Annotated in this window: 50 protein-coding genes and 1 pseudogene (1 of these 51 cut by a window edge); 23 read left to right on the forward strand and 28 right to left on the reverse strand. The window is 70.6% G+C overall.

All coding sequences use genetic code 11. From position 1 onward, the window contains the following. Nucleotides 1-270: 270 nt before the first annotated feature. Nucleotides 271-648 (reverse strand): MerR family transcriptional regulator, encoded by a 378-nt coding sequence (locus ABT299_RS00005; protein ID WP_500249195.1) that lies wholly within the window; start codon nucleotides 646-648, stop codon nucleotides 271-273. A 74-nt stretch (nucleotides 649-722) separates the two neighbouring features. On the opposite strand from ABT299_RS00005, the gene ABT299_RS00010 reads away from it, so the two are divergent. Further along, nucleotides 723-1451, forward strand: a complete 729-nt coding sequence (locus ABT299_RS00010) for an SDR family oxidoreductase (RefSeq protein WP_500249196.1) — start codon at nucleotides 723-725, stop codon at nucleotides 1449-1451. Between the two features lie 475 nt (nucleotides 1452-1926). Here the strand turns inward: ABT299_RS00010 and ABT299_RS00015 are convergent. Further along, nucleotides 1927-2572 (reverse strand): annotated as a pseudogene (locus ABT299_RS00015) (IS5 family transposase); the annotation flags it as partial. Nucleotides 2573-3297: 725 nt separating this feature from the next. On the opposite strand from ABT299_RS00015, the gene ABT299_RS00020 reads away from it, so the two are divergent. Then, a protein-coding gene (locus ABT299_RS00020; protein ID WP_500249407.1) for an IS5 family transposase occupies nucleotides 3298-4196 on the forward strand; the annotation gives its coding sequence in 2 pieces (ribosomal slippage) (nucleotides 3298-4078 and nucleotides 4078-4196; 900 coding nt in all). Between the two features lie 101 nt (nucleotides 4197-4297). Here ABT299_RS00020 and ABT299_RS00025 read toward each other — a convergent pair. The 5 genes from ABT299_RS00025 to ABT299_RS00045 all read right to left on the reverse strand — a co-directional run bounded on the left by ABT299_RS00025 (nucleotide 4298) and on the right by ABT299_RS00045 (nucleotide 8686). Then, complete coding sequence (locus tag ABT299_RS00025) at nucleotides 4298-4537, reverse strand: hypothetical protein (protein WP_500249197.1); 240 nt, start codon at nucleotides 4535-4537, stop codon at nucleotides 4298-4300. 294 nt (nucleotides 4538-4831) lie between these two features. Beyond that, nucleotides 4832-6082: a hypothetical protein gene (locus tag ABT299_RS00030; RefSeq protein WP_387020564.1), complete on the reverse strand. Its 1251-nt coding sequence runs from the start codon at nucleotides 6080-6082 to the stop codon at nucleotides 4832-4834. A 102-nt stretch (nucleotides 6083-6184) separates the two neighbouring features. Next, complete coding sequence (locus tag ABT299_RS00035) at nucleotides 6185-6382, reverse strand: hypothetical protein (protein ID WP_500249198.1); 198 nt, start codon at nucleotides 6380-6382, stop codon at nucleotides 6185-6187. Between the two features lie 204 nt (nucleotides 6383-6586). Further along, nucleotides 6587-7183: a pentapeptide repeat-containing protein gene (locus ABT299_RS00040; protein WP_500249199.1), complete on the reverse strand. Its 597-nt coding sequence runs from the start codon at nucleotides 7181-7183 to the stop codon at nucleotides 6587-6589. Nucleotides 7184-8107: 924 nt separating this feature from the next. Continuing rightward, nucleotides 8108-8686, reverse strand: a complete 579-nt coding sequence (locus ABT299_RS00045) for a TetR/AcrR family transcriptional regulator (protein ID WP_500249200.1) — start codon at nucleotides 8684-8686, stop codon at nucleotides 8108-8110. Nucleotides 8687-8797: 111 nt separating this feature from the next. Between ABT299_RS00045 and ABT299_RS00050 the strand changes: the two genes are divergently transcribed. After that, on the forward strand, nucleotides 8798-9877 hold the full coding sequence (locus ABT299_RS00050; RefSeq protein ID WP_500249201.1) for a Gfo/Idh/MocA family protein: 1080 nt from the start codon (nucleotides 8798-8800) through the stop codon (nucleotides 9875-9877). 266 nt (nucleotides 9878-10143) lie between these two features. Here the strand turns inward: ABT299_RS00050 and ABT299_RS00055 are convergent, their stop codons facing one another. Next, complete coding sequence (locus ABT299_RS00055; protein ID WP_500249202.1) at nucleotides 10144-10395, reverse strand: hypothetical protein; 252 nt, start codon at nucleotides 10393-10395, stop codon at nucleotides 10144-10146. Between the two features lie 614 nt (nucleotides 10396-11009). On the opposite strand from ABT299_RS00055, the gene ABT299_RS00060 reads away from it, so the two are divergent. Next, nucleotides 11010-12437, forward strand: a complete 1428-nt coding sequence (locus ABT299_RS00060; RefSeq protein ID WP_500249203.1) for a S41 family peptidase — start codon at nucleotides 11010-11012, stop codon at nucleotides 12435-12437. A gap of 352 nt (nucleotides 12438-12789) precedes the next feature. On the opposite strand, the gene ABT299_RS00065 is transcribed toward ABT299_RS00060, so the two are convergent. Continuing rightward, nucleotides 12790-12936, reverse strand: coding sequence for a hypothetical protein (locus ABT299_RS00065; protein WP_500249204.1), 147 nt, complete (start codon nucleotides 12934-12936; stop codon nucleotides 12790-12792). A 126-nt stretch (nucleotides 12937-13062) separates the two neighbouring features. Here ABT299_RS00065 and ABT299_RS00070 point away from each other — a divergent pair, with 126 nt between their 5' ends. Then, entirely contained in the window at nucleotides 13063-14259 is a 1197-nt protein-coding gene (locus ABT299_RS00070) for a sensor histidine kinase (RefSeq protein ID WP_500249205.1), read from the forward strand. Nucleotides 14260-14637: 378 nt separating this feature from the next. After that, nucleotides 14638-14793, forward strand: coding sequence for a hypothetical protein (locus ABT299_RS00075; protein WP_500249206.1), 156 nt, complete (start codon nucleotides 14638-14640; stop codon nucleotides 14791-14793). A gap of 448 nt (nucleotides 14794-15241) precedes the next feature. Here ABT299_RS00075 and ABT299_RS00080 read toward each other — a convergent pair whose 3' ends face one another. Further along, nucleotides 15242-15712 carry a MarR family winged helix-turn-helix transcriptional regulator gene (locus ABT299_RS00080; RefSeq protein ID WP_500249207.1) on the reverse strand — a complete coding sequence of 157 codons (471 nt, stop codon included), beginning with the start codon at nucleotides 15710-15712 and terminating at the stop codon, nucleotides 15242-15244. A 187-nt stretch (nucleotides 15713-15899) separates the two neighbouring features. Between ABT299_RS00080 and ABT299_RS00085 the strand changes: the two genes are divergently transcribed. From ABT299_RS00085 to ABT299_RS00130, 10 genes are all read left to right on the forward strand, one after another. Continuing rightward, a complete protein-coding gene (locus tag ABT299_RS00085) occupies nucleotides 15900-17009 on the forward strand; it encodes a homogentisate 1,2-dioxygenase (protein ID WP_500249208.1) in 1110 nt (369 codons plus the stop codon). Between the two features lie 38 nt (nucleotides 17010-17047). Next, nucleotides 17048-18019, forward strand: a complete 972-nt coding sequence (locus tag ABT299_RS00090; RefSeq protein WP_500249209.1) for a TAXI family TRAP transporter solute-binding subunit — start codon at nucleotides 17048-17050, stop codon at nucleotides 18017-18019. Further along, nucleotides 18016-18900 carry an LLM class flavin-dependent oxidoreductase gene (locus tag ABT299_RS00095; protein WP_500249210.1) on the forward strand — a complete coding sequence of 295 codons (885 nt, stop codon included), beginning with the start codon at nucleotides 18016-18018 and terminating at the stop codon, nucleotides 18898-18900. The genes ABT299_RS00090 and ABT299_RS00095 overlap by 4 nt, the downstream gene beginning before the upstream one ends. Before the next feature lie 62 nt (nucleotides 18901-18962). Then, nucleotides 18963-19679, forward strand: coding sequence for a class II aldolase/adducin family protein (locus ABT299_RS00100; protein ID WP_500249211.1), 717 nt, complete (start codon nucleotides 18963-18965; stop codon nucleotides 19677-19679). A gap of 11 nt (nucleotides 19680-19690) precedes the next feature. Next, nucleotides 19691-20329: an MBL fold metallo-hydrolase gene (locus ABT299_RS00105; RefSeq protein ID WP_500249212.1), complete on the forward strand. Its 639-nt coding sequence runs from the start codon at nucleotides 19691-19693 to the stop codon at nucleotides 20327-20329. Nucleotides 20330-20606: 277 nt separating this feature from the next. Further along, nucleotides 20607-20780, forward strand: a complete 174-nt coding sequence (locus ABT299_RS00110; protein WP_500249213.1) for a hypothetical protein — start codon at nucleotides 20607-20609, stop codon at nucleotides 20778-20780. Between the two features lie 24 nt (nucleotides 20781-20804). Next, entirely contained in the window at nucleotides 20805-23501 is a 2697-nt protein-coding gene (locus ABT299_RS00115; RefSeq protein ID WP_500249214.1) for a hypothetical protein, read from the forward strand. Beyond that, nucleotides 23498-25702 (forward strand): WD40 repeat domain-containing protein, encoded by a 2205-nt coding sequence (locus tag ABT299_RS00120; protein ID WP_500249215.1) that lies wholly within the window; start codon nucleotides 23498-23500, stop codon nucleotides 25700-25702. The genes ABT299_RS00115 and ABT299_RS00120 overlap by 4 nt, the downstream gene beginning before the upstream one ends. Next, nucleotides 25695-29210 (forward strand): hypothetical protein, encoded by a 3516-nt coding sequence (locus tag ABT299_RS00125; RefSeq protein ID WP_500249216.1) that lies wholly within the window; start codon nucleotides 25695-25697, stop codon nucleotides 29208-29210. The genes ABT299_RS00120 and ABT299_RS00125 overlap by 8 nt, the downstream gene beginning before the upstream one ends. Next, the gene (locus ABT299_RS00130) at nucleotides 29203-29967 is read left to right on the forward strand and encodes a hypothetical protein (RefSeq protein WP_500249217.1); all 765 of its coding nucleotides are present in this window, start codon (nucleotides 29203-29205) and stop codon (nucleotides 29965-29967) included. The genes ABT299_RS00125 and ABT299_RS00130 overlap by 8 nt, the downstream gene beginning before the upstream one ends. A 74-nt stretch (nucleotides 29968-30041) precedes the next feature. Here ABT299_RS00130 and ABT299_RS00135 read toward each other — a convergent pair whose 3' ends face one another. The 3 genes from ABT299_RS00135 to ABT299_RS00145 form a co-directional block, all read right to left on the reverse strand. Beyond that, complete coding sequence (locus tag ABT299_RS00135) at nucleotides 30042-30863, reverse strand: hypothetical protein (protein WP_500249218.1); 822 nt, start codon at nucleotides 30861-30863, stop codon at nucleotides 30042-30044. 208 nt (nucleotides 30864-31071) lie between these two features. Further along, nucleotides 31072-31722: a hypothetical protein gene (locus tag ABT299_RS00140; RefSeq protein ID WP_500249219.1), complete on the reverse strand. Its 651-nt coding sequence runs from the start codon at nucleotides 31720-31722 to the stop codon at nucleotides 31072-31074. 82 nt (nucleotides 31723-31804) lie between these two features. Beyond that, nucleotides 31805-32392, reverse strand: a complete 588-nt coding sequence (locus ABT299_RS00145; RefSeq protein ID WP_500249220.1) for a TetR/AcrR family transcriptional regulator — start codon at nucleotides 32390-32392, stop codon at nucleotides 31805-31807. A gap of 68 nt (nucleotides 32393-32460) precedes the next feature. Here ABT299_RS00145 and ABT299_RS00150 point away from each other — a divergent pair, with 68 nt between their 5' ends. After that, nucleotides 32461-33207: a hypothetical protein gene (locus ABT299_RS00150; protein WP_500249221.1), complete on the forward strand. Its 747-nt coding sequence runs from the start codon at nucleotides 32461-32463 to the stop codon at nucleotides 33205-33207. Nucleotides 33208-33234: 27 nt separating this feature from the next. Here the strand turns inward: ABT299_RS00150 and ABT299_RS00155 are convergent, their stop codons facing one another. Both ABT299_RS00155 and ABT299_RS00160 read right to left on the reverse strand, forming a co-directional pair. Next, nucleotides 33235-33984, reverse strand: coding sequence for an SDR family NAD(P)-dependent oxidoreductase (locus ABT299_RS00155; protein WP_500249222.1), 750 nt, complete (start codon nucleotides 33982-33984; stop codon nucleotides 33235-33237). Nucleotides 33985-34162: 178 nt separating this feature from the next. After that, nucleotides 34163-36847, reverse strand: coding sequence for an ATP-binding protein (locus ABT299_RS00160; RefSeq protein ID WP_500249408.1), 2685 nt, complete (start codon nucleotides 36845-36847; stop codon nucleotides 34163-34165). 165 nt (nucleotides 36848-37012) lie between these two features. Here ABT299_RS00160 and ABT299_RS00165 point away from each other — a divergent pair, with 165 nt between their 5' ends. Continuing rightward, entirely contained in the window at nucleotides 37013-37504 is a 492-nt protein-coding gene (locus tag ABT299_RS00165) for a nuclear transport factor 2 family protein (protein WP_190852038.1), read from the forward strand. 52 nt (nucleotides 37505-37556) lie between these two features. Here the strand turns inward: ABT299_RS00165 and ABT299_RS00170 are convergent, their stop codons facing one another. After that, nucleotides 37557-37940: a DUF5997 family protein gene (locus ABT299_RS00170; RefSeq protein ID WP_190852036.1), complete on the reverse strand. Its 384-nt coding sequence runs from the start codon at nucleotides 37938-37940 to the stop codon at nucleotides 37557-37559. A 55-nt stretch (nucleotides 37941-37995) separates the two neighbouring features. Here ABT299_RS00170 and ABT299_RS00175 point away from each other — a divergent pair, with 55 nt between their 5' ends. The 3 genes from ABT299_RS00175 to ABT299_RS00185 all read left to right on the forward strand — a co-directional run bounded on the left by ABT299_RS00175 (nucleotide 37996) and on the right by ABT299_RS00185 (nucleotide 41711). Continuing rightward, a complete protein-coding gene (locus ABT299_RS00175) occupies nucleotides 37996-38682 on the forward strand; it encodes a LysR family substrate-binding domain-containing protein (protein WP_500249223.1) in 687 nt (228 codons plus the stop codon). Nucleotides 38683-38977: 295 nt separating this feature from the next. Further along, the gene (locus tag ABT299_RS00180) at nucleotides 38978-39415 is read left to right on the forward strand and encodes a nuclear transport factor 2 family protein (RefSeq protein WP_387020488.1); all 438 of its coding nucleotides are present in this window, start codon (nucleotides 38978-38980) and stop codon (nucleotides 39413-39415) included. A 136-nt stretch (nucleotides 39416-39551) separates the two neighbouring features. Continuing rightward, on the forward strand, nucleotides 39552-41711 hold the full coding sequence (locus tag ABT299_RS00185) for an FUSC family protein (RefSeq protein WP_500249224.1): 2160 nt from the start codon (nucleotides 39552-39554) through the stop codon (nucleotides 41709-41711). A 336-nt stretch (nucleotides 41712-42047) separates the two neighbouring features. Here ABT299_RS00185 and ABT299_RS00190 read toward each other — a convergent pair whose 3' ends face one another. The 3 genes from ABT299_RS00190 to ABT299_RS00200 all read right to left on the reverse strand — a co-directional run bounded on the left by ABT299_RS00190 (nucleotide 42048) and on the right by ABT299_RS00200 (nucleotide 44466). Then, nucleotides 42048-42290 (reverse strand): tyrosine-type recombinase/integrase, encoded by a 243-nt coding sequence (locus ABT299_RS00190; protein WP_500249409.1) that lies wholly within the window; start codon nucleotides 42288-42290, stop codon nucleotides 42048-42050. A 635-nt stretch (nucleotides 42291-42925) separates the two neighbouring features. Further along, nucleotides 42926-43288 (reverse strand): SH3 domain-containing protein, encoded by a 363-nt coding sequence (locus ABT299_RS00195; RefSeq protein ID WP_190852028.1) that lies wholly within the window; start codon nucleotides 43286-43288, stop codon nucleotides 42926-42928. 599 nt (nucleotides 43289-43887) lie between these two features. Then, nucleotides 43888-44466: a TetR/AcrR family transcriptional regulator gene (locus ABT299_RS00200; RefSeq protein ID WP_190852026.1), complete on the reverse strand. Its 579-nt coding sequence runs from the start codon at nucleotides 44464-44466 to the stop codon at nucleotides 43888-43890. 79 nt (nucleotides 44467-44545) lie between these two features. Here ABT299_RS00200 and ABT299_RS00205 point away from each other — a divergent pair, with 79 nt between their 5' ends. Continuing rightward, a complete protein-coding gene (locus ABT299_RS00205) occupies nucleotides 44546-45319 on the forward strand; it encodes an oxidoreductase (RefSeq protein WP_500249225.1) in 774 nt (257 codons plus the stop codon). A gap of 51 nt (nucleotides 45320-45370) precedes the next feature. Continuing rightward, nucleotides 45371-45718 carry a VOC family protein gene (locus tag ABT299_RS00210; RefSeq protein ID WP_387020474.1) on the forward strand — a complete coding sequence of 116 codons (348 nt, stop codon included), beginning with the start codon at nucleotides 45371-45373 and terminating at the stop codon, nucleotides 45716-45718. A 513-nt stretch (nucleotides 45719-46231) separates the two neighbouring features. Here the strand turns inward: ABT299_RS00210 and murJ are convergent. From murJ to kdpB, 9 genes are all read right to left on the reverse strand, one after another. Further along, nucleotides 46232-47821 carry a murein biosynthesis integral membrane protein MurJ gene (murJ, locus tag ABT299_RS00215; protein WP_500249226.1) on the reverse strand — a complete coding sequence of 530 codons (1590 nt, stop codon included), beginning with the start codon at nucleotides 47819-47821 and terminating at the stop codon, nucleotides 46232-46234. Next, nucleotides 47818-47997 carry a hypothetical protein gene (locus ABT299_RS00220; RefSeq protein WP_500249227.1) on the reverse strand — a complete coding sequence of 60 codons (180 nt, stop codon included), beginning with the start codon at nucleotides 47995-47997 and terminating at the stop codon, nucleotides 47818-47820. Before ABT299_RS00220 ends, murJ begins: the two co-directional genes overlap by 4 nt. A 49-nt stretch (nucleotides 47998-48046) precedes the next feature. Continuing rightward, the gene (locus tag ABT299_RS00225; RefSeq protein ID WP_500249228.1) at nucleotides 48047-49027 is read right to left on the reverse strand and encodes a hypothetical protein; all 981 of its coding nucleotides are present in this window, start codon (nucleotides 49025-49027) and stop codon (nucleotides 48047-48049) included. Between the two features lie 331 nt (nucleotides 49028-49358). Further along, nucleotides 49359-49538, reverse strand: a complete 180-nt coding sequence (locus ABT299_RS00230; protein ID WP_190852006.1) for a hypothetical protein — start codon at nucleotides 49536-49538, stop codon at nucleotides 49359-49361. A 421-nt stretch (nucleotides 49539-49959) separates the two neighbouring features. Then, complete coding sequence (locus ABT299_RS00235) at nucleotides 49960-50634, reverse strand: response regulator (RefSeq protein ID WP_387020464.1); 675 nt, start codon at nucleotides 50632-50634, stop codon at nucleotides 49960-49962. Between the two features lie 47 nt (nucleotides 50635-50681). After that, complete coding sequence (locus ABT299_RS00240) at nucleotides 50682-51056, reverse strand: hypothetical protein (RefSeq protein WP_500249229.1); 375 nt, start codon at nucleotides 51054-51056, stop codon at nucleotides 50682-50684. A gap of 431 nt (nucleotides 51057-51487) precedes the next feature. Beyond that, entirely contained in the window at nucleotides 51488-54211 is a 2724-nt protein-coding gene (locus tag ABT299_RS00245; protein ID WP_500249230.1) for a sensor histidine kinase, read from the reverse strand. 84 nt (nucleotides 54212-54295) lie between these two features. Next, nucleotides 54296-55213, reverse strand: a complete 918-nt coding sequence (locus tag ABT299_RS00250) for a potassium-transporting ATPase subunit C (RefSeq protein WP_500249231.1) — start codon at nucleotides 55211-55213, stop codon at nucleotides 54296-54298. 1 nt (nucleotide 55214) lies between these two features. Beyond that, nucleotides 55215-57280: the 3' portion of a potassium-transporting ATPase subunit KdpB gene (gene kdpB / locus ABT299_RS00255; protein ID WP_500249232.1), read on the reverse strand. 112 nt of this gene lie beyond the right edge of the window; only the last 2066 of its 2178 coding nucleotides appear in the window; the start codon falls outside the window, past its right edge; its stop codon occupies nucleotides 55215-55217.

Here is a 57280-nt window from a genome sequence, read left to right on the forward strand (position 1 = left end):
GCCACGCGGTATGACAAGGTCGCCGTCCGCTACGAGGCCGTCCTCCACATCGCCGTCATCAACGATTGGCTGACCTGCCTTTGAGACACGCCCTAGCTGTGCCAGGACAGCGGCAAGGCGAATACCGCCGCACGCACAGGCGACCTGTTAAGGGCGGCATCGGCCACTGGCGCTGTTGCGAGTGACGCCTATCCGCAAGCAAAACGAGGATGGTGGGAGCGCTCAGTACTCCAGCCGTAGATCGCTGGTGCGACGTCCGACCGACCGCGCTTACGGGTGCGTGTCTGTGATCGCGATGACCTCGTCGAGGCGGTCCAGGGCGCCCTGCAGGTCGTCGACCTTGGCCTGGATGCGATCGCGCTCGGCGCGCAGCATGGCTCGTTGCTGGGCGTCGGTGTGCCCGGAGTCCCAGCACGGAAGGAGTTCCGTGATCCTTCGGCTGGTCAGGCCGGCGGCGAACATCTGCTGGAAGAAACGGACCCGGGGGATGGCGTCCTGCCGGTAGAGGCGCTGGCCCGATGGGCTGCGCTCCGCGATGAGCAGCCCCTGCTCCTCGTAGTAGCGCACGGCGCGTACTGAGACGCCGGCACCCCGTGCCACCTCGCCGATGCGAATCAGCCGCTCGCCGGCGGCCTGCCCGACGGTCATGGTGATTCCTCCCCCAAGGACCTGATGGCCAGCACTTGCCCCTGACGTTAACGTTAGGTTTTAGCGTACCGGGCATGGACATCAACGACTCAGTCGCCCTTGTCACCGGAGCCAACCGCGGCCTGGGCCGCGCCTTCGCGCAGCGCCTGCTCGAACGGGGCGCCCGCACGGTCTACGCGACGGCACGCCGGCCGGAGACCGTGGACCTGCCCGGGGTCGAGGTGCTGCCCCTCGATATCACCGAGCCCGCATCCATGAAGGCCGCCGCCGAGGCCGCCCCGGACGTCTCACTGCTCATCAACAATGCCGGGATCCAGACCGGGACCGACCTGGTGACCGGTTCGCTGGACGCGGTACGGCACGAGTTGGAGACCAACGTGTTCGGGCACCTGGGAATGATCCGTGAGTTCGCGCCGGCGCTCGCCGGGAACGGCGGGGGTGCGATCGTCAACGTCCTCTCCGCCATGTCGTGGTTCGGGGGCAAGGGCTCCAATGCCTACCACCTGACCAAGGCCGCCGCCTGGGCCATGACGAACGGCGTCCGCCTGGAACTCGCCGAGCAGGGCACGCTCGTGACAGCAGTGCACCTCGGCCTGGCCGACACCGACATGGCCGCGGGATGGCCCGTGGACAAGCTCGCTCCGTCGGATCTGGCCGACGCGGCGCTCGACGGAGTCGAGGCGGGCTCCGCCGAGGTCCTCGCCGACCAGTGGAGTCGGGACGTCAAGTCCCGGTTGCCGCTGGCGCCAGAAGAGTTCAACGCCGCGATGGACCGCGCCCTGGCGGCACTGACGGCGGCCTGAGCGGCCTACTTGAGCCGCGCTGACTTCGGTCGGTTGCTTCTGAGGTCGGTCAACTAATACTTCATCCGCAGTTGTGGATCTCCATGGTGTGGCCTCGCGCCGGCGGTAGCGGCAGTCGCCGGCGCGGGCCCGGTGTCGACGACGCCATAGGGACCAGCGCAGGCGATGGGCACCTCTACCCCGACGGCGACCTGCCCTGGTACGCGCTCGTGCCGATCATGGTCGCGATCCACAGCGGCATGTGCGGCCTCGTCGCATTCGTCAACCGCTGCCAGCGCCGCATGTGGGACTTGCACCAGAAGACGCACGCCGCACCCGTCCCCAGGTTGACAGTGGGGCTGCCACCGCACCTCGCGGACCGCTTCCCGGAGTACCGGAAGTCGTTGCCGGTCTTCAGCGCGGAGATCTGCCCGGCGTTGGCCATCCGGCGAACGGTCTGGGGCGACAGAGCCAGCTTGGTCGCGAGCTCGGCAGTGGCGATGGCGGTGAGGGCCAGGGAGTGTTCGGCCTTGCGTTCGTAGCGGCGGTGCGGGCGGTGCGTAGCCATCGGCGCAGGTAGTCGTCCCTGTCTGCGTGCGGCTTGGCGGGTCGTCGTCTGCGCGGGCCGCGGCGGGAGCGGGTCGGCGGGATGCCGCGTACGAGCGGTTCGAGTGCCTGGTCGTGGAGGTTCGCGCCGGAGATCGCGATCGAGAGGGGTAAACCGGTGCGCTCGGTGATCAAGCCGATCTCCGAGCCTTCCTTGCCTCTGTCTACAGGATTCGGGCGCCTGTCAGGTCCCTCCTTTCAGGGCCAGCATGTTCATCGAGTCGATAGCGCGGCGCGACCAGTCCGGATTTCCGCGCGAGCCCGGTTCGTCGAGGATGAGGCGGTGCAGTTCGGCCCAGACCCGGGCGGTGGTCCACTCGGTGAAGCGTCGGTGAGCGGTCGGTCCCGACGGGCCGAAGACCGGCGGCAACTGCCGCCAGGTGCAGCCCGTCGTGGCCACGAAGACGATCGCGGCCAACACCTCGCGATCCCTGTACCTGCGCCGGCCGCCGCCCTGCGGCCGCGTTGGAGCAGATGGGCCCCCGCTGGAACAGCTCCCACAACTCGTCGGGCACCATGCGTTCAACCATCACCACACAGCCCAGACTCCCAGCACCCCAATGAGACGACGTCTAAGCGCACGGTTTCGTGCGTTCTTCTCCGCATCCCGACTCTTCAATGAGAACGCCCCCGTCGGATGACGGGGGCGTTGGCGGCTCGGGTCGCTGTGCGGGCTTCACCGCTTGAGCGCCTTGGCGAGGCGGGCGCGGCGCGCCTGCCGGGCCTCGGCCCGCAGCCTGCGCGCCCGGTCCTCTCCGGCGATCTTCATGAACTCGTAGCTGATCATGATCGGCTCCCTTCGTCGTCGTCGTGCCGTTCCGTCAGGACGGGTCGTGCCTCAGCGCTTGAGCGCCTTGGCGAGCCGGGCGCGACGGGCGTTGCGCGCCTCGGCCTGCCGCTCGCGTACGCGGTCGGCGATGATGACCCGGCTGATGTCCGTGCTGTACATGCCCTGCTCCTTGTTCCTGCCGGGCCCTCTTGGCCCGACATGTACAAGGTTCGCCCTAAGGCCCCGGGGCCCACATTGGGACGACGCCCTATTCGCGCGCCCTAAGACGCCTTAGTTCCCGGCGCCTGCGGTCATCACCGCAGCCAACTGCACAGCTCGCACCGTGCATGCTCGCGGCACGTAAGCCGCTAGGCCGTGTTTCGAAGTGGGGTGAGCGTCGGCGTGTTGTGAGCCGGACGCAGCGAGGTCTCCGGTAGATGGTTCATCGACCAAGAAGAACCCAGAACCGGAGACCTCGTGGCCAGCGTAGCGGTGACGAGGCGGTTCGATCTGACCGACGCGCAGTGGGCGATCCTGGGGGCTCTGTTGCCCGTTGCCCGACGGTCGGGTCGCCCGCCCAAATGGAGCAAACGGCAGCTCATCGACGGGATCCGCTGGCGGGTGCGGACCGGCTCGCCGTGGCGGGACGTGCCCGAATGCTACGGCTCCTGGCAAGCGGTCTACGGGTTGTTCCGCCGCTGGCAGCGCAACGGCACCTGGGTGCGCATCCTGGCCTGCTTGCAGACCCGGGCGGATGCGGCCGGGCTGATCGGATGGCAGGTCAACGTCGACTCCACCATCGTGCGCGCGCACCAGCACGCCGCCGGCGCCCGGCAACACGGCGATCTGCAGCGCGAACCACCCGGCGGCGCGACCACCGAGCCGGCTGATCACGCTCTGGGACGCTCCCGTGGCGGGCTGTCGACCAAGGTGCACCTGGCGTGTGAGCAGGGGCAAAAGCCGTTGTCGCTGGTGGTGACCGCCGGGCAGCGCGGGGATGCCCCTCAGTTCGAGGCGGTGATGGCCGGTATCCGCGTTGCCCGTCCCGAACGGGGGCGTCCTCGAACCCGACCCGATCGGGTGCGGGCAGATAAGGCGTATTCCTCCCGGGCGATCCGCGCTCACCTGCGCCGCCGCGGGATCGCAGCAACGATCCCGGTGCCGGACGACCAGGCCGGTCACCGACGACGGCGGGGCAACCGCGGCGGCCGTCCACCCGCCTTCGACCCGATCGATTACCACGCCCGCCACGCCGTGGAGTGCGGCATCAACCCCTCAAGCGTCACCGGGCCATGGCGACCAGATACGACAAGCTCTGCGTCCGCTACCAGGCCGTCCTTGAGATCACCGCCATCAACGAATGGCTCCACCTACTTCGAAACACGGCCTAGCAGCGCGCGGCGAGCCGCTGTCTGATCTCTGTGGCGATCGTCTGTAGCCAGCGGGCATCCTCATGGTCCTCGCGGGAGCTGGTGCGGTCTGCCATGTGCGCCTATCGGTTCAGCGCGGTGAGGGCCCATTGGGGCGGGGTCAGTGTGACGGTGACGGTCTTGCCCGAGCGGGGCCCGGCGGCGAATCCGGCGGGTTCGGTGGGCCAGTCGGGCAATTGCGCCCATCGGGTCTCACGGATGGGCAGGACCATCTCGGGGACCTGGTCGTCGCCGGGATCGCAGGAGGCCTCGTTGTCGAGTGCCGAGTCGGCCTGCAGCCAGTCGCTGACCTGCAGCGTCACCGGGCGCAGGGCCCTGGGTACGTTCGTATCGACGTTCCTGCCCAGTCGGTCTCCCGCCGCCGCGCCCATTGGACGAGCGGCGGGAGATCCGTCAGGTGCTGTCGTTTGCTGATGCTTCGGCCAGCCCAGGGGTCTTAAGGCATGCCCTGCGGGTGGCCAGGACGCACTGCCGCCTCCATATGCCCACGACCTGCGCCGCGTCCAGGAAACGGGCGAATGACCATTACACAGGCCGTGTGAACCCGCTCGCCCGCCTGGGTGTCCGTCCGGGCGGGCGAGCGGGAAGGGATCGCCTCAGTTGGTGTTGCAGGGATCTTCCAGCGTTCCCCACAGCGCCCGCTTGCCGGCGTGTTCCGCGACCGTCCAGATGCGCCGCTGGCCCCGGTAGCACGACAGGTCCTCAGGACCGTAGGAGACCGTCTGCCGGGTCACCTTGCCCCAGCCGCCGCCCTTCCGGACGGTGGTGAGCAACTGCCCGCGCTTGGCACCCGACGTGGTGTCGACGTTGTGGGAGAACCACCACCAGTCGTGCGACCGGACGCCGCCCTGGATCTTCTTGTCCGGAAGCGTCGCCGCCCAGTTCGCGTGCGCGACGCCGCCGGTCCCGACGATGCCGGTGCCGACCTTGAGCGGATAGGTGACCACGCGGCCCTTGGGGCTCGCGGTCGCGCAGTACTCGCCGAGGATGAGCTCTGGCCGCTGCCGCGCGGTGCGGTCCACCGACGCCCACGAGGTGCGAAGCGGCCCGCTGCCCTTGCACTTGGACGCGGGAGCCTTGCCCTTGGCGTTCTGCCAGCTGCCCGTCTGCGGCATCACGTACCGGTACGCGTGCCCGTAGTACGTCTTGCCGTGCAGGCCGACCCACCCCTTCTTCTTGGTGGTGCCCGCCTTGCTCTTGCCGAGGTCGTAGATCTGCGTCATGTCGAACTGGCGCAGGCCCGCCTGGGTGTCGGCGACGTACAGCTTGTTGCCGAACCAGGCGATGCCGCCGGCGTGGACGTCGATGTCGGTGTAGGTCGCCTTGCCGCCCTTCATCGTCGGGTACACGAGCAGGACGTGCCGGTAGCTGTGCTTGGCCGGGTTCACGAACGTGAGCCGGATGGCGTGGTCGGCGTACCAGGCGACGAGGATCGGCTTGCCGCTCTTGCCCCACGTCTCGTCGGAGTCGGCGTCCGAGACGGTCGACACGCCCTGCGGGATCCACTTCGAGGTCTTGGAGTCCCCGGCGTTCCAGCAGTAGGCGACCGACTTGGCAGGGACTCCGGCCGCCTTCGCGCAGCTTCCGGAACCGAGCTTGCGCTGGCCCGTCGCGTTCATCAGCGCGGTGACGCCGCTCTTGTCGAGCTTCTTGCCGAGGGCCTTGAGGGGGGTGCTGCGGTTCGACCCTTGGCGGAGGTCGAAGTCGCCGAGAGCGGGGGCGGCCGCCGTGGCCGAGGTCCCCGCCGCGTTCTGTGTCTGTCCGGGGGCCAGGTACACGACCCCCGGGATACCGGCCGCCAGAGCCACCAACGGGGTGGCGATGGCGAGGGAGCGCCGGATCTTCACTTGATCACCTCCATGGCGAAACCACGGACCGTAACACATCAAAACGGACGGACAGGGCGGGCTCCGTGGGTGGAGACCGTCCCGCCCGCGGTGATATTGGGATCAAAGAAGGCGGCAGGTGCCGTGGTCGGACCTGGTCTGGGCGCTCTCGGAGGTGCCCGTCAGCTTCGGCTTCGTCTTGTGCTGCGCACCCGGGCCGACTTTCGCCCACACCACCAGCAGCCACGCGGTGGTCAGCCAGTTCGCCACCGCCGCCGCCACCGCTCCTGCGGCCGCCAGCACCCGGAAGCCGGTCGCCAACGGCCGCACCCGCAACGGCTTGACCTCGCGTCGGTCCCGAGCCTCTGCCCAGCGCTGGCGTACCTGCTCCAGCCGCCGCCTCACACGCCCGTGCGCGCCGCCCGGCGCCGTCTCGCCCGCGCTGCTCAGACGCCCCATCGGCGCGGAGGGGTTCACCAGACCACGTGCCTGGATTCGGTCGCAACGGATCGTTCGCTGGAGAGCTCAGAACTCGGTGTGTTCGTCCACCCTGGCCACTGACCTGATCGCCTGCTCAGACAGGCCGGTCACGCCGTGCAGGTTCGCGCCCCGAAGATCGGCGGTCATCAGATTCGCTCCGCTGAGGCGCGCGCTTCGAAGGTCGGTGTCCCGAAGATCCGCGCCCTGCAGGTTCACGCCCACCAGGTTCACGTCCTGCAAGGAGGCACTCCGGAGGTGCGCGCCCTCAAGATCCACGCCCCTCAGGTCCAGGCCCCCCATGATGGCGTAGTGCAGGGACGCCCGCCTCAGATCCGCGCCCCTCAGGTCCACAGCCGCCAGAAGCGTGATCCTCAGATCCGCCCGCCTCAAATCCGCGCCCCTCAGGTCCGTGCCATCCAGCCACGCGCCCTGCAGATTCGCTTTCCACAGTTCCGCCCTCTGCAGGTCGGCGTCTTGTAGGTTCACACGGCCCAGGTCCGACTCGGCCAGGCGGGCGCCCGCCAGGTGAAGACCACTGAGGTCGAGGCGGCGGCGCTCGGGACGGCGGGGTCGCCGGCCGAGCGCGGTCAACGCGGCCTGGACATCGGAATCGGGACGCGCAGGCAGGTTGAGGGCGCGCACCCAACGTCGGGCCGTCGTCTCGGCGGGCTTTGGGCGCGCGGCGACGCAGGAAGGCCTCCAGCACCTCGACCACGTCGTCGTGGTGCGGACGGGAGTCGGCCGCGACGTGCGCCAGAGCGTGGATGCCACCCAGGCGCGCGTTGATGTCGGAGGAGCTGAGCCGCTCCAGCGCCTTGGTGAAACGGTCGGTGACCTGACCGCGGTGGCTGAGCCGGTAGGAGCGGGCGGTGTACAGCAGCGACACCGCCACCACCACGGCGCCGCCGGCCGACACCACCAGTAGCCGCGCATTGTGCCGGTCCTTGGGATCGTGCTGGTGCATCCAGTCCGGCATCCGCCACAACGCGACCGCGTACACCACCGCCAGGACGGCCAACCCCACCGCGGCCAGCACCGCCCCCATGCCGCGCACGGCCGGCCGCGCGAGCTCATACTGTCCCCAGCGGCGAAGCCTCGTCATCCGATCCACAGCCGATCAGTCAACGAGCCCATCCCCACCTCCGAAATCAGATGGCCACAACGGGCAACCGCCATCGTTTTTCGACGTCCGAGATCAGGTGCCTACCGTGATCGCCGTGAGCTTCTAGGGGTGGCGGCAAGAACCATGTCATGAGCCCCAAACGACCGGGCGGGAGTGGATCAGTACGGCGAGGGCTGGTGAGCCCGGTGGGGCGGCCGAGGGTCTTGCCGCATGAGCCGAGCGGGCGGCGACCAGTATCGAAACGACGAGTCGTGTAGGCGGTCGCCTGGATCGACGCTGGCGTGACTTCTCGTTCTAATGCGTCCGGCGCCCTGGTGTTCCGGAGCTGATGTGGTAGGTGAACGAACGTCCCGCTAAGGGCGCCGCGGTGGCCTGCCGTCGGGGCTGATCGTCTGCGCGCCTGGTAAGGGCCGGGGATGCGAGCGGCGGTGGCCTGGGGGCTTTCAGCCCAGCAGGGCATGCAGCGCCAAGTCACCGATCTGCCGCAGTTCGTCGTGGCTGCGGCCGGCTGCCGCCTGGACGGCGATGCCGTCGGAGATCGTGTGGACGAGTGCGGCCAGGGTGGCCGGTTCGTAGTGGGGCGGAAGATCGGTGGCCCGCTCCAGCCGCCTGCGCAACGCCGCCTCACCGGCTTTGCGCACCGCGATGGCGTCCTGGCGTGCGGTGTGCGCGTCGGGTCCGCAGGCGTGAACGGTGTTGACGCACAGACAGCCATGGGGCGTGTTCTGGCCCGCGGTCAGGTTCGCGGCTCCGCGGATCAGCTGCTCGACGACCTCGCGGCCGGTGGGCGCGTCCAGCGCGTCAGCGGTGTAGGCGCCGGGGCCGTCGAGGTAGCGGGCCAGCACCTTGGCGAACAGTTCCTCTTTGTTGCCGAAGGCGGCGTAGAGGCTGGGCTTGTTGATGCCCATCGCTGCGGTCAGGTCGGTCAGCGAGGTGCCCTCGTATCCGTGCCGCCAGAACACCTCCAGCGCCTGGTCGAGTGCGGCGTCTGCGTCGAACGAGCGTGGGCGTCCGCCGGGCATGCCGTCCTCCGTGCTCTCCCGAGTTTTATACCTATCGGTACGTTACCTCTTGCGGGACGACGGCGCGCCGGTCTAGTTTCATACCGGAAGGTACATAACCAAGGGGGGCGCATGATCCGAGTCGGAGTTGTCGGGGCCAGCGGCTGGGCGGACGGCTCGCACCTACCCGCACTCGCCGCACTGGAGGCGTTCGAGGTGACCGCGGTCGCGACCACCAATCAGGCCAGCGCGGACCGGACGGCCGCCGCTCATGGCGTGCGGCACGCCTTCGCCGACGCGGCCGAGCTCGCCGAGCACCCCGATGTCGACCTGGTCGTCGTCTCGGTGAAGGCTTCCGGGCACGCCGCTGTGATCAGGGCCGCGCTCAAGGCCGGCAAGCACGTGGTGTCGGAGTGGCCGCTGGGCGTCGACGCCGACCAAGCGAGAGAGCTGACCGAGGCCGCCGTCGCCGCGGGCGTCGTACACGCGGTGGTCCTCCAGGGACACCACTCGCCGAGCGCCCGCTTCGTCGCCGACCTGTTGGCCGATGGCCGGATCGGCGCGCTCGAATCGGCCGCGCTGGTGGCGGAGGGCGCGCCCTGGGGCGGCAGCCGGATATGGCCGAATCTGGTGTTCGGCCTCGATCCCTCAGAGGGGACCAACATCCTGACCATCATGGCCGGCCACTTCCTGGCCGCGCTCGAACGGGTCGCGGGCCCGCTGACCGAGGTCTCGGCGCGGCTGCCCCGCACGCACGACCGCGTGCTGGTCGCCGGGACGGAACAGACCGCGCCCAACGCCACACCCAGCCACGTGCTGCTGCACGGGCTGCTGGCCGGCGGCGCCACCGCATCCGTCGCCGTGCACGGGGGCAACGGCCCCATCCAGGACGCATTCGTGCTGAAACTCGTCGGCAGCGACGCAACATTGACCGCCACCCCGGCCCAGCGTGGAACGTTCATCCACTGGGGCGACTGGGACATCAGAATCGGAGACGACCCGGTGGCCGTGCCCGACACCTATCGCACCGGCCCCACCGAGGTCCGGTCCGGCCCGCCGGCCAACGTAGCGGCCCTCTACCAGGAGGTCGCCCAGGCCATCGCCGAAGACCGGCAGCCACACCCCAGTTTCGAGACCGCCCTGCGCCACCACCGGCTCCTTGCCGCCATCGAACGGTCCGCGGCCGATGGAACCGCCCAGAAAATCGCCTAACTCACCGGCACTGCGGCCCGCTCATGCCGGTCGTCGCGCAGTTCCCCGCCGCACTGGCCGACGAGCACTTCAAGGTGCGACCTCGAACCCATCGGCGGACCGCCCGCCGCACAAAACTCGAAGACCGCGCCCCCATGGCCGACTGGCTGTCTACGGCAACATCGCCACCTTCGCCCCCGTCCGAATCTCGGTCAACGACCTGCTGATGCAGGGCAAATCCCACCCCGCTCACCTCACCAACAGCGCCCATCGAGCACTCGATCTCGTCACCAAGGCCAGGCCCACATCGACATCAGTGCCGAGAACGCACCAACCGACCGAGGATGTGACAGATCTTGTGATGCAGGGCCGTGCCCGCCGAGCAGGACATCGGCATGCGCGGTCCGCGTGCTCGTAGCGGCGCCCAAGGTCCCCAGCCCGGTGGCGAGCAGGCGTATGCCCTCCTCCGCGATGAGCGACGAGATCGGGTCAGCGTCCGGAGCGTAGAGCGCCTCCACGCAATGAGCCATCACGTTCATCCCGCCTAATGCTGCAACGGAGGCCGACAACCCGAAGGACAGGTCAGGGACGGAGACAACGACCCAGGACAGCACGTGGGAGGCCCGGCCCGCCCTTTTTTCCCGCCCTCGGTGAGGCCCCAGATCGGCGTCATCTCAGACCCGGAGAATGAGTTGATCGGATACTCGCGGAGTTCCGGTGAACGTATGCCTAAGGCTGCAGGCGGCCGGAGGGCACGGTGACCTTCGGCTGCTCGCCGCCCCACGAGGCCCTGCGCGGTCTGCACGCGCTGAGTTCGGTCGGCGGCATCCGCTGCACATCCGTTGTGCACTCAACGCCCGTGAGCGACCGAACGCGGATCTGAAGAACGAGGCCGACCTGTTCGCCTTTCGGTGCCGGGGAAGTCCACTCAGTTTCCCCCGCATCTAGCCCCGGGACGAGGTGCCGTCATGGCCGCGAAACCTAGCCGTGCCGCACGAGGCATCGGCGGGGCACTTGAAACGACGGTAAGCTCCGCCCGAGTTTTCTCAGCGGCTGCTAACAGCAAGGAAACATCCCGTTCGTTAAAACTCGCATTTACGCCTGGCCAGGCTTCAGCGCCGCTCTATCTGGCATGAGCACACAGGAGCACAACGTGAGAACCACCAAGCGAAACCTCTTCATGGCGGTGAGCGCCGCCATGACCGCCGGAGTCGCCGCAGTCGGCATGACCGCGGCCGCCAGCCCGCGCCTGGCCGCCTATACGGCCGCCAATCCCGCCCAGTGCGTGAGACAGAACGGGCCCACGACCACGCCTGCGGACCCGGCGCCCACCTCGGTCAGCACCGTGCAGCAGGCGTATTACTGCATCATCGACAACTACTACAAGGGTTCGAAGCTCGACCACCGGCAGCTACTGCAGTCCGCGTTCGACTCCGTGGTGACGGAACTGATCAAGCGCGGCATCGACCAGCCGGACGCCGTCATGCCGCCCCTCAGCGGCGACCGCGACAAGGATTGGGATGCCTTCGGCACCCGGCTCGGCTCGGTGCTGGCCGCCGCGTCCGACAAGCAGGCGGTGCGCTCGGCACTGGCCGTCGCGGCGATCAAGGGCATGCTCGCCGCCCTGCACGACAACCACGCCCGCATTCGCACGGCGGCCGCCCAATCGTTGAGCTTGGGCCTGACCCTGAACCAGAACGACCCGGGCGGCGACACATCCCGCTACACCGCCCCGTTGTTCATCAAGGCCGTCACGGCCGACTCCCCCGCCGCCACGGCGGGACTCAAACCCGGTGACATCATCCGCGCCGTCAACGGCGTGCCGCCCTTCAGCGACGGCACCTTCAACGCCGGAGTCATGGGTTACCTGCGTGTGGCCTCCTCCACCAAGGACCCGGTCCGCATCACGGTGCAGCGCCCGTCCACCGGCCACACCCGGACGTTCACCGTCACGCCCCGCGTGCTGCCCGCATCACCGGCGCGTGTGTCGGCGAAGCTGGTACACGGCAGCATCGCGCAGATCCAGTTCAGCCAGTTCTATCCCGGCGTCGCCCACGAAGCGCTCAAAGCCATCACCGACCTGCAAGCAAAGACGAAGATCACCGGCGTCATCATCGACCTGCGCGGAAACCCCGGCGGCATGGGAGCCGAGGCCGCCACCCTGCTGGGCGCCTTCGCCCACAACACCAACTACGTCGACTTCTGCGACGCCGACGGCAAGTGCGACGCCCAACCCGTCGACAACAGCACCCCGCTGCTGCACCTGCCGATGGTCACCCTCACCGATGGGAACTGCGCCTCGACCTGCGACCTGTTCGCCATGGCCGTCAAAGACCTGAAGCTGGGCACGCTGGTGGGCACCCGCACGGCCGGCGCCTCCTCGGGCCCGTCCTTCGACTACCAACTCAACGACAACACCAGCACACTCACCCTCCCGGCTCAGTACGCACTCGGCGCCCATGGCGAGATCATCGACACCATCGGCGTTCCCCCGGACCACCAGCGGCCGCTGACCGCAGCAGACGTCTCCAAGGGCAAGGACCCCGCCGTGAACCAGGCGGTTTCACTGCTCGCCTCCTGAGCCTTCCACTCCCCCGGGTGGCGGGCGCTGACCTCTGGAGTCCACTCCATCGACACAGACCACGGGCGACTGCCCCTGCAGCGGCCTTCGCCACCGACGGCGCTCTTGCTCGCCGTAGAACACCTCACAGATTTGGGGGGCCACAGGGAAGCTAATTGGGGAGCCGCCGTAGGCGTGAGTGAACTCAGCCGCCCCACGCGGTACTCGGCCGGTTCACACAGGACCATAAGAACCGGCACCAGCCCACCCAGCGGTGTGGACATCACCCCGCGAAGGGGTGTTGGTGAACCAGTGCGCCGCCAGTTGCTCGGTGCACAAACGCTAATCGTGCTGGGAGTGCATGCGCGCCCAGTCAGTAGATGCGGAAATCCAGGGCGTCGTAGCCGATGGCGAACCACAGGGCTGCGACGGCCTGGATTGCCAACAGGACGAGAATGGCGCCACTGGCCCATCGCTTCTCAGGACGCTCCGTAGGGGCGATCTTCAGTGAGTCGACCAACGGTCGCTTCAGCGCGATCGGGGATGCATCGGGCCGTCGACCGCGTTCGTGGCATGCGGTGGTAGCCCGAGGGATTACGCCCGAGGGCCAATGCCGCAGGTCATGGTCGCTGGCTACGATCGGCGCATGCCAGCTACGTCGCCTCCACGGACGCCGCACCGGCACGTCGCGGTCATCGGAGAGGGCCCGGCGTGGCTCGCGGCGACCGCCTTCCCGGTGCTCTTGACCATCGCGCTGCTCAATGGCGGAGGCCCGGACGGCCTGAGCCTCCTCATTCCCGCCCTCCTGTTTCTGCTACCGGCGGGCCTGCTGACGCACCGGCCGCTGGCAGGCACGGCGTTCATGCTCACCGCCTGGCTCACCGCCTGGGCGGTCGGGGGCACCGCGCCGTTCTCATGGCAGTTGGGGTACCTGATGATGCTGGCGAACGCTCTGGCGATCGGCTTCATCACCGCCACCTGTCCCCGCCGCACCTCGATCGCGGCGGTCGTCATGACCCTCTGCGCGCAGTTGTTGGTCGTGGCCTTCTACTTGAACGAATCGCCCGCCCTGGTACGGACGGTGATGTTCGTGGTGTTGATCGCCGGGGCGGCATGGATGGCGGGCAACACAGTCCACGAACGCCGCGAGCACGCCGAGGCAATAGAAGAACAAAGGACCGCCCGAGCCGTCACGGCAGAGCGGCTCCGGATCGCGCGCGAGCTGCACGACATGGTCGCGCACAGCATCGGCATCATCGCCATCCAGGCCGGTGTCGGCGGCCGCGTCATCGACACCCAGCCGGCGGAGGCCCGCAACGCGCTGTCGGCCATCGAGGCCACCAGCCGGGACACCCTGGCGGGACTGCGACGGATGCTCGGCACCCTGCGCCGTACCGACCCCGAGGCGGCTCCGCTTGATCCGGCACCGGGCCTGGCCGATCTTGAACGCCTGGCCACAATGACCGCACACGCTGGTGTACGCGTCGACCTGCAGTGGACAGGACAACGGCGTCCGCTGCCCGCGGAGATCGAACTATCGGCGTTCCGCATCATCCAGGAGGCGATGACCAACGTAGTGCGGCACGCCGGCACCGACCACTGCAGCGTCACCATCGACCAGCGCGACGACGAAGTATCGATCGAAGTCATCGACGACGGTCGCGGCCGGCAGGCGGAAGGAACCGGGTACGGAATCGCCGGAATGCGCGAACGAGTCGCAATGCTGCACGGTCACTTCAGCGCGGGACCTCGCCCCGAGGGCGGCTTCCGCGTGACGGCGCGACTTCCACTGCCAGAACAGGTGCCCACATCAGAGGCAGCACCGGAAGCACGTCAGAGGTGAGGCAAAGGTCGCTGCCGTCCCAGGAACCAACTCCAAGGGCGTTGCCACTATGAGCATCCGCCCATCGGACGCCAGCGGCAACGATCTGCCGCCGGTATGTACGGGGCGCTGCGGGCGGGCGCCAGCGGGTTCCTGGTCAAAGACACGGCGCTGAGGACATCCTCCGCGTGGTCGCCGGAGGGGACGGCCTGATCGCGCCCAGCGTCACGCGCCGCCTCATCGAGGAGTTCGCCGCCCGTCCAAGACCCGCTCCCCAGGCAGGACCGCCGACAGAATGACCGAGCGGGAACGCGAGGTGCTCACCCGGATCGGACGCGGCCTGCCCAACCCTGAGATCGCCGCCGATTCGTCCATAACCGTCGCCACCACCAAAGCCACGTGGCCCGCCTGCTCACCGAACTCGACGCCCGCGACCGGGCCTACCTCGTAATCACCGTCTATGAGACCGGCCTGGTCAGGGCTTCTCGGCATCTTGCCTGCGGCGACGGCCGGTGGTCGACTGCGCCGGTCTCCAAGACGTCGAACACCACGTAGTGGCAGGGGTTCGAGAGCGCCGGCGGGTGCGGCGGCGGCCAGCTGCAGGACGGCGCCTGTGGCCAGCGCGCCGCCACGGCGAGCAGCCAGGTTCGTGAGCCGAATGACCGGTGGGTCGGTTCGGGGCTGTGTCGCGGAATGGTGAGGAGGGTGTTCGCCTGCTCAGACGGAATGGTGGTCGTTCGGCGATGTGCCGTGGCGGCGACGATGTCCGCAGAGGGTGATCGGCGTGCGAGACGGCGAGCTGCGGGGGCGCTTTCGGCGGTGACGCGGGCGGAGGTCTCCACGCCGATTGGTGCTCGCGTGTCGCCTCCTCGTCGGGCTGGCCTCGGCGGTGAGCCCTGACTGCCGGGGCGCAACGTGAACGGCTCCGGAACCGATGCGGCTACTCCCGGGGCCGTTCGCAATGCCGTTACCCCGACAGCACCAGCGGACTCAGAGGACGTGTTCAGCGCTCTTGTGAGAGCCAGGGGCGTCCCGTCGCGGCGCCATCTCGCGCGAGCAGTTGCGTTACGACGGCGGTCAGGAGCGTCCGGTCGGCCGGCCGCACCTCCTCGAGCAGCGTCTCCAGCCGGCTGATCACGTCCTGATGTGCTTCTTCGGCGAGCCGGGCGCCCTGATCGGTCAGCGCGATCCGGCAGGCTCGCCGGTCGGCGGGGTCGGGGCGGCGTGCGATGAGGTCGCGGCGCTCGACCCGGTCGACCAGTCCGCTGACGCCGGATCTCTCCAGGTTCAGCAGACGGCGCAACTCGGTCATCCCGAGGGGGCCGTCGACCAGCAGGCACAGCAGGTGGGTCTGCTGCGGGGTCAGGCCGTGGTCGCGGCTGACGTCGGCGAACACGTGCTGCACGAGGTGCGACAGCCGCACCAGGGCAGCGGCCGTCCCGAGTCGCGCGCCGGCCTCCGCGGTCGTGGTCATGGGCACCTCCGGCCTCCGATGGTAGTTGACATTTGTTCGCAGTGCGCACTACTTTCGTTCGCGTCACGAACAGTCCGCATTGCGAACAAGTTGCCGTCCGCGGACGCCGCGGGCCGGAGCCGCGGCACGGCGGACGCGCTCGCCGGCCGTCGCAGCGGCGCCGGTCTCCCCCGGAAAGGAAGAGCTGATGGGCGTGTTCCGAGAATCCAAGGGCGTCGTCTCGCGCCAGGGGCAGGCGCAACGCCCCGCCGGAACCTACGAGGACCAGTACAGCCGGCACGGCTTCGCCGGCGACCAGGCGATGCTGTACCGGCGGCACCCGGCGACCGCCTGGACCCGCATCGAGGGCGACTTCAGGAACACGGTCGCGGACGTCAGGGAGCTGGAGCTTCCCGACGCGACCGATCCGCGGGCACTGCCGACCAAGCTGATGTACAACGACGACGTCGCGGTCTACGCCTCGCGGCGATCCGAGCCGATGCCGTTCTACTACCGCAACGCCGACGGCGACGATCTGATCTTCGTGCAGCGCGGCACCGGACGGCTCACGACGGACTTCGGCCCCCTCGACTTCCAAGCCGGCGACTACCTCGCCGTCCCCAAGGGGATCACCTACCGCCTGGAGCCCGACAGCCGGGACAACATCTTCTACGTCGTCCAGACGACCGGGCCTCTCGGTTTTCCCGAACGCGGGCTGCTCGGCCAGTACGTGCCGTTCGACTACGGCGTCCTGCGGACCCCCGAACCGCGTCCGGCCGAGGACGCGGACGGCGGGGAAGGCGGGGAATGGGAGGTCGTCGTCAAGCGGGGCGACCGGCTCAGTTCGATCTTCTACCCGTTCGACCCGTTCGACGTCGTGGGCTGGCAGGGCAGCACGGCCCCGTTCAAGCTCAGCATGTACGACATCCGGTCCATTTCGGCGGAGCGGCTGGACATCCCGCCCAGCGGTTACACCACGTTCACCGCTCCCGGCTGCCTGATCTGCACGTTCACGCCGCGTCCGATGCAGAGCGACCCCGACTCCTCGTTCGTGCCGCCGTACCACCGCAACGTCGACTACGACGAGATCGCGTTCGTGGTGGGGACGGAAGGCGAGCAGGCCGGCGCGGGCCCGCGCGACGGGACCCTCTATCTCAACCCGCAGGGCGCCCACCACGGCCCCGATGCCAATCCCTTCAGCAGCGCCGAGCGGCCCGAGCGGTTCACCACGTACCTGCTCAACATCGACGTGGAGCGCCCTTTGACGATCACTTCCGCCTACGAATCGCACGCCCGGGACCAGCAGGAGCAGGCATGACGTCCGGCACCGGCACCCGAGAAGGAGGAACACGCGCAATGACCAGGACCGTGAAGGCGGCCGCGAGCCTCGTGGGCTCATTGTGGTGGGAGGTCGCCGACAGCCTGGGGCGGGTCCTGCCGTCCGAGGGCGTCCGGCTCGACATCGACTGGTCCCGCTACGACCATCTGAACGTGCGGGCCGTCGCCGCCGGCGAATGCGAGATCGGCGTGACCATGCCGCCGTTCGTGGACTGGGCCGTCCGCGGCCGGGGACCGCTCGCCGACCTGGACGCCGGGCACCTGCGGGTCATCGCCGCGGTCAACCTCTCCACCTGGCTGGTGGCCGCGGTCGACGCGGAGTCCGGCGTCCGGACGCTGCGGGAGATCGGTGAGAAGAGGTTCCCCTGGAAGCCGATCACACCGCCCGGCGACCAGCTGCTGCGGGCGTGGGGCGAACGCGTCCTGGAACTGCACGGCTTCTCCACGCGGGCGCTGCGGGACTGGGGAGGCGATGACCCGCCGCCCTATGCGAGGGACCTCAGGCACGAGCCCGCCGAGGACGGCCTGCCCGCCCAGTGGATCGCGGACCGGGCCTCGGGGCCGCTGAGCGGTTACACCCACTACCAGCTGGAGAACGGCCTGGCCAATGGCGTGTTCATGTTCGTCAACCTCGCCTCGCCGTGGACGAACGTGCTGGCCAACGTCCGCACGATGAACTTCCTCGACCTGGAGGACGATGCGCTGCGGGCGGTGGCGGAGGAGTTCGGGGCCCAGCTCGTCCCCATCCCGGAGCGGCTGTATCCGGGCGTCGACAGGACCATCCCCACCATCGGCTGGCGGCACCAGTACGTGTACGGGCGCGAGGACACCGACCCGGAACTGGTCCGCGCGATCCTGAAGGCCCTCGAACGTCCCGAGTTCCTCGACAACGCCATGGGCATCTCCTACACGGCGGTCGAACCGGACCTGGTGCCCGGCGTCGAACTGCACCCCGCCGCCCTCGACTGGTACCGGGACCGGCGGAAGTGAGCACGATCCGAGGGCAGCGCGTCGGCTTCGGCGCGACCTACGGCCTCGAACCCTTCGACCCCGCCCGGCTGGCCGACGATGTCCGCCGCGCCGAGGCGCTGGGGTACGACCTGTTCTGCCTCAGCGACCACCTGAACACCGGCCATCCGACCCTGGAGACCTGGACCGCGCTGACATGGGCGGCCGCGGCCACCGAGCGCATCGAGGTCATGACCAACGTGCTCGGGCTGCCCTACCGTCACCCGGCGGTCACCGCGAAGATGGCCGAGACCCTCGACCGGCTCTCGGGAGGGCGGCTCGTGCTCGGCCTGGGCACCGGCGGCTACGACCGCGAGTTCTCCGCGTTCGGGCTGGCGGAGCGCACCCCGGGGCAGAAGGTCGCCGCGCTCGGCGAGGCTCTGGAGATCGTCCGCGGGCTGTGGCGTGAGCCCGATGTGTCCTTCAGCGGCGACCACTTCCACCTCGACGGGGCGCGCATCGAGCCCAGGCCGTCCCATCACATCCCGATCTGGCTGGGCTCCTACGGCCCGCGGGCGCTCCGGCTGACCGGCCGCACCGCCGACGGCTGGATCCCCTCCCTGACGCGGTTGAGCCTGGACGAGGCGGTGGCGATGCGGGACACCGTGCTGGACGCGGCCCGGGCCGCGGGCCGCGACCCCGACGAGATCACCTGCGCCGCCAACATCGTCGTCGCCTTCGGCAGTCCGGACCCGCCACCACCCGCGGAGATCACCGGCGGTGCCGAGGCGATCGCCGAGCGGGTCACCGCGATCGTCGAAGCCGGCTTCACCTTCGTCAACGCGATGTTCCGCGACGCCGAGGCCCGCGAGCGTTTCGCGATCGAGGTGATCCCGCTGGTCCGCCAAGCCACCGCCCGCTGAACCAGGACGCGGCCGGACCGGGCCGTCCGCCCGGTCCGGCCGCCCGACGAGAGGAGCCACCGATGACGTCCACCACCGCAGCGATCGGCACCGTGGTGCGCGCCGGCCGGGCGCTGGCCGCCGCGGGACTGACCGACATGGTGTGGGGACACGCCGCCGTCCGCGACCCGGAAGGACGCGGAGTGTGGATGAAAGCCGCCGGCTGGGGCTTCGAGGAGGCCGACGCCGACCGCGTCGTCCTGGTGGCAGGGGACGGCGAGGTCCTCGAAGGCGACGGCCCGCGGCACATCGAGTACCCGATCCACACCGAGATCATGGCCGCGCGCGAGGACGTCGGCTGCGTCGTCCACACGCACGCGCCCGCGCTCAGCGCCTTCGCCTCGTTGGACGAGCCGATACGGCCGATCTCCCATGACGGGGTGCTGTTCTGCGACCCCCAGGTTCCGCGGTTCACCCGCACGGGCGCCCTGATCACCGACGCCGCACTCGGCCGGGCCCTGGCCGACGCGCTGGGCGACGGCATCGCGTGCCTGCTCCCGCAGCACGGCGCCGTCACAGCCGGCCCCGACGCCGCCACCGCCGTCATGTACGCGGTCCTGCTCGAACGCGCATGCCGGACCCAGCTGATGGCCCTGGCGGCGGGCGGTCCACGCGTGTGGTCCGACGAATCGGAGACCGCCTTCAAACGAGACCAGGTATGGAACCCCGCCCAGCGCAACGCCGGCTGGCACTACCTCGTCCGACGAGCGGCCGCGGCACACCACGCACCTTCGACATGACCGGAGCCACCATGCAGATCACACATTTCGGGCACGCTTGCGTCCTGCTGGACTTCGGTGACCGGGACAGGGTCCTCATCGACCCCGGCTCCTACTCCACCGGTTTCGAGACCGTCCGCGACCTCGCCGCCGTCCTGGTCACCCACGAGCACCCGGACCATCTCGACCTCGACCGGCTGCCGCGGCTCCTGCGCGACAACCCGCGCGCCCGATTGATCGTCGACCCCGGCAGCGCGCAGCGCCTCGCGCAAGCCGGCATCGACCACCACACCGCCGCCCCTGGACAGACCCTCGACCACGGCACCCCGATCGAGGTGCTCGGCGGCGACCACGCAGTGATCCACCCCGACCTCCCGGCCGTCGCCAACAACGGATACCTCTTCCAGGACCTGGTCCTGCACCCGGGCGACGCCTTCGACGCCCCGTCCGGCGACGTCAAGCTCCTGCTGCTTCCCACAGGGGGACCCTGGATGAAACCGAGCGACGGCATCGACTTCATGCGCGCCCTCGAACCCGAACTCGTCGTACCGATCCACCAGGCAGGTCTCGCGCCGGTCCACCGGCAACTGCACTACCAGCTCTTCCAGGCCCTTGCCCCAAAGCGAACCCAGATCGAGATCCTGGAACACGGGACCTCCTTCACCTGCTGAACTCCAGCCCCCTCCGTCACCCCGGCCGTCACGTTCAGCGGCCGGCTCCCCGCCCGGCGCCGAAAGGCTCCTGCACACCCGACGTGGTCGCCGCTGATTCCTCACCAAGTGAGGCCATGTGTGGCCTAAACGCCATCACGCGCTTTGCGCGTCTTGACTCCAGGATCGCCACTCCGGAGTCTGGCCTGTACGGGGTGGGTTTCGCGCCACGCGCAGTATCTCGCCCGCGATGCAGCCGTCCGTGCGGCTGAGTGGCTAGCCCCTCCAGGAGGTGGCCATGGAGTTGTCCGTCGAGATGCTGCGCGCGCTCGTCGACGACGGCGGTCTCGCCGAGCTGTCGCGGTGGGAGGCGCCGGTCGATCCCACGTTCTGCATCGGGGCGATGACACCACCGGTTGCGCCTGTGACTTCCCCGCGGCGGCGGCCGCGGGGAAGTCACCTCGTGAGATGAGGGTGATGTGACGGGGACGGGGCGATGATCAGGGCGCTGGTGGCGCGACCGGCGGACCACCTGCTGCTGGGGGTGGAATGGTCCGGCATGACCGTCACCGACGGAGGGGCGGCGCTGGTGGCCGACCCGGGCGGCGGAATTCTCACGCTCTGGTTTCCGCCACAGCACCTGGCCGAGGAGACGATCGCCGAGACCGCCGGGGCCGCCGGGCGGCGGCGGGCGCGGCTGTCCGGCTCGAGCGCGCTGCGGTTCGTCGTGCCGGCCGGGAACAGGGTCGAACTCACCGTGGAAGGCCTGGTCCGGGCCGCCGGTGAGCTCGCCGTCGACGCCGCTAGCGTGGTCGAGCTGCCGTGGCGGCTCAAGGTACGCCCCCAGGCCCACGGCGGACACCCGCTGCGGGCAGGCCACCCTGTCGGCGCGATCCCGGATGAGACCAACCCGCTGTGGCGCACCCGGTTGCACGCCTCCGAGCCCGGCTCGGAGGTGGAGCTCGTGGTGGTGGACGAGACGGCGGCGGGCATCGGCGATCCTCCGGACTTCGTGCCGGCGCTCGACCGGTTCGCCCGGCAGTCCCTCGCCGACCTGACGCGCAGGGCGCCGGCGCGGTCGAGCCTGTTCGAGCTGAGCGCGCTCGGGGGCTCCCTCGTCGCCTCCGGACGCTGGCCGGAGGCGGAATGGGACCACAGCGCCGCACTCGGCCGGGACATGTCCGTCCGTTTCCTCGCCCGCGGCTACCTCTACCCGTTCGGGCACCGGGCCGTCTACGAGAAGTCGGTGGTGCGCGCCTTCGACGCGGCCGAGCAGGTCGCGGTGCTGCGCCACGCGTACCAGCTCACAATCGTCGAGCCGGTACGCGGCCGGTCCGAGGACCTGGCCATCCGCCGCCGGTTCCCCTTCGACGAGGTGGAGATCTCCCGAACCGTCTTCACCGAGCTGGAGCATCCCGACTGGCAGAGCTTCGATGCCGGGGACGGCCAACACAGGGACACGTACTTCCGGCCCATGGCCTCGGCCGGGCGGCCCCTCCTGTTCCCGGTGGTGTGCCACGCGCCGAACGGCCCCGTCCGGCTCGAGGTCCCGCTCGTGTTCGTCGCGGACCGGTCGCTGGACACCGCGGCGACCTCGCGGCTCGCCAAGGACCTCGAGAGGTTCTACGGCCGGGTCACGGTCGCGATCCCGCCCACCCCGCTCGACCTCGTCCGGGCGCCCGAGGCCGCACCGGCGGACGTCCACCTGGTCCGCGGCTTCACGCTCGGCGGCCGGTTCGGCCGTGCCGATCCGGGGGCCGTCCTCGAGGAGCTGGAGGTGACGCTGCCGGCGCTGGGACGGCTGCTGGACCAGGCCGACGCCTACCACCCGTTCCGGTACACCGACGCCTTCGCCGAGCAGGGCGAGTCGGCGTACGCGATGCTGGAGCTCGCCGCAGGCGAGGCGATACCGATCGGCTTCGCGGGGCGGGCGGAGCGTTCCGGCGGGCTGGCGGCGCTGGCGTACCGGTTCAACGCGATCTCCCGGGACTACGGCCCCGTCAAGGCCGCCGCGGGCGCCCTGGTGTCCTCCCCTGCCGACCTGTTCGACGTCGGGGCCGGCCTGCTCGGCTACCCGCTGCGCGAGATCATCGAACGGATCGACGTGCCCCCGATGATCACCGCGGAGATGCGGCCGGGCCGCGGCCCCGTCGTCACGATGAGCTGGTCACAGCCGGGCGCCGTCGCGTTCCGGAAGAACCTCCCGGGATTCGTCGCCAAGGACACCACCCGCTTCGAGCTGAACGTGGTCGTGTCCGACACCGGCACAAGCGTCACCAGCACCCTGCATGACTTCGGGCTGCGGCTGCCCACGTCCGACCCGCTGCTCGAGCTGTCGTTCGCGAAGGTGACGTACGTCCGGCGGACCGGGCCCGAGCCGCCGGGGCAGGGCACGGCTCCCGACGGGCTCACCGTCGAAGGGCTCGGGGCGAAGCTGCTGGGCGGCCTGAAGCTGCTCGAGGAGCTGGGCGACAACGTCGGGATCGGCGGCGCAGGACCGAAGATCACACCGTCCACCAGCGGGGTCGCGGTCGACTACGCGCTGCCGCTGCCCGCCGTGACATGCGGCGCCTTCGTGATGCGCAACATGCTGTTCAGGGCCGGCGTCGAGGTGTCCTTCACCGGCGCACCACCCGAGGTCGTGCTCGCTTTCTCCAGCCGGACGAACCCGTTCGTGCTGACCGTGATGGCGTTCGGCGGTGGCGGCTACCTGGAGCTCGCCGCCGACCAGAACGGGCTGCGGCGGCTGGAGGCGGCGCTGGAGTTCGGGGCGCTGGTGGCCGTCGAGTTCTACGTCGCGCGCGGCGAGGCCCACATCCTCGGCGGGGTGCGGTTCGTCTGGGACTCCGGCGAACTGGAGGTCAGCGGCTACCTGCGGATCGGCGGCACCCTGGACGTGCTGGGGCTGGTCTCGGTGTCGGTGGAGCTGAGGCTGGAGCTGACATACCGGTCGGCGACGAACGACCTGGTGGGCCGCGCCACCGTGATCCTCGAGATCGAGGTCCTGTTCTGGTCCGAGCGTGTGGAACTGGACAGCGGCGAATGGCGCCTGGTCGGCGGGGACGCGCCGGCACCGGCCCGGCCCGCGGCCTTCGCGGCCCTCACCGCCGACGGCGACCACGACCCGGGGCTGGAGAACTGGCGGCGGTACCGCAGCCGCTTCGCGCCCGCGCCTTCGGAGGAGGAGCCGTGAGCGGCGTCCCCCCGGTCGCCGAGTTCGACCTGCCGTTCGCCCCGGACCGGCTGTTCTGGACGGACGACGATCACCTGCTGGCCGCTCGTACCGGCACCGCGGATCCCCCGCTGAAGCTGTCGGTGCCCGGTGGGCAGGCTCAGCCCGCGTGGGGAGAGGATCCGAGCGGCCTGCCCCGCGGCACCCTCACCGCGATCACGGTCCAGGCCGCGTACGGGGTCTGCGCGTACGCCGAACGGATGCAGGTTCCGCACGACACCGAGCCGTTCCAGCGGCTGGTGGGGCTGAACGTGCACACCGGTGAACGGTTCTGGCAGCGGCAGTACCAGGGCGCGAGGGACCTCGCCTTCGGCGACGTCGGAGATCCGTTCCTGTTGGCGTGGACCGATGACGGGTTCCTCGCCTACGCGATGGAGCCGGGCGATCCCGCAGGGTGGAGCCGGTCCGTGTCGCCGTTGCTGAGCCAGCCGTGGTGCCTGGGACCCGACGGCTCGCCCTCGTCGCTCGCGTACGGCTCGCCGCCCTCGATCGTCGACTGCGCCACCGGCGAGCCGCGGCCTTCGAAGCAGACGCGCCTCCTCCGCGGCGAGTGCCAACAGCTGAAGTGGGCCGCCGGCGCGATCCTCCTCGCGGTGGGCGAGTACTTCTGGTTGGACGGGGCGGCCGGTGAACCCGGCACCTCCGGCTGGATCATGGAGTTCGAGGGCGACGGGTACGTCGAGTTCCGGCTCCCGGCCGGCGACTCGGTCGGCTACCACGACATCGCCACCAGTCCGTCTGGGAAGTCGGTGGCCTACGCCTCGGGCTCCGAGCTCACGGTCCGGACGCTGCCCGGGCTGGCCCCGTCGGAGGATTTCCGTACGCTGCGGCTGGCCCCGGCAACGGGCAGGCCACGCTGCGTCCGATACAGCCCCGACGGCGGGCTGCTGGCCGTGAACGCCACCCCGTCCGGCCCAGGGGTGACGCTGCTCGAGGCCGGCACCGGCGCCTGCCTTTGGCGGCATGACGGCGAGGACTGCCGGATCGAGTTCAGCACCTCCGGCGCCCGGATCGCCCTGTACGGCGGCAACCGGGTCACCTGCTACGACATCGACAGCGTCGCGGCGGCCGCGTGGACCCTCCGGCAGCGATGGGAGCGGCGCGGCACCCCGAACCGGATGGTGCTCGCCGCGATCCCGGACTCCCAAGCGCCGGAGCGGGAACGGACCTGGATCGGCGTGGTCGGCGCGAGCGAAGCGGCCGGCGGCTTCGAGTACTTCCGCAGGCTCGACGACGCCACGCCCCTGTACAAGAGCGAGCCGGACGCGCGGGTGCTCGGCCTGGCCGTGAGCCCGGGCGGGGACCACTGCGCGGTGTGGCTGGCCGACACGAGACTCGTGGCCCGTACGTTGCTCGGCACGCCGTTGCAGTCCTGGCCGCGGCAGCCCTCCGCCGCCACCCGGGTCCCGCGCGACGCGGCGTTCATCGACGCCCGGCGGCTCGTCGACGTACGCGGCGACACGTGGTTGCGGTTCTACGACGTCGACGAGGAGGACCCGACGAGCGTGCAGTTCGACGAACCGCTCGAGCGGGTCGCGGTGCTTCCGGCCGAACCGCCCGACGACGCGGTGATCGCGGTAGCGAGCCGGAGCCGCTGCCGCCTGCTGCGCCACGACGGCGGGCAGATCACCGGGAAGCCGATCGACGTCGACGGCAAGATCACGTCTCTGGCGTTCGCCTCGCCCGGCGGAGGGAGCGCCAAGCTGGTGATCACCAGCAGCAACGCCGACGCCGCGCTGGTGCTCGTGGACACCCGTACCGGCCTCACCGAGACGGTCCCCCATCCCACGGAGATCGACCAGGTCGTGGTGAGCCCGGACGGCCGGCTGCTCGCGACCGCGGCGGGCAACGACGTGCGGGTGGCCTCGGTCTCCTCCCCCGGTGACGCGCACACGGCGTGGCGGCTGCCGTACCCGGTCACCCGGCCGGCGTTCTATCCGAAGGGACGCGCCCTGCTCGTGGCGACCGAGCAGCCGTACCTGTACATGTTCGACCTTGACGGCGAGGCGGTCGGGCGCGGGGATCGCGACGACGCGGACGCGTTCTGGTGGGGTCCGGCGGCCGGCGTTCCCCACGACCTGGGGTTCACCGCCGACGGCAAGGTGCTCGCCATCGCCTGCGAGGACGGAGTCCATTTCTACCGAGGCCGGAGCGATGAGTGACCTGGTGCTGATCGCGGTCCCGAACCGCCTGCTCGACCCGGCCGACGTGCCCGGCCACGAGATCGGCCGGCCCGCCGTGCTGCGGGTCGTCGTGGTCCCCAGGCTCGACGGCGACTCCCTGACGGCCGAAGGGCTGGACGGGTGGCCGCAAGTCCTGCTCGACGACCTGGACTTCCGGCTGTACGTCAAGAATCCCGCAGGCGTACAGGCGGCACGGTTCCGCCCGGTGCTGTACGACGCCGTGGCCGACCAGGACGTCTGGGACGCCGTGTTCCGGGGCGACGCGGCCAGGCTGTTCGCGGGCCTGCGTGAGCCGGACAGGGCCGTGGTGACGCCCCGGTACGGCGACGCCCAGCGGATCGGCCTGACGTACAGCGAGGCGAGCGAGGTGCTGGCCGAGCCCGACGGCACACCGGACCTGGCGCGATATCTACAGCCGTGGGCCGCCGTCCCTCCGCCGGAACCGCCGCGGGACTCGCCGCTGCTGGACTCCGCCATGGACTTCCGGCGCACGTTCGGGCTGATCCGCGAGCATCCGGAGGTGCTGCGTGACCTCGGGCTGGTATTCGAGCTGCTGATCGACGCCGACGAGCTGGACGGCGGCGATCGGCTGTCGGTGCGCGCCTCCAGCACCGACCTCGTGCTCACCTCGCCGTGGACGTGGTACGAGCTCGCCACGGACGGCTTCTGGCCGGGCGCCGACCCCGAACGGGCCGGCGACATACGGCGGGGGGTCGTCGACCTGTCGCACGCACCGCGGATCGACCTGGTGGACGAGACACGCGGCACACCACCGTGGGCGATCGCGACCTTCGACGTGGACGGCGGGGTGATCGGACTGCGGGCGGCCGCGCGGCTGCTCGCCTCCGGCACCGGCAGCGATCCGTCCGGGCCCTCCACGCCGAACGGGCCGGGCGCGCAGCTGCCCGCGCTGCGGTCGGCCGGGCTGATGCTGATCCGTCCTGACCGGCAACGCGAGTTCGAAGACCGACTCGACCGGGCCTCCCTGCGCGCCCGCAACCGCGTCCACGCCACCGACGGCAACGCTGAGGACGAGCTGGACGCCACCGAGCTGGTGCTCGGCTACCGAGTGGACGTGTTCGACGCCGACGACGCCCAGTGGCGGTCGCTATGCGCACGTGAGGCCGTCTACTCGGTGCTCGACGCGGCGGGCGACCGTATCGAGATCGGGACCGGGCGGGGCCGCCGGGAGGAGGGCCACGTCAAGCACCTGGCCGCCGTACGAGGCGAGGACGGCGTGGCACGCGCGGACGAGATCGTGGTGCGGTGGGACGGCTGGAGCCTCGCGGTGCCGCCTCCCGAACTCGCCCACCGTCCCGACCGGACCTGGCAGGCCGCCGCCCCGCGCATGGCCGCCCCGTACAACCTGGACTGGAGCTTCGACGTGCCGGAGGGAGCGCTCCCCCGGCTCCGTTTCGGCCGGCGCTACCGCCTGCGCGTACGGGTGGCGGACATCGCGGGCGGCGGCCCTGATCTGGACGCCGTCGCCGACGACCGCGCAAGCGACGAGATCGCCTACCGCCGGGCCGAGCCGGTGGCGCCGCCCCGTCTGTACGTGGACTCCGCACCGCTGCCCGGCGCGGCCGTCGACCGCCTGGTGATCCGCAGCGACCAGGGCATGACCGCGGAGGAGTTCGCCGCCGCCGAACCCCGCTACGCCGCACGGGACGCATGCACGCTGCATCCCCCGGCGGCCGCGTTCGCGCTGATCGAGCAGCACGGCGTCCTCGACTCGATGACCGATGCCGAGAGTTGGCGGCTCGCCGCGCAGGCGTTGCGCGTCGAACCCGGCGACCAGCCCGCGCTCTCTCTGCCGGACCCGGCGGCGGCCGGCGTGGCCGCGTACGCCGGCGGGCCGTGGTCGGCGGCGGACTGGCGCCCCTGGCCGGGCAGCGACGCCAAGACCGTCGTGGTCGGTGACCACGTGCCCGAGAGCACCCCGGTCGCGCTCAGCTGGGAGAACGGCGATCGGCTGCGGATCGACCTGGCTCCCGGAGAGAGCGCCGACGTGGAGCTCTCCTCCACGATCACCCCGGATCTCCTCCCGCACTTCGCCGTCCACGAGTGGCTCGGGCCGCGCGCCGCCGCCGGCGGTGTCACCAGCGGGAACGCGCTCCGGGGGCGGCACCCGTTGCTCTCGCCCCCGGTGACCGTGCACGCCGTGCACGCCGTACGCCGGCCCAGGATCGCCCCGGTATGGCGCGAGCTGCAGGCGACTCGTGGCGAGGGCGACACGGCGGCCATCGTCACGGCGGAGTTCGCCGAGAACGGGCTGCACACCGCCAGCACGGGCAGGGTCGAGGTCGCCGCCGCCTGGGAGGAATGGTCGGATGACACCGTACGGCCCATGACCGCAGGCCACGTCCACGACCAGGACGTGGACCGTGACCAGGCGCCGCGACTGCGCTTCGCGCACCAGTTCGGTGACACCCGGCATCGCGATGTCACCTACACCGCGAAGGCGGTGAGCCGCTACCGGCCGTACTTCGCCCCGGAGGACCCGCCGGAGGTGTTCGAGCTGATGGGCGAGCCGCGCACCGTGGTGGTGCCGTCGTCCGCCCGGCCGCCGAAACCCGAGGTGCTTGCGGTGCTGCCCGGTTTCCGTTGGTCGGCGCAGACCGGGCCGGACCGGATCGTACGCCGCCGCTCCGGCAACCGGTTGGTGGTCGAGCTGGCCCGCCCCTGGTACGCGACCGGTGCGGGCGAGTGCCTGGGCGTGGTCGCGTCCGAGAGCCCCGGAGATGCCGCGCAATCGGTCACCGAGCTGGCCGGAGACCCCGTCTACGCGTCGCCGCGCGTCGGCCGGTACCCGGGGGCCGAGTGGTTCGGCGGCGAGGCCCGTTCGCTGCGGCTGCCCGGGGGTGAGCTGACCGCATCGGTGATCGCGTGCCCGGTCGCCCTCGAGGGCGACGCGTGGCGCGCCGAGGTGGTGCTGACCCCGCCCGCCGACATGCGCGCCTACCGGCCCTTCGTACGGCTGGCCGTGGCCCGCTACCAGCCGTACAGCCTGCCGGCGCTGGAACTGTCGCCGGTGGTCACGACGGAGCGGGTGCCGCTCCTGCCCGATCGGGAGATCGTCGTCGAGCGCGCCGGGGCACGGCTGCTCGTACGGGTGCACGGCGTCGGGCCGCAGCCGCCGAACCGGGTCGAGGTCGGCATCGACGAGGCCCCGGACGGCGGCCCGGCACCGGAGCTGATCGCGGTCGACCCCGCCGCCGACCCCGGCCTGCCCGCGTGGCGCCCGCTGCCGGCGTTCACGCGGACCGGTGACGCGTCCGGCACGCCGATCGAGCTGCCGCTCCCGCCCGGAGGCCGGCCGCTGCGGCTGCGGGTGCGGGAGGTCGAGGACCTGACTCCGCTCGGCGATCTCGCGGCCCCGGCGGAGGGTCTCGGCGCGCAGCCGCCGGAGCTGACCGAACGCACGGTGTTGATCGACCACATCCCGATCCCGGGCGGATGGCTGCCGGAAGGGGACGACCATGGGTGAGCTGGAGATCTCGGTGTACACCGGCGGACTGGGCCAGACCCCGCCGATCGACGTGAACGTCGCCGACGACGGATCGGGGAATCTGCGGGGCACGATCACCTTCGTCATCCACAACACGGGCACGAACGCCGTCACCGCGACCTTCGACGTCCTCCCGGACGAGGGGACCCCGGCTTCGTGGTTCCGGGTCGAGACCGACCAGTTCACGGTGCCCGCGAACGCGTACGTCCAAGCCGCCGTGCAGATCACCATGCCGGCCGAGGGCGGGTACGAGCGCCACCACCTGCGGGGACGCGTGCGATCACCTGGCCTCCCACCGGCCGTCAGCGAACAGGGCCGCTTCTCCCGGCCGCTCCCGCCGGGATGGGGAGCGACGTCATATCCGGATACCTACCTCGACCTCTCCGGCGGCGGCCGCGAAATCCTGTTCAAGTTCCGTGGTCCTGGCATGGACGCGTCCCTGCGCTTCAACATCGGAGCACCGGACCCGGAATCGGCCGGCTGGTTCAGCGTGCAGCCGGCGAAAGACAGTCCCGGGCCTTTTGGGCTACCGCCCCCTTGGGACGGGAGTTTCACCTGGCGTGTGGTCGTCGACGCCGACGCGCTCATCGCCTCGGGGCGGCGCGGGGTGTGGCTCCAACCATGGGTGGAAATCGAGTACTTCCCTCCCATCTCGGAAGGGGATACCTCCATCCCAGAACCTCAATGGAGGCCGTGCGGGTACTGGTTCGGCTACGGCGTAGAGGTCGGCGGCTGACGAACACGTCGTAGGCAGGATGCTCGCGAAACAACACCGAGGTGCGAGCCGTCTGGACGCCTGGCGTGGCCGCCTCAGAACTTGGCCGGGAGTACGACGACCAGGATCTGGTAGCCGAGTCCGTCCGGGACCGAGGTGTCCGGCAGTGAGATGCTCTCGATGACGGTCCCGCCGAGCCGTTGGACGATCTGCTCCATCTTCGGCAGCGTGAACGCGTTCGTGGCGATCGTGAGGCGCGCGCCGGACGCCGCGATCCGGCGTATCTCGCTCTCTCCGCGAGGCGTGATGGGCGCGGACCGCAGTGCGATGTCCGTGACCGTGTCGCGTGGAATGGTGTCGGTCAGCGGGCGAGGTGGTCCGCCGACGACTCCGGGGTCGGTGACGAAATCCTCGAAGCCCTGGTACTGGGTCTCCCCTTCGCCGCCGATGTTCACCTTCCGCCCGAGGCCCGGGTTGATCGGCGTGGCGATGTGGTCGACCAGCCGCCCGCCGGCGTCCCTCGGGCACGTGCTGTGGTCGTGGGGGGACCCTTCATGGGTCAAGGAGACGAATATGCTGCCCACGGCGGGCGGCGGTCTGTTCTCGAACGCCACGAGCTCATTGTCCAGCGCGGCGATCGTCTTCTTGCCGACGATGTTGTCCGGCGTCGTCTGGCCGGGGCCGAGGATGTTGCGCGGTGGTCCTTTGAAGGCCAGTACGGTCCGCGCCGTCGTCTGGCCGTAGAGCGCCCCTTCGATCTCGTCAGGAGCGATCACGCCGGCGCCCAACGTGACGAGCGCGGCCTGGATCTTGGAGACGTGGTCGCCCCTGGCGCCGGGTGTGACGTGGCCGGCGTCGGACACCAGGCAATTCTGCAGCGCCGCGTCGTCGCGGAAGAGTTTCGACGTAAGAGGCATTGACCCTCCTTGCCGCAGGCCCCGCCGCGCGGCGCATGCGTCCCCCAGGATGGTCGACCGCAATGCCGCAGAGACACGGTCGGATGCGATCAGCAAAGCACGGGGCAAGACCTCCTGCTAGAGGCACGGCCGGGTATGGACACCGGCCGCCGTCACACAATGTTCTCACTCGCCCGGACCGGCGGCGGATTTCTCCTCGGCCGTTCACTCAGAAACACGTCTCTCCCTCTTCGCTGCCCCGGATCCGCACCGGCCGACCAAAGGTCATGAGGCGGGCGAGCGCCTGCACCCGGATGTCGCCGCGCATGGTTCGCACCACCAGCTCGGTGCCCGGTCCGGAGCTCCAACGCTGGGTGGTCCCGGCTCCGAACCTGACCTCGCCATCGCTGAGGGCCATCGGACCGTCCGCGAACGGCCGCAGCCCCTTGCCGATCACGCCATAGTACGGCGGATCCTCGCCCTCCTCGGCCGTGCCGTTCCAGCCGATCCAGGTGAAGCCCCCCTGCCGGCCCAAGCGTCCCTTCCCGAAGCGGCTGATCCGCACCGCGTGCGCGCCTTCCGGCAGGTCACCGTTGCGGTCGTCCTGGCGGGTCAGCGCCAGTACCCGTCCGGTCAGCGGATCACCGCGCCCCGGCTCGCTGTAGACGACCAGGCGGTCGCCGGCCGGCGGCGTCGGCCGCAACGACTCCAGGAACAACCCGGGCGGTCTGTCCGGCGCCAGCACGAACGGCGCCGCCTCGGCCGACACCAACGGCACCGGCGTCGCATCGCGCGGAGCATCGCCGCACCCGGCCGGAGCGATGGCGAGCAGGACGGCGACGAGGACCCGGGCGGTCTCTCGTCGCCGTCGCCAGAGCATGGTCGGCATGCTGACACAGATCGGACCTACGCCGGCGCCCCAATGGCCGACCCCAGGGCGTCGCCCGCCGACGATCGGTCACTTAGCACGCGTACCGTGTCAGCTCGTCCAGGTGGCGCGCGACGATCAGTTTCGCCCGGTCGGGCGTGAGGGCGTCGGGCCGCATGGCGATGTGCACCGCGAGGCCGTCGAGCAGCGCGTGAAGGCGGTCGGTCTCGAGTTCCACGTCAAGACCCGTCACCTCTCCGGCCAGCCCCTCGACCAGCCGGCGGCACCCGCCCCGCAGGACGTCGTAGCCCTGGTCATGGACGGCCCGCAGTTCGGGATCCACCTGCGCGCGCGCCGTGAAGGCCAGCCACACCTCGTTCTCGGCGGCACGTTCCGCGTCGAGCGGCAGCAGTTCCAGCAGGACGCGCTCGGCGCGGCGGCGCGGATCGGGTTCTGGCGGCAGCGCCGCGATCCGCGCCTCGATCCGTTCGATGACCGCACGCAGGGTGAAGGACAGCAGTTCCGACTGGGACGCGAAGTAGTGCCGCAGCGACCCCATCGACAGGCCGGCCTCCTGCGCCACGTTGCGGACCGAGGCCGCCGACAGCCCCTCGCGGCGGACGACCCGCCACACCGCCTCCACCACATCGGCCCTGCGCCGTTCGGGATCCACCTTCGCCATCTCCCCTTTCTAGCACAGCCGTGCTACTTTGTGATTAGCACGACTGTGCTACTCGAAGGAGGAAGAGCATGGCTCGTCTCCCCGCGGGCTCGCGCCCCGTCCGCATCACGCTCGCCATCACCGCCGCCGTCACCGCGTCGGCCGGCGCCGCCCTCACCACCGGGGGCGTGCTCCAGGCGAACTCCGGCGGCCGCTTCGGCACCGCCGAGCACCGCTTCACCACACCGACCGCAGCCCTGAAGACCGACGAGATCGACGTCGGCTCGGACACGGCCCGTCCGGCGGATCCCGATCCCGACGTGGGGGAACTGGCACAGGTCAGGATCGTGGTGCGGCCCGCCGACCCGCGCACCCGGCTGTTCGTCGGCATCGGACCGAAGCGGGAGGTCGAGGCCTACCTGCGCACCGTCGCGCACGACGAGTTCGCGTCCGCGGACCTCTCTCCGTTCCGGGCGACCTTCACCCGGCACCCGGGCGCCGCCCGCGCGGCATCCGCGCCCGCGCGCCAGCCGTTCTGGGTAGCGGCGTCCTCAGGACCAGGCGTCCGGACGCTGAACTGGAACAAGACACACGGAACGTGGTCCGTCGCAGTGATGCGCCTGGACGGCTCCCCCGGCATCGACGTCCGCGCCTCCGTCGGCCTCCGCTTCGGCTTCCTCCTTCCGACTGGCCTGTCCCTCCTCGCCGCAGGAGCAGTGATGCTCCTCTACATCCCGCTCTCCCGCCGCACGCCGCACCAGCCGTCCGGCAAGCCGACCGCGAACGCCCCTGCCACCCCCGCCCGCCCGAGGCACGACACCCACAACAACCTGTGAGGCGGGGGCGCGGGGGCGCGAATCCGATCAGTCGACCAGGGCGCCGGCGGAGATGTTCACCTGCGTCGACGTCATCGTGGCGGCGTGGTCGGACACCAGGAACGCGGCGATGCGGCTCACGTCCGCGAGCGTGGTGGCGCGCTTGAGGAGGGTCGCGTCGACCATCTGCTGCTTGACCGGGGCCATCTCCGGGCCGTCCGGCATGGACTCGGCGACGCCCCCGGTCTTCATCGACAGGACGCGGACCGAGTGCGGCCCGAGCTCGCACGCCCACTGCCGCCGCATCGCCTCGACCATCTCGCAGCCGACCTGGACGTTGCCGAGACCGGGCGAGCGGTTCCCGCTGTCGGAGCCGCCGAAGTGCAGGATCACGCCCGAGCCCTGCTTGACCATGTGGCGGGCGGCGGCCTGGGTGGTCAGCATGAGGGTGCGGGCGATCTTCTCCAGGGACCGGGCGAAGGCGTCGGCCGGCAGCTCCATCAGGGGACCGAACAGCGTCTCGTGGGAGATGACGTTGACCGAGATGTCGACGCTGCCGGTGGTCTCCACGACGGAGTCGACCCAGCCGTTGACGGCGTCGCCGTCCAGGGCGTCGACGCGGGCCGTCTCGGCAAGGCCGCCGGCGGCCCGGATGTCCTCGGCGACCGCGTCGAGCGTCGCCGGGGTGCGGCCGGCGAGGAAGACACGCGCGCCCTCGGCGGCGAAGCCGCGCGCCATGGCGCCGCCGATCGATCCGCCGCCGCCGTAGATGACCGCGGTCTTGTTCTCCAGAAGCATGGCCGTTCTCCGTCCGTCCGAGGTGTTCGGTGGTGATGGCGTCGACCGTAGGAGCGCGGCCGGACGGCCCGCATCGGTCACCGGACGGGAGTTGAACGGCGCAGGTCAGAAGGCGGATGAGCGATCGGAACACGGTCTCGCGCCTAGGGTGCCGTACGGGTGCGGAGGAGCGGCTAAGTCACGTGTCCGATACCAGGCGGGGCAGTTCCAAGCGGCGGGTGACGCCGATCTTCGGATACGCCTTGTAGAGGTGGTGCCCGACCGTGCGGGGGCTCAGGTAGAGCCGCGCGCCGATCTCCCGGTTGCTGAGCCCGGCGGCGGCGAGCCGCACGACCTGCAGTTCCTGCGGGGTGAGCCGCTTCAGCGGGTCGGTGTCCTCGGCGCTGGCCGCCGGACGGTCGCCGAGGACCTCCAGCTCGGCACGGGCCCGTCCGGCCCAGGCGGGGGCGCCGAGCCGGGCGAACGCGTTCCGGGCGGCGGTCAGCTCGGTGCGCGCCTCGGTGCGGCGGCGCCGGCGGCGCAGCCATTCGCCGTAGAGCAGCCTGGTCCGCGCGGCATCGTAGGCCCGGTCCCCGTGCAGGCCGAGTGCGGAGCGGTAGTGCCCGTCCGCCTCGTCGCCCTCGGCCAGGAGGGCGCGGCACCGGGCGATCAGGGCCGTGCAGGACGTGGCCGCGGCCCATGCCTCGAACGCGGGCAGATGGGCGCGGGCCAGGTCCCGGCGCCCGGCCCTCACCGCGGCCTCCGCGTGGTCGGGGACGGCGCGGATCAGCACGTCGTACCGGGCCGGGCCGGAGCACACCGCGTCCAGCCGCTCCAGGGCCTCGCCGGCGTGCCCTTCGGCGAGATCGAGCAGGCCGAGGCCCCAGGACGCCAGCGCCGCGTTGGTCGGGTGCACGTCGGCATGGCCGAGGACGTCCGGCGCCAGGGCGCGGCTGCGCTCCGGATCCGACTCCAGCCGGACCGCGATGCACTTCACCGCGGTGACCTGCATGTCCATGCCGATGTCGGCGGCCAGCGACAGGCCCTCGGCCGTCGCCGCGTCCGCGCCGTGCAGGTCGCCGAGCAGCACCCGCCCGATCGCGAGCGCCTCGGAGATGTACGGCAGCCAGCCGAGCGCGCCCTCGGCCCTGGCCTCGGCGGCCATGCGCTCCAGCAGCTCCGTCGCGGCCCGGTCGTCCGCTACGAGCAGGCCCATGAAACCGCCGATGAGGCGTTCGACGACGTCCTCGATCTCGCCCGCCCGGGCGGCCTCGAACAGCGCCCGCATCGGCCGGACGGCGTCGGGCGCGTCGTCCACCAGCCGCCGCCCGTAGGCGATCAGGGCGCCCGCCACCGGCGCCTTCGCCGAATCGGCGGGCGGCCTCACCTTCGTCAGCAGCTCGACGCTCCGGCGCACGAGACCGTGCGCGCCCGCGTCCCGTGCGGACCAGACCGCCTCCGTCAGCATGGACACCGCCTGGTCGGGATCGCTTTCCACGATCAGCGCCGCGCCCTGCAGCGCGAGTTCCGCGTCGGCGGCGGGCGACGTGCGCTCGTAGGCGACCTGGGCGCGGATGAACGTCGCCTCCGCGACGACCCCGTCGTCCCCGGTGAGGTGCTCGGCCTCGGCGGCCAGCCGGGTGGCCTGGTCGGGGCGGCCCGCGTCGTAGGAGGCCCGCGCCGCGTGCACGAGCCGGCGGGCCTTGCCCTCCGGCTCGGTGCTGAGCCGCGCGGCGCGCTCGTAGGCGGCGGCGACCGCGGCCGTTCCGCCGCGCCGCCCGGCGCGGTGCGCGACCCGCTCCAGCTCGGCGGCGACCTCCTCGTCCGGGCCGGTGGCGGCCGCCGCTCGGTGCCAGGCGCGCCGGTCGGCGTGCTCGTCGCCGGTCAATACCCGGGCCAAGGCGTCATGGACGGCGGTCCGCCGGTGGTGCGCGGCCTCCTGGTAGGTGACGGCGCGGATGAGCGGATGCCGGAACCGCACCTCCTCCCCGTCGAGGACGACGAGCCCGGCCTCCTCGGCGGGTTCGAGGTCGGCGGGGACGAGCCCCAGCGCGTCCCCGGCGCGCAGGACGACGCCCAGGTCGGCGGTGCCGTCGGCGGCGACCACCAGGAGCAGCCGGCGGGTGGCGTCCGGCAGCTCGGCCAGCCGCCGCCGGAAGCTCTCCTGGACCTTGCCGCCGACCGGCAGCGGCCCGGCGTGCCGGGCGGGCCGCGACTTGAGGGCGTGCGCCAGCTCGATGAGGGCGAGCGGGTTGCCGGCCGCCTCGTCCAGCAGCCGCTCCCGAACCGGGACGGTCAGCTCCGGCGCGTGCGCCGCCACGAGGTCGCGCGCGGCGGCCCGGTCCAGGCCGGCCAGCCGGACGACGTCGAGCCCGCGGTCGGGGAAAGGACGGACGCCGTCCCGCACCGTGAAGACCATGGAGATCGGATCGGCGCCGAGCCGGCGGGCGGCGAAGAGCAGCGCGTCCAGCGAGGCGTTGTCGAGCCACTGCGCGTCGTCCACCAGGCAGAGCAGCGGGCGGTCGGCGGCCAGCTCGGACAGCAGGGTGAGGGTGGCGGCGCCGATCAGGAAGCGGTCGCCGGCGGGCCCGGAGCCGAGTCCGAACGCCGATCGCAGCGCCGCCGCCTGCTGCGCCGGCAGCGCGTCGAACCGGTCGGTGAAGGGGTGCAGCATCAGGTGCAGCCCGCCGAAGGCCAGCTCGCTCTCCGACTCGACGCCGGCCCCGCGGATGAGCCGCATGTCCCCGGCGTCGGCCGCGACCTGCTCCAGTAGGGAGGTCTTGCCGATCCCCGCCTCGCCCTGGATCACCACCGTGCCGCTGCGCCCGGAACGCGCGGCACGGAGCAGCCCGGCAAGGTGGTCCCTCTCACGATCCCGCCCCATGAGCACGCGAGAACAGTACAACCCGGGCACGCCGCCGAGGACGCCATGACGGGAGCCACCGGATGCTAGGCGAAGCGCCGACATCCGAGCGCCGAGCGGGAGGGGCTCCTCAAAAGTTAGAACGCGTTCTTGTTTATGGCGGCGGTGTCGAGCAGGCTACGTCGCATGGATCTGAACGCCCTGGAGGACATCCGTCAGGTGAAGTACCGCTACCTGCGCTGCCTCGACCTGAAGGACTGGAACGGGTTCGCCGACACCCTCACCGAGGACGCCATAGGCGCCTACGGGACCCGCGCGGTCGGCGGGCCGCTGCGCCTGGAAGGCCGCGATGCCATCGTCGACTACATGCGCACCAACCTCGGCCCCGAGATCACCACGGTGCACTTCGCGGGCCAACCCGAGATCCGGGTCGACGGCGACACCGCCGAGGGCACCTGGTGCCTGGAGGACACCGTCATCGCCAAGGCGTTCCGGGTGCTGATCCGCGGATCCGCCTTCTACGAGGAGACATATCGGCGCTGCGCGGACGGCGGATGGCGCATCAGCGGCATCGGCTATGAACGGACCTACGAATACTCGGTATCACTCGATGATGTGCCCAGTTTCAGGCTCCTGGCGGACCGCTGGGCGCCCCCGCCCCCACAGCCGGGAACCTGACCAACGCCGCCTACATCTTGAGGAGCGCGGCCGGCGATGGGCATCGCGTGAGTCAGGCCTTGGCGCGCTGCTCCTTGAGGCGGAGTTCCTCCTTGCGGACTTCGGCCTGCACGGCTTGCTCGCGTTCCAACCACTCGGGCCTTTCGGCCTTGAGGTTCTCGATCTCGGCCGTGGTGAGAGGGCCCGTGATGCCGGCGCGGGCCAGGCCTGAGACGGAGACGCGGAGCTTGGCGGCGACGACCTGGCGGGGGTGGGGACCCTCGCGACGCAGATTCGCCAGCCAAGAGGGCGGGTCGGCCTGGAGCGCGTTCAATTCGTCCCGGGAGACAGGACCTTCCTGGAACTCGGCGGGTGCTGCCGACAGCAGGATCCCCAGCTTCTTGGCCGCTGTCGCGGGCTTCATGGTCTGCGGGGTCTTTGCTTTGGACGTGCCCATGCCCTCAAGCGTAGCCAGCGGGAGGGCATCGTCTGGACGCGACTAGGGTGGCGGGGTGACCGATGGTGAGTTCCGGCTGGCCTATGTGCCGGGGGTGACGCCCGGGAAGTGGGCCGGGGTGTGGGCCGAGCGGGTCCGGGAGGTGCCGCTTCGCCTGCTGCAGATGCCGGCGACCGAGGTCGTCCCCCTGCTGCGGAACGGTGAGGTGGACGCGGCGTTCGTACGCCTGCCCGTCGACCGCGAGGCCCTCCACGTGATCCCCCTGTACCTGGAGACGACCGTGGTCGTGGTGCCCAAGGATCACGCGGTGGCCGCAGTGGAGGAGGTGGAGCTCGCCGACCTCGCCGACGAGGACGCGTTCGAGCCGCTCGACGATGTCTTGACCTGGGACGTCCGGCCCGGGCAACCCGCCTTCACCCGTCCTGAGAGCACCGCCGGCGCGATCGAGTTGGTGGCGTCGGGAGTCGGCGTCCTGCTGCTCCCGCAGTCCCTGGCCCGCCTCCATCACCGCAAAGACCTCACCTACCGGACCGTGACCGACGCTCCTCAGTCCCAGATCGGCCTGGCCTGGCTCGCGGCCGAGACGACCGACCTGATGGAGGAGCTGATCGGCATCGTCCGCGGCCGCACCCCCAACAGCTCCCGTGGCCGCAATCCCCAACAACAGCAGCCCACCCGCAAGAAGCCACAGCAACAACGCTCCCCCTCCAAGCACCACCGCCAGAAGCGCCGCCGAAGGTGAAGAGAGCCGCGCTCACCGCCCCCGGCCAGCCCGCACCAAGAAGACGATGCCCTTCCGCCAGTTGTCGGTAATCGATGGATACGGCGACTTCAACGGGCGTGCGTTGCGATGCCCCGATGAGGCCGACGCTCCATGACCGCCGGCGAAGTACCAGCGTGCGCGATGCGGTTACCGGTGCGGGCAGACACTCTCGGACGTCCAACGCCGCCAAGGACGACTCGGCGTGGCCCGGCAGGCGCCTGACGGGTCGGTGGAGACCGTTGACCGGAAATGAGAACACGTTACAGTTTCTGCCATGACCGCAGTCACTTGGGACGCACCGGACGCCGACCACCCCGCGCGCCGGGCGGTACGCGCGGCGATGAGCGCGGCCGCGGAAGGACGCAAGCAGGAGTGGCTCGCGCTGTTCGGCCCGGACGCCGTCATCGAGGACCCCGTCGGCCCCTCGATGCTCGATCCCGAGGGCAAGGGGCACCGGGGGCCGGACGGGATCGAGCGGTTCTGGGACGAGAACATCGCCCGGGTGCGGAAGTTCCGCTTCCGGGTGAGCGACTCGTTCGCCAACGGTCCTGCCTGCGCCAATGTCGTCACCATCACCGCGACGCTGGACGGCGGGACCACCATGACGATCGACTGCCTGACCGTCTACACGGTCGATGACGACGGCCTGATCACCTCGTTCCGCGCCCACTGGGAACCGGATCGCGTGATGGCCACCCTCACCTCACCGTAGGGCGCGGTGATGCGGATGCTCGTCTCCTGCAGCGGGCGTTGGTGGGAACTCATGCCCCCTGAGCAGGGACGTCACTAGGTCCGCCGTCCCCTTCGGGTCTTAGGAGGACGAGGTCGGCCGGTCTTATGGTTGGTCGATGGTCGAGTTCGCGCGGGTTCAGCTGTTCACCTGGTCGGTCCCCGCCGCGATGCGCGCGGTACGGGCCGCCGTGGTGCTTCCCGCGTTGTTCGCTTTGACCTTTGAGGGTTTCGGCAACGTGCAGATGGCCACGTTCGCGGCGTTCGGCGGTTTCGCGACGCTGGTGATGGCCTCGTTCGGGGGGCGGCGACTGGACAAGGCCATCGCGCACCTCTACTTGGCGGTCGCGGGGAGCGTGCTGCTGACGATCGGTACGGCTGTGCACTCGGTGACCTGGTTGGCGGCGCTGGTGACCGTGCCCGTGGCGTTCGGGGTGCTGTTCGCTGGGGTGATCGCGCCCAACCTGGCCGCCGGCGCCACCGCCGCGCTGCTGGCGTACGTCCTGCCCGCCGCCTCCCCCGGCACCTTGGCGATGGTGCCGGACCGGCTCGCCGGCTGGTGGCTGGCCTCAGTGGTCGGAACGCTGGCGGTCCTGCTCGTCTCCCCGCGACCAGCGGCGGACGCGCTGCAGGACGCCGCGTCCAAGTGCGCCCGGGCGCTCGGCGATCTCGTCGGGGCCGGGTTGCGCGCCGAGGCCGTCCCAGACCACCGGGAAGCGTCGATCCGGGCCAAACACCGGCTGATCGACCAGTTCACGTCCACCCCCTATCGGCCGACCAGCCTCACGAACGCCGACCAAGCGCTCGCGGGCGTCGTCGGCATGCTCGAGTGGAGCACCGCCCTCCTGTGCGACAGCCTCAGCGAGTACGGCCACTTCAGTGACATGCCAGAGGTCGAGCGTGAACTCTTCTCCGCGACGGGCGCCGTCCTGCGGGACGTGGCGGGACTGCTCGACGGTGCGGACACCAAGCCCGATCTCGACCGGCTCGACAAGGCGCTCCAAGCGAGCGTGACGGCGCTGCGGCACATGAGCATCGACACCGGGTACGCCACCGCGGTCGACCTTTCGTTCCACGCGCGGACGCTCGGCCTCGCCGTCCGCGCAGCGGCCATCGACACGATCGTCGCGGTGCGCCGGGCCGATCCGGCGACCATCGCCGAATGGCAGGAACGCGTGTACGGCATCCCCGAACGTGCCGCAGGGGCCGAGCGGCGGTTCGGCGTGCTCGCCGCGATCAGCGGCGTCGCCCTGCACCACGCCAGCCTGCGGTCGGTCTGGCTCCTCAACAGCATCCGCGGCGCCGCCGGACTCGCCGCGGCGATCGCCGTCGCCGACGTCAGCGGTGTCCAGCACGGCTTCTGGGTCGTCCTCGGCACCCTGTCGGTGCTGCGCACCAGCGCGGCCTCGACCGGGGCCACCGCCTGGCGGGCCCTGCTGGGAACGGTGGTCGGGTTCGCCCTCGGCGCCGCCCTGATCATGGCGATCGGCACCGGCTCGGCCGCGCTGTGGGCCGCGTTGCCGCTCGCCGTGCTCGTCGCCGGATACGCGCCCGGAACCGCCCCGTTCGCGGTGGGCCAGGCCGCCTTCACCATCGTCGTGTCGGTCCTGTACAACCTGCTCGCCCCGGTCGGCTGGCAGGTCGGGGTGCTGCGAATCGAGGACGTGGCCATCGGATGCGCGGTCAGCCTCGTCGTCGGGCTGGTCTTCTGGCCGCGCGGCGCCGGCCAGGTGGTCCGCGCCGATCTCGCCGACGCCTTCCGGCAGAGCGCCGCCTATCTCAGGCAGGCGATCGACTGGGCGCTCGGCATGAGACCCCACCCGCCCCAGGCCACCCAGGCCGTCGCCGCAAAGATCCGGCTCGACGACGCGCTGCGGGGCTATCTCGCCGAGCAGGGCACCAAGCGGATGCCACGCGAAGAGGTATGGCGGCTCGTCGCGGGCACCACCCGGCTCCGTCTCACTGCCCGATCGCTGAACGGACTACCGAGCCCGGACGCCGAGCCCGATCCGGTCAGCCGCGCCCTCCGCGACCAAGCCGCACGCCTGAACGACTGGTACGACCAACTCGCCGCCAGCCTGACCGACCGCGACCAACCTCCGCCCAGGGAACTCGATCCACCGGAACTGACAGCGATCGCCGCGACCGCGTCCGACCCCGTCGTGGCCTGCACCCTGTGGGTGGAGCAACACATACAGCACATCAGACCCCACCTCGGCGAACTCACCACCGCCGCAGACCACCTCGCCCAGCAACGCGCCCTGCCCTGGTGGCAGTAACCGCCGCCGCTTTCCGAGCGACCAACTGACACGGGACCGCTCACCGAAAGCCACCATTGACAGCGAGCCGCGCACGATCCGCTTCTGCGATGGCATGCTTGCCGACAGCAGCACGACGACAGGGACTCCGACGCCGCCGACGCGGCGCACAAAATCGCGCGCACCGACCCAATAGTGGGTTGGCGCGCTGACCGGACTTTGAATCAACGCCAGCTCAACGGTTCGGTAACGGATCGACACGCGGCGGCATCGGACAACATGAGAATGGGACCTCAGTCGAACACGTCAGCTCGTAGCCCACTGAAAGCGCCGCTCTGACACGGAGGCTCCGGATTTCTAATCTGGAGATTCGCAATCGGGGCGGCTGCTGCGGATTTTGTCGAAGGCGGCGAGAGCGGTGTCGTCGTCGAGGGTGTTTAGGTAGCGCTCGGTGGTGGAGCCCGAGCCATGGCCAAGGCGGTTCTTGACGGCCGTGAAGTCGGCGCCTCCGGACAGGAGCCAGGACGCGTGAGTGTGCCGGAGGTCGTGAATGCGGAGCACCGGGTTAAGGTCGGCCTCCTTGAGGACGGGCTTCCAGATCCGATCGCGGAATCAGTTGGCGGGGACGCGGCCGTCGGTTTCGCATCGGCGAGGTTCGCGGAGATTTCCTTGCCGTCGGCCGTGCGGCGGGCGCGGTATTCGGCAGAGGCTCGCCTGCGGTGGTCGCAGCGACAATCGGCGCCGTTATAGGCGCTCAGCATCCCATACCGGTATCGGCCCCCTTGACCTTCTCTTCGGCCCAGCCGAGCTCGGAGTCGAGCGAGGCGGGTCGCTCCTCGTTCGCCGCGTCCGGCCAGTGGACGAACAGGAGCCCGTCGGTGCCGAGCTCCTCTTCGAGGATGTGGTCTTCTTTTAGGGCACGCGGGCGTGGGTCCCGCCGTTGCGACAGCGTTTACGCAGGCCAGGAGGCTTCGAAGGGTATCCAGGAGCCCCGCTTCTTGCTCTTGCAGGTGGTTCGGGAGCCACTAGGGAGCAAACGCTCCCAGACGCATGGGCAAGAAGGACCTTGCGTCACGTTCGTCAAGAGAAGTCGTGCTTCACACTGCAAGAACGCGAAGGAAACGGCGGTGAAAGCCCGCCGGACATACGACCCGTCCGGGCCGGTTCCAGCGAGCCTCCACCGTTTCGACTCATTGCGATGGGTTCGGCGTGGCCGCCGAGATCTGCGTGTGGCGTCAGCAGTGGTGCGGCTTGGCGCCGAGGAGCTTGATGTAGTAGGCGGACACGTAGCCGACCCCGTCCCAGTTGGCATTGTGGGTCGGGTCCAGCCGGTACCAGGTGCTGTTACCGAAGACGCCTTGGCCCTTGACGTAGCACTTGAGCGCGAGGATGTCGCCCTTGTTGTAGTAGCCCTCGCGGAGCGACTTGGTGGTGGGCTTGCTCCGGATCGCCAGGTGCGGCGAGGCGGTGACCCTGCCCTTCACGTAAGCGGGTCCCCCGTTGGCCGGTGTGACAGTCTCGGCGTGCGCGGCGGACAGCACGGCGCCGCCGACGAGAACCGCGCTCGCTGTGGCCGCCACCGTCACCAAACGCTTCATCGTGATCCCCCTTGTCCTTTGGCGGTGGCCCCCCTGGCCGTCCGCCTCTTAGTAGGATCAACGGACGGGCACAAAAGTTCGGTCGGTTTCGGAATCGGTCGAGGAGAATGCCAGATCCCGAGCACACAGGGATGCCCCCGGAAGCTGGGCGTTCCGGATGTGACGACCTGGACGGCAAGACCGCCCCGGTCAGCACAGCACCCCTCGTCGGACAAATCCCCTCGAATAGTGCTCAACACTCGATAACGACCAGCTCGGGTGGAGTGGGTGAAGGCGGCTTGGGTCGCAGCGCGGTGGACAGGTTCGCGGGACGCCGTCGCCGTGGCCCGCGCCGAGAGTGGCGCGGCGGGATGCTGAGTACCAGGGGCTCCAGTCCGAGCTACGTGCGCGGTGGCCGCAGGCCCATAGCCGCGTCTGGGTCCGCTTGGTGAACCGGCAGCGCACCGTCTCCAGAACACACCGAAGTTCGGCGGTGGCGGCCGCCAAGTGCAGCCGATGGTCACCACGAACACGATCGGGCCATTAGCGATCAGTGGCCTGATGCAGTCCGAAGAAGCGGCCATTGCCTGCGCAAAGGCCGCGCCGCCACGCCGTCCGGTTCAGGTCGCCTGCGGAGCGGGGTGGCGCAGGCCGTCGAAGAGGAGGGCGGTGATCTGCCGGGCCTCCTCCAGCCAGCCCTTCGTGGCGCGCATTCCGCAGATGCCGCCCAAAGCGCGCAGCAGCGTCGAGCCGGAGACGTCGTTGCGAACGGTACCGGCCGCGCTGCCCGCGTCGAGCAGCTGAGTGAGGGCGTCCGCCATCCGGGTGCGCGCGTCATCGAAGACCGGCGAGTCCGTCGCCATGATGCTCTCCAGAGCGACGGACATTCCTTTGCCCACGGCCGCGTGGTCCACGAGCAGCAGCAGGAAGCGCCTCAGGGCCTCGTCCGGGGCGTACTGGTCCAGCAGGTCGGAAGGCGCGGAGCACAGGTCGTCGACCTCCGCGCGGTAGACCTCCTCGATGAGGGCCTCGCGGGTCTCGAAGTGGCGGTAGAGCGTTCCGACGGCGACGCCGGCGCTGCGGGCGATGTCCTCCACGTGCGCCTCGGTGTCGCCACCGAGGAACGCCTCGCGGGCCGCGGACAGGAGCGCCTCGCGGTTGCGTCGCGCGTCGGCGCGCAGCGGACGTGATGACGGCAACAGACCTCCATAAGGTGAGTCCGGTTCCGGTTACGTATATGGTTTCCGGAGTCGGGTTCATCTTACGGAGGAGAAGCGCATGCCGATCACGGACGAGCGGTTGGACGGACTGCGGGTGCTGGTCACCGGCGGCAGCCGCGGCCTGGGCGAGGCGACCGTCCGCCGCTTCGCCGCCGCGGGCGCGATCGTGCTGACGGCCTCCCGCAGCAGGCCAAAGGAGGACACCCCCGCCATGTTCATTCCAGCGGACCTCTCGACACAGGAGGGCGTAGCGGAACTCGGGCGCCGGGTCATCGACCGCGTGGGCGGAGTGGACGTCCTCGTGAACAACGCGGGCGCGGCCAGCGCCCCGGCGCCGACCCTGAGCCGGTCGGACGAGTCCTGGCGGGCGGACCTGGAGATGAACCTCCTCAGCGCCGTGCGCCTCGACCGGGCTTTGGTTCCGGGGATGGTCGAGCGGCGCTCCGGTGTCGTCGTGCACGTCTCATCGATCGCCAGCCAGTTGCCGCAGCGCACGGAGGCGTCCTACGCCGCCGCCAAGGCGGCGCTCAACACCTACAGCCGCGAACTGGCGATCGAGGTCGGCGAGCACGGGGTGCGTGTGGTGTGCGTCCTTCCCGGCTTCGTCGTCACCGACGGTGCCACCGCCCATCTCCAGCACATGGCCGACCAGCAGGGCCTCACCTCCGAGGAGGTCACGCGGCAGATCGTGGATCACCTCAAGGTCCCCATGGGCCGCCCGGGAGACCCCGAGGACGTCGCCGAGATGATCGCCTTCCTCGCCTCAGGCCGCGCGAAATGGCTCACCGGAGCGCAGTTCCGCGTCGACGGCGGCATCATCCCGACCGTCTGAGCACCGACCGGCACGAAGAACAGGACCCCCATGCCCATGACTCTGAGTTCCGTGATCATCGACGCCGCCGATGTCGCGGCGGAGAGCGCCTTCTGGCACCGGCTGCTCGGCGGATCGATCACCCGGACGCCCACCCACCACTTCATCCAGGCGCCCGGCCTCCCGGTTCTCGTCGTCCAGTCGGCCCCCGGACACATGGCCCCGAACTGGCCGGACGGCCCCTCCCAGCAGATGCACCTCGATTTCGGCGTCGATGACCTCGCGGCCGCCGACCGCACGGCCACCGGGGCCGGCGCCACCCGCCTGCGGCCCACTGACGACGTCACCCCGGAAACCCGCACGGGCAGCCGGGTCTACGCCAGCCCTGCCGGACACCCCTTCTGCCTGCGATCATCCTGAAACCGCCGCCGCCCGCAGCGCCGCACGCCCCGACAAGGCCGACCTATTCGGACGTTAGTTAGCGGCGCCCGACGTCGCGCGCGATCCCTGATGTCGGCGGCACCGATGTTCCGGGGGCTCTCGTGGTTCGACCGGACTTTCAGAGGCGGCCTCCGACGGTGGTGAAGCCTTCGTCGGCGCCGGTCACGAAGCGGGATCAGGCCGGCCGGGAATCATCTCTGCATGGTGGACATTCACGAGTAGCTCACAAAGGGGGACAGCCACCACCACAACCCCGACCACGCCAGCACCGCGCTTGCTGAAAACACCGTCGGCACAGGTCAGGCGAGTCGTCGACGAGGAGGATGCCCAAGTCCGGCGCAACAGCCTGCGGTCGGTCATCCGCGAAGACGTGATGGTCGGCGCGAATGGGAGCGGCTCCGGTGCTGCCGCCCGAGGGCGCGGGCGCGGCGGCCGAAGTTCGTCGCGGTTACAGATGTCCGAATTCGTTTGCGCGGGCTGTTCGTCAGAGGGTCATGCGGAGCGAATCATCGATGTGAGTTCTTTGAGCTCGCCGATTCGCAGCAGGTGCGCGGTGAGGGCGTAGAGCCCGGCTCCGACTGCTGCAGCCGCGCTGATGATGGTCAGTGCGCCGGTCGTTCCTGTCCCCAAGGCTGGGCTGAGCGTCTGGGTGATGAGGGCTGCACCGGCAGCGCCAACGGCGGCGGCGCTCAGTGTCCGAGTGTGGGTTTTCAGGAGCCGGTGCCCGTCGACGCGGCCGAGTCGGCGGCGGAGCAGCTGTGTGGTGACGGCCAGGCCGAGGGCGTATGCAAGGCCCGTGCAGCCGGCCAGGGCGATCACCAGGTTCGCACCGTGGAAGACGTGGGCTGCGGTGAAGCTGGCCGCGATGGTGGCGGCGGACACGACCGTGCTGACGAGGGCGGGGGTGCGGGTGTCCCCGAGGGCGTAGAAGACGCGCAGCATGATCTGGTAACCGGCGAACGGGACCAGGGCCAGGCCGTAGGCGGCCAAGACCGATCCGGTGAGGTGGGCCGCGGCCGGTGCGGCGTTGCCGTGGTCGAACAGCACGCCGGTCAGCAGCGGACCGAGCACGATCAGGGCAGCGGCGACGGGGGCCATGGCCACGCTGGTCAGGCGAAGGCTCCGGGACAGGTCGGCGGTGATCCGGGCGAGGTCGCGGTCGGCGGCCGCCCGGCTCATCCGCGGCAGAACGCCGGTGATGACGGTGACCGCGATGACGGCGTACGGCAACTGGAACAGGGTGTAGGCGTTCGAGTAGATGGCGACGGCGCCTTGTCCGGCCTGGGAGGCCAGGCGCGTGCTGACGATGAACACCACCTGGGCGGCCGCCACCGACGCGATGGTCCAACCCGCCATGACGGCGATCGCCCGGACGGCGATGCCGCGCGGGTCAGCGTGCAGGCGGAGCCGGAACCCGCTCCGTCGGCTGGTCACGGCCAGCACCGCCATTTGCGCGGCGACGCCGCCGCTGGTGCCGATCGACAGCAGCAGCATCTGACCCGTGGTGAGCTTCTCCAGGTGCCCGGTGCCGCCGATCATCAGGAAGGCCAGGGCGGTCGCGGTGACGATGAGGTTGTTGGCGACGGGGGCCCACATCGGTGCGACGAAGCGCGAGCGTGCGTTCAATACCGCGGCCAGGGTGGCGCTCACCCCGTAGAAGAGGATCTGGGGCATGAAGAACCGGGTGAACAGGATCGCCAGATGCCGCTCGGGCGGGGTGAACCCGGGGACGTACACCTGCACGATGAGCGGGGCGGCGATGACGGTCACGATGACCACCAGACCCAGGCCATAGACCACCAGGGACAGCAGCCGCTGCGCGAACAGGTCGGCGTCGACGCTGTCGTCCGCGGCGGTGCGGACCAGCAGCGGAACGACCACGCTGGCCACCGCCCCGCCCATCACCAGCTCATAGATCGTGTTCGGGGTGACGTTGGCCGCGGTGTAGGCATCCAGCAACCTCGTCCCCAGCCCGAGAGCGGCGACCAGGACCATCGTGCGGACGAACCCGGTGACCCGCGACACCATGGTGGCGATCGCCATCGCCCGCCCGGTCCGCATCAAGGGCGCCTCTGCCGTCATGAAGACGCTCCCGCCGCAGTGGTGCCGACGGCGCGGCCAACGAACAAGATCCCCATCAGGTGGGCGAAGGTGGAGTCACCGGTGATCGCAGGCACCTGAGCGCCGCCACGCTGAGGGGCAAGGGGTTCGAGTGCAGCGGCGCTCGAGTTTCTGGCGCAGCCGATCAGTTCGCCCACACGACGAGCGTACCGTTGAGCCTCGATCCGGGCCGGTTGGAAACCGAGGTCAGGTCTGATCAGCGGTGAGGTCGATGGACACATGAGCAGGTGCCGCAGTGGTGAGGCGGGCCGGGTCGACGCGCACGCCGGGGAGCCGGCGCCGCACGTGCGGCTCGACCGTCGCGGCGGAGCCGGTCGTCCGGATACCGAGTTCGGTACCGTTCCCGCTCGGCGCCATCTCGATCGCCTCGATCTGGTTCCAGGCGAGGAACTCCCCGTCGAACCGCAGCCCGGCCCCGTCCGCCGTCAGCGTCTCCCGGGGGATCAGGAAGTCGGCCACGATCAGCGCGATGCCGACGCCGACGATGATCAGCGGAAAGAGCGCGTGCGGGTATTCACGGGACAGGCCGATCGCCCACACCGTTCCGAGACCGCCATTCCAGGCGACGAGGAAGGCGGCGAAGAGCAGGGCCGACCGGGACCGGGCTCGGACGGCATACGGTTCGGGCGCATGAGGTTCGGTGCCGGGACCGGCAACAGGCACCGGTGCCAGACTCTGGAGTTGTTCGGCCAGTTCGCGGGTGGACGAGGCCATGCAGCGCGACTCGAAGGCAAGAGCGAAGGGCTTGTCGCGGCGGACAGCGCCCAGCCGGGCGTCGCCGAATAAGCGGCGTTGCAGCTCTTTCACGCGGTCCAATGGGCGTGGGGGCAGAGCACTCACCCTGGCCTGGACACCGACGGAGACCTGATCGCCGCGGCCGGCGGAGACGACCAGTTGCGCGATCCCGTCCCAGCGAAAGTCCCGCTGGTCGCGACCGAACCCTGCCGAGATGCCGTGGCGATCGGCGGTCAGCACCCGGCGCGGGAAGACCGTCAAGAACCCCACGGCGACGATCGTCCAACCTGCCATGAGCAGCGCCGCCGGCCACCCGCTGGTCACGTATCCGACGGCGACCATTCCGGCGAAGCCGAGTGCGTACCCTGCGGCTTGCAGGGGCCGGTCCAAGAGCGAGACGACCCCGCGCCGGCGCAGCACCACCGTGTCCATCAGTCCTCCTCGACCAGGCACCACAATCGCCCGCGAAGTGGACGTCTCTTACAACACAACGGTTGTCGCATAGTCCGGAACCGGCTCAAACAGAGGGCGATAAAGCGTTGTTCCCACCGAATACCTGGGTGGCGGCTTCACCGGGCGCGTGTTGGAGATGCCGATGCTCGTTGTAGAAGGTCTCGAACTCGCGGAGGGCGTGAAGCAGGTGCCCGCTGGTCCAGATCGACGCCGGCATCGGCCAGGTGGTTGACGCACGCCCCAGCTCGGGTTCTCCCCGCACCAGTGCCGCTCGAAAGGCTCACGAGGACGCGGTGGTGGAGCCCTACGGTCACTTGCTCGGCTGCGGAACCTTGCAGGAAGCGGTGGGGTTGAGACCGATGTAGTTGAGCGGACCGGAGACCAGGGTGATTCCGATGGTGGCGAACTGGCCGCAGCTGCCGTTGAAGTGGGCGTAGTAGTGGCGCTGTCCCGCAGCGAGTGCTCCGATGACCAGCCAGGTGAGGAGCATCCACCGTCCGGACCGCATCGTTACCTCCGGTGACCGCCTCGCCGACCCTGGGGTACGACAGTAACGACAAGATCGTCCATAGTTAAGCAAGCCGGGCCAGGTGTGTCATCTCACTGACCTCGGAACACTGGATCATCCGCGGAGGGCCGCCTCAGAAGCAGACATTCAGCTCAAGTGCGGTGAAGCATGCCGAGATCGCGGTGCGGGGCAACGCGAGGAGGGCGCTGTGGGCGATGCCTGCCATACCCGCTCCCCCGGCGCGCGCCAGGGACGAGGACGAGCGCCTCGGGGCCGTTTGCGACGACGCCATCGCGTTGAGCGACAGGGCGGCGAGGTCGCCGACGACGCTCAGCCGGTGTCGGCCGTCTCCTTCACCGGCTCGCCCCGTTCGGACTCCCTGGGACGGTCGAGGCGGACCGGGTCAGGGCTCGAACCGGTAGCCCATTCCGGGCTCGGTGATGAAGTGCCGCGGGCGGGACGGGTCGTCCTCCAGCTTGCGGCGGAGCGAGGCCAGGTAGACGCGCAGGTAGTTGGTCTCGCTGAGGTGGTTCGGGCTCCAGACCTCGGTGAGGAGCCGCCGCTGCGAGATGAGCTTGCCGGGGTTGCGCACCAGGATCTCCAGCAGTCCCCATTCGGTGGGGGTGAGATGGACGCGCGCCCCGCCCGGACCGTGGACGATCTTTCCCTTCAGGTCGACCGAGTGGCGGCCGACGTCCACGGTGGGCAGGTCGTCGGCGGGCACCCGGCGGGTGATCGCGCGGATCCGGGCCAGCAGCTCGTCCACGCCGAAGGGCTTGGTGACGTAGTCGTCGGCGCCGGCGTCCAGGGCGTCGACCTTGTCGCCGCTTTCGGCCCGTCCGGACAGCACGATGATCGGCACCGCCGACCAGCCGCGCAGCCCGCGGATCACGTCGACCCCGTCCATGTCGGGGAGCCCGAGGTCGAGGATCACCAGGTCCGGCTGCCATTCCGCGGCGCCGGTGAGGGCGCCCTTGCCGTCCGGAGCGACCTGCACCTGGTAGCTGCGGGCGCGGAGGTTGAGCCGGAGGGTCGCGAGGATCTGCGGTGAGTCGTCGACCACGAGGACGCGCGTCATGGCCGTTCGTCCTCGCGGCTCACGATCTCGATGGGGAAGAGCACGGGTCACCTCTGATGAGCGTCTTGGTGGATCTGCCGGTCACCGGTGCGATCGGCGCGCCGGTCGCGTTGAGGCGGGACGCCCCGCGTCTTTCGCTCGGGCCGGTGGTGCTCGCCGTTCTCGTCCGCGGAACGGTCGCTGGGCGGCAGCGGCGCGTCCAGCGGCTGGAACGACAGGTCCTGGACGGGCAAACGGCTCTGCGCGTCGTCGGGTCGTTCGGCGGATGCGCGGACGACGGCGGACTTCGCGATCCTCCGGGCGACGCCTCGCCGCCGACCGCCGAGATTCGCGGCCAGGCCCGCCCCGACCAGGGCGCCGAGCGCGATCAGGCCGGATGCGCCGCCGACCACCGGCCAGACGGCCGATTCCAAGCGATCCATCGCATGCCCCCAATTTGCGGCATTCTGCCGCCATATCGCTTTTCGCGAATGCGCCTTGCGAGGCCCGCACCCGCAAAACCCACGCTAGGGCCGGGTCGCGGCCTTGTTCGGGATCACTACGTCTTGTTGACGCCCCCGCCGGGAATCTTGACGCCTCCCTGACGGCATGCCTCCGGCCACTCCCAAGGACGCCGCCGCTTGCGGAGGAGGTGCGGTTAGGCGCGACTGATCAGAAGCGGCGTCCGTCAGGCCATGGAAGGCATGCCGTTCAGACTGCGTGGGCGCGGTCGGCGACGTTCCAGTTGTTCGCTTCATCGTCTCCGAGGCCATGGGCGGTGACGTCGACGTTGTCGCGGAGACCGTCACGAGGTGATCGGAACGACGTGAGCGCATCGCCACGTAAACGGCGGCCGGGAGCGAAGCCGTCACGATCATTGGGAGGGCCCCGCGCGATCGTTGCCTTGGCCGATGCGGTCGCGCCAGGCGGCGACCCGGTCGATGATCCTGGGGTCGGCGAGGTCGGCCTCCGTGGCCCTCTCCTCCGGGTCGGCCGCCGGGCCGGCAGTGGCTCCGGAGGGCGCCTCGGACGGGGGATGCGGGCGGCGGACCGGCATGGTGAGGATCATGGTGAGGCCGCCGCCCGGGGTCTCCTCCGGGGTGATGTCCCCGTCCATGGCTTCGGCGAGGCCGCGGGCGAGGGCCAGGCCGAGGCCGACCCCGGTCTCGTTGTCGCGGTCGCCGAGGCGCTGGAAGGGCTGGAAGACCCGGTCGCGGTCGGCGGGCGGGATGCCGGGGCCGCGGTCGATGACGCGCAGTTCGAGCCGGTCGCCGTGGGCGCTGGCGGTGATCACGACGGGCTCGCCGTGCGGGTTGAAGCGCACGGCGTTGGCGATGAGGTTCGCCAGGACGCGCTCCAGGAGCGCCGGATCGGCGACCATCTCGGGCAGGCCGTCGGGGATGTGGATCTCGACGGCGTCCCGGTCGGTGTCGCCGATCGCGCGGGCGACGACGTCCTCGGCCGCGACCCGGCTCGGGGAGATGCCGAGCGACCCGGCCTGGAGGCGGCTCATGTCGAGGAGGTTGGCCACCAGGTGGTCGAGCCTGGCCAGGGATTCGGCGGCGGTGGCGACCAGCTCGTCCTGGTCCTCGGCGCTCCACGCGACGTCGGGGCTGTGCAGGCTCTCGACGGCGGCCTTGGCGGAGGCGAGCGGGGTGCGCAGGTCGTGGCTGACGGCGTTGAGCAGCGCGGTGCGCATCTTGTCGGCGGCTTCCAGCGGGCGGATCTGGCGGGCCGTCTCGGCGAGGCGCTGGTGCCGCAGCGCGACGGCGGCCTGGGCGGCGAACGCCTCGAGAACGCGGCGGTCCGAGGCGGGCAGCGTCCGGCCCCGCAGGACGAGGGAGAGCGTGCCGTCCTCGACCAGGATGTCGGACTCGCCGGCGTCCGGGCTGGTGCAGGGTTCGCCGCCGGCGGTGGCGACGATCCCCCAGCGGTCCGGGTCGCGCAGGGTGTCAGGGGTCACCGGCGCGTCCGGATCGCGTTCCAGCAGCGTGACGGTGGTGAGCGCGTAGGTCTCGCGGAGCCGTTCGAGGATGTTCGCCAGCGCGCTGTAGCCGCCGGGCCCCGCGATCGGCGCGTGCTCGCCGCGCAGGATGTCCCCGGCGAGGGTGGACAGCACCTCGGCGTCGGCGCGGGCCCGCGCCGCCTCCCGGCTGCGGCGCACGGTGATGTCGACGATCGTGCTGACCGTCACGCCCACCACCACGTAGATCACGAGCTGGAGCACCGCCTCGGGCTGGGCGACGGTGAACGTTCCGGTGGGCGGGGTGAAGTAGTAGTTGAGCAGGAGGGAGCCGCCGATCGCCGCGAACAGCGCCGGATACAGCCCGCCCAGCAGCGCGACGCCGACGACCGCCGCCTGGAACAGCAGGATGTCGCTGGCCAGGGACAGCTGTTCGCGCAGGTGGACGAGCAGGACGGTCAGCAGCGGCAGCCCCGCCGCGGCCAGCGCGAACCCCGCGTTGCGGCGCGCGGCCGGGAGTCCCGCCGATCTGCGCGCCCTCCACCGGCGGCCCTGGTTGGTCTCCTCGTGGGTCACCAGGTGCACGTCGATGGTCCCGGACTGCGCCGTGGTCGTGACGCCGACGCCGCGCGAGAACAGCTGGGCGACCCGTCCGCGCCGGGACGCGCCGAGGACGAGCTGGGTGGCGTTGACGCCGCGCGCGAAGTCCAGCAGCGCGTCCGGCACGTTCGATCCGACGACCTGGTGGTAGCTGCCGCCCAGGCTCTCGACCAGGGCCCGCTGCCGGGTGAGGTTCGCGGGGCTGACGTCGGTGAGCCCGTCGTTGCGGGCGACGTGGACCGCCAGCAGGTCGGCGCCCTTGGTGCGGTCGGCGATGCGGGCGGCGCGGCGGATGAGGGTGTCGCCCTCGGGGCCGCCGGTGAGGGCGACGACGACGCGTTCGCGGGTCTCCCAGGTGCGGGCGATGCCGTGGTCGGCGCGGTACCGGTCGAGCTGGTCGTCGACCTTGTCGGCCAGCCAGAGGAGTGCCAGCTCGCGCAGCGCGGTGAGGTTGCCGACGCGGAAGTAGTTGCCGAGTGCGGCGTCGATCTTCTCGGGGGCGTAGATGTTCCCGTGCGCCATCCGGCGGCGCAGCGCCTCCGGCGCCATGTCGACCAGCTCGACCTGGTCGGCGCGGCGGACCACCTCGTCGGGGACGGTCTCGCGCTGCGGAACCCCGGTGATCTGCTCGACGACGTCGTTGACCGACTCCAGGTGCTGGACGTTGACGGTGGTGACCACGTCGATGCCGGCTTCCAGGATCTCCTCGATGTCCTGCCACCGCTTGGCGTTGCGCGAGCCGGGCACGTTGGTGTGCGCCAGCTCGTCGATCAGCGCGACCTGCGGCCTCCGCGCGGTGACGGCGCCGGTGTCCAGCTCGGTGAAGCTCGTGCCGCGGTAGTCGAGCGTCCTGCGCGGGACGATCTCCATGCCTTCCAGGAGCGCGGCGGTGCGCGGCCGGCCGTGGGTCTCCACGAAGCCGACCACCACGTCGGTGCCCCGTTCCCGGCGGCGGGCGCCTTCGGCGAGCATGGCGTAGGTCTTGCCGACGCCGGGCGCCGCGCCGAGATAGACGCGCAACCTGCCGCGCCCCATGCACACCTCCATCGTGGACGCCCGTGGTGGCGGACCCCGGATCGGATGTCCGGGGACCCGCCACGGCACCGGGCTTGAGCGGGATCAGCCCCGGATCGGGTAGGACCGGTCGAGGGCGATGTTGAGCTTGAGGACGTTGACGCGCCGCTCGCCCATGAAGCCGAGGTCGCGGCCGTCGGTGTTGTCCTCGACCAGTCGCCTCACCTGGGCGGGGGTGACGCCGCGCGCCTTGGCGACGCGGTTCACCTGCAGCGAGGCGTAGGCGGGCGAGATGTGCGGGTCGAGGCCGCTGCCGCTCGCGGTGACCGCGTCGGCGGGGACGGCGGGCTTGGCGGGCGCGCCGCCCTTCACCGGCACGACCAGGCCCTTGGCGTAGTCCTCGCCGTACTTGGCCAGCTCGACGGGCACTCCCTTGTAGGCGGCGATGAACGGCGCCTTCACCACGCCCTGCTCCTCGTTGAGGCTGACCACCCGCGTGGGGTGCGGGACGGTGCCGTCGGCGGCGCGGTGACCGAACACCGCCAGGACGGCTCCGGCGCCGCCCGGCGTGCAGAACGGCCGCGCGCCGCTGACGCCTTCGAGGTCGCCGACGGCCTTGCTGCGGGCGCAGACCTGGGTGAGCAGGCTCTGCTTGGCGTTCTCGTCCTCCTTGCCGGCCGCGATCAGCTTGGGGTCGGGCAGCGTGTCGACGACGTCCTCGGGTCCGAGGTTGCTCGCGGACGTGGCGGTCGGGTCGTAGCCGTCGCCGGCGTTGGACGGGCGGCTCTGGAAGTACTGCTTGAGCGGCTCGCCGCCGGAGCCGGTGAACGACTGGCCGATGAGCGCGCTGCCGACCGTCCGGCCGTGCAGGGAGACGTAGGAGCCGTCGGCGTGGTGCTTCAGGCCGGGGATCTGGGCGACGGCGAACACGGCCAGTGGGTAGGCGACACCGAGCAGGACGGTCAGCACGAGCAGGGCGCGCAGGGCGGCCAGGTGCTGCCGGATCCAGGTGGGATAACGCATGTCAGGACATCCCCGGAAGGAATCGGATGAGAAGGTCGATGATCTTGATGCCGACGAACGGTGCGACGATGCCGCCGAGCCCGTAGACGTACAGGTTCCGCGACAGCAGCTGGGACGCGCTGCTGGGCCGGTACCGGACGCCGCGCAGCGCCAGCGGGATCAGCGCGATGATCACCAGCGCGTTGAACACGACGGCGGACAGGATCGCCGACTGCGGGCTGTGCAGCCGCATGACGTTGAGGGCGTCCAGCCCCGGGTAGAGGCCGGCGAACAGCGCCGGGATGATCGCGAAGTACTTGGCGATGTCGTTGGCGATGGAGAAGGTGGTGAGGGCGCCGCGGGTGATGAGCAGCTGCTTGCCGATCTCCACGATCTCGATGAGCTTGGTCGGGTCGGAGTCCAGGTCGACCATGTTCCCGGCCTCCTTGGCGGCCGAGGTGCCGGTGTTCATCGCCACCCCGACGTCGGCCTGCGCGAGCGCGGGCGCGTCGTTGGTGCCGTCGCCGGTCATCGCGACCAGCCGCCCGCCCTCCTGCTCGCGCTTGATGAGCGAGAGCTTGTCCTCGGGCTTGGCCTCGGCGAGGAAGTCGTCCACGCCGGCCTCGTCGGCGATGGCCTTGGCCGTCAGCGGGTTGTCGCCGGTGATCATGATGGTGCGGATGCCCATCCGGCGCATCTCGTCGAACCGCTCGCGCATCCCGGCCTTCACCACGTCCTTGAGGTGGATGACGCCCAGGACGCGCGCGTCGCGGTCAACGACCTCCCCGACGACCAGCGGGGTGCCGCCGGACGCGGAGATGCCGTCCACGATCTGGTGCAGGTCGGCCGGGACGTCGCCGCCCTGCTCGCGGACCCACTCGCCGACCGCGGCGGCGGCGCCCTTGCGCAGCATCCGGTCGGGCATGCCGTTGCCGGACTCGTGCAGGTCGACGCCGCTCATCCGCGTCTGGGCGGAGAAGGGCACCCAGGTGGCGTGGGACAGCTCTCCGGGCGTGCGTTCCCGCAGGCCGTGACGCTGCTTGGCCAGCACCACCACCGAGCGCCCCTCCGGGGTCTCGTCGGCCAGGCTGGACAGCTGGGCGGCGTCGGCCAGCTCGTCGGCGTCGACGTCGCGCAGCGGCAGGAACTCGGCGGCCTGCCGGTTCCCCAGGGTGATCGTGCCGGTCTTGTCCAGCAGCAGCGTGTTCACGTCGCCCGCCGCCTCGACGGCGCGTCCGGACATGGCGAGGACGTTGCGCTGGACGAGCCGGTCCATGCCCGCGATGCCGATCGCCGACAGCAGCGCGCCGATCGTGGTGGGGATCAGGCAGACCAGCAGCGACACCAGCACGATCCCGGTGACGCCGTGCGCGTCGAGCGCCAGGCTGTCGCCGACGCCCGGGTTGACGGACTTGGAGAAGATCGCCAGCGGCTGCAGCGTGGCGACGGCCAGCAGGAAGATGATGGTCAGCGCGGCGAGCAGGATGTTGAGGGCGATCTCGTTCGGCGTCTTCTGCCGGCTCGATCCCTCCACCAGCGCGATCATGCGGTCGATGAACGACTCGCCGGGGCGCTGGGTGATCTTGACGATGATGCGGTCCGACAGCACCTTGGTCCCGCCGGTCACCGCGGACCGGTCGCCGCCGGACTCGCGGATGACCGGCGCCGACTCGCCGGTGATCGCCGACTCGTCCACGCTGGCGATGCCCTCGACGACGTCCCCGTCACCGGGGATGATCTCGCCGGCCTCGACGACGACGTGGTCGCCCTGCCGCAGGTCGGGGGCGCCGACCTGCTCCTCGCGCAGGTCCGTCCGGTCCCGGGCCCAGCCGGTCAGGCGGCGCGCCACCGCGTCGGTCTTGGCGCGGCGCAGCGCGTCCGCCTGCGCCTTGCCCCGGCCCTCGGCGACCGCCTCCGCCAGGTTCGCGAAGACGACGGTGAGCCAGAGCCACACCGCGATCAGCCAGGCGAACACGCTCGGGTTCGCGGCGGCGAGGACCGTGGTCCACAGCGCGCCGATCTCCACGATGAACATCACCGGGTTGCGCCACAGGGTGCGCGGGTCGAGCTTGCGCATCGCGTCCGGGA

This window comes from Spirillospora sp. NPDC000708 (assembly GCF_040299565.1).
In the GTDB taxonomy this organism is placed as follows: domain Bacteria; phylum Actinomycetota; class Actinomycetes; order Streptosporangiales; family Streptosporangiaceae; genus Spirillospora.

What these genes read in the sequence shown, in the direction of transcription:
- ABT299_RS00005 (WP_500249195.1), bottom strand. Translation starts at nt 648, where the DNA reads ATGACCGTCGGGCAGGCCGCCGGCGAGCGGCTGATTCGCATCGGCGAG.
- ABT299_RS00010 (WP_500249196.1), top strand. Translation starts at nt 723, where the DNA reads ATGGACATCAACGACTCAGTCGCCCTTGTCACCGGAGCCAACCGCGGC.
- ABT299_RS00045 (WP_500249200.1), bottom strand. Translation starts at nt 8,686, where the DNA reads ATGCCCGGCGGACGCCCACGCTCGTTCGACGCAGACGCCGCACTCGAC.
- ABT299_RS00050 (WP_500249201.1), top strand. Translation starts at nt 8,798, where the DNA reads ATGATCCGAGTCGGAGTTGTCGGGGCCAGCGGCTGGGCGGACGGCTCG.
- ABT299_RS00055 (WP_500249202.1), bottom strand. Translation starts at nt 10,395, where the DNA reads ATGAACGTGATGGCTCATTGCGTGGAGGCGCTCTACGCTCCGGACGCT.
- ABT299_RS00070 (WP_500249205.1), top strand. Translation starts at nt 13,063, where the DNA reads ATGCCAGCTACGTCGCCTCCACGGACGCCGCACCGGCACGTCGCGGTC.
- ABT299_RS00080 (WP_500249207.1), bottom strand. Translation starts at nt 15,712, where the DNA reads ATGACCACGACCGCGGAGGCCGGCGCGCGACTCGGGACGGCCGCTGCC.
- ABT299_RS00085 (WP_500249208.1), top strand. Translation starts at nt 15,900, where the DNA reads ATGGGCGTGTTCCGAGAATCCAAGGGCGTCGTCTCGCGCCAGGGGCAG.
- ABT299_RS00090 (WP_500249209.1), top strand. Translation starts at nt 17,048, where the DNA reads ATGACCAGGACCGTGAAGGCGGCCGCGAGCCTCGTGGGCTCATTGTGG.
- ABT299_RS00100 (WP_500249211.1), top strand. Translation starts at nt 18,963, where the DNA reads ATGACGTCCACCACCGCAGCGATCGGCACCGTGGTGCGCGCCGGCCGG.
- ABT299_RS00105 (WP_500249212.1), top strand. Translation starts at nt 19,691, where the DNA reads ATGCAGATCACACATTTCGGGCACGCTTGCGTCCTGCTGGACTTCGGT.
- ABT299_RS00110 (WP_500249213.1), top strand. Translation starts at nt 20,607, where the DNA reads ATGGAGTTGTCCGTCGAGATGCTGCGCGCGCTCGTCGACGACGGCGGT.
- ABT299_RS00115 (WP_500249214.1), top strand. Translation starts at nt 20,805, where the DNA reads ATGATCAGGGCGCTGGTGGCGCGACCGGCGGACCACCTGCTGCTGGGG.
- ABT299_RS00125 (WP_500249216.1), top strand. Translation starts at nt 25,695, where the DNA reads ATGAGTGACCTGGTGCTGATCGCGGTCCCGAACCGCCTGCTCGACCCG.
- ABT299_RS00130 (WP_500249217.1), top strand. Translation starts at nt 29,203, where the DNA reads ATGGGTGAGCTGGAGATCTCGGTGTACACCGGCGGACTGGGCCAGACC.
- ABT299_RS00135 (WP_500249218.1), bottom strand. Translation starts at nt 30,863, where the DNA reads ATGCCTCTTACGTCGAAACTCTTCCGCGACGACGCGGCGCTGCAGAAT.
- ABT299_RS00140 (WP_500249219.1), bottom strand. Translation starts at nt 31,722, where the DNA reads ATGCTCTGGCGACGGCGACGAGAGACCGCCCGGGTCCTCGTCGCCGTC.
- ABT299_RS00145 (WP_500249220.1), bottom strand. Translation starts at nt 32,392, where the DNA reads ATGGCGAAGGTGGATCCCGAACGGCGCAGGGCCGATGTGGTGGAGGCG.
- ABT299_RS00150 (WP_500249221.1), top strand. Translation starts at nt 32,461, where the DNA reads ATGGCTCGTCTCCCCGCGGGCTCGCGCCCCGTCCGCATCACGCTCGCC.
- ABT299_RS00155 (WP_500249222.1), bottom strand. Translation starts at nt 33,984, where the DNA reads ATGCTTCTGGAGAACAAGACCGCGGTCATCTACGGCGGCGGCGGATCG.
- ABT299_RS00160 (WP_500249408.1), bottom strand. Translation starts at nt 36,847, where the DNA reads ATGGGGCGGGATCGTGAGAGGGACCACCTTGCCGGGCTGCTCCGTGCC.
- ABT299_RS00165 (WP_190852038.1), top strand. Translation starts at nt 37,013, where the DNA reads ATGGATCTGAACGCCCTGGAGGACATCCGTCAGGTGAAGTACCGCTAC.
- ABT299_RS00170 (WP_190852036.1), bottom strand. Translation starts at nt 37,940, where the DNA reads ATGGGCACGTCCAAAGCAAAGACCCCGCAGACCATGAAGCCCGCGACA.
- ABT299_RS00180 (WP_387020488.1), top strand. Translation starts at nt 38,978, where the DNA reads ATGACCGCAGTCACTTGGGACGCACCGGACGCCGACCACCCCGCGCGC.
- ABT299_RS00185 (WP_500249224.1), top strand. Translation starts at nt 39,552, where the DNA reads ATGGTCGAGTTCGCGCGGGTTCAGCTGTTCACCTGGTCGGTCCCCGCC.
- ABT299_RS00195 (WP_190852028.1), bottom strand. Translation starts at nt 43,288, where the DNA reads ATGAAGCGTTTGGTGACGGTGGCGGCCACAGCGAGCGCGGTTCTCGTC.
- ABT299_RS00205 (WP_500249225.1), top strand. Translation starts at nt 44,546, where the DNA reads ATGCCGATCACGGACGAGCGGTTGGACGGACTGCGGGTGCTGGTCACC.
- murJ (WP_500249226.1), bottom strand. Translation starts at nt 47,821, where the DNA reads ATGACGGCAGAGGCGCCCTTGATGCGGACCGGGCGGGCGATGGCGATC.
- ABT299_RS00225 (WP_500249228.1), bottom strand. Translation starts at nt 49,027, where the DNA reads ATGGACACGGTGGTGCTGCGCCGGCGCGGGGTCGTCTCGCTCTTGGAC.
- ABT299_RS00230 (WP_190852006.1), bottom strand. Translation starts at nt 49,538, where the DNA reads ATGCTCCTCACCTGGCTGGTCATCGGAGCACTCGCTGCGGGACAGCGC.
- ABT299_RS00235 (WP_387020464.1), bottom strand. Translation starts at nt 50,634, where the DNA reads ATGACGCGCGTCCTCGTGGTCGACGACTCACCGCAGATCCTCGCGACC.
- ABT299_RS00240 (WP_500249229.1), bottom strand. Translation starts at nt 51,056, where the DNA reads ATGGATCGCTTGGAATCGGCCGTCTGGCCGGTGGTCGGCGGCGCATCC.
- ABT299_RS00245 (WP_500249230.1), bottom strand. Translation starts at nt 54,211, where the DNA reads ATGGGGCGCGGCAGGTTGCGCGTCTATCTCGGCGCGGCGCCCGGCGTC.
- ABT299_RS00250 (WP_500249231.1), bottom strand. Translation starts at nt 55,213, where the DNA reads ATGCGTTATCCCACCTGGATCCGGCAGCACCTGGCCGCCCTGCGCGCC.